Genomic DNA, 56,012 nt, shown 5'->3' with positions numbered 1-56,012 from the left:
GATCCCGCTGTCGAACGGCGTGCTCTGGGTGCTGGGCTTCCCGCTCGGGTTCTTCGCCTCGGGTTACTTCTCCGGGATGGGCGCCTTCCTGACCGAACTCTACCCGACCCGCCTGCGCGGCTCGGGGCAGGGGTTCTGCTACAATTTCGGCCGGGGCGTCGGCGCCCTGTTCCCGGCGCTGGTCGGCTACCTCGCCGAGCGCGCCGGTCTCGCCTCGGCCATCGCGATCTTCGCGGCGATCGCCTACGGGATCTTCTTCCTGGCGGCCTTCGCGTTGCCCGAGACCCGTGGCCGGGTCCTGCACGCGGATAGCTGATCATGGTCGAGATCCGAGACTGTCCCGCGCCTCATCCGCATCCGAGCGGGCCGACCCGCTACCGGGTGCCGGAGGGCGCGGTCGACACCCATGCCCACGTGATCGGCCTGCCGCCGGCCTATCCGCTGGTGGCCGACCGGAGCTACACGCCCCCGGCCGCCTCCGCCGACCGGTATCTTGCGATGCTCGATGCGACCGGCATGGCCAACGGCGTGCTGGTCCAGGTCAGCGTCCACGGCACCGACAACCGGCTGATGGTGGAGACGCTCCTTGCCAACCGGCAGCGCCTGCGCGGCATCGCGGTGATCCCGCTGGGCTTGGCGGATGCGGAGCTCGCCGCCCTGAAGGAGGCCGGGGTGGTGGGCCTGCGTCTCAACGTGCTGTTCGGCGGCGGGATCGGGCTCGATGCGGTGGAGCGCTACGGCGCGCTCGCCCGGGAGATGGGCTGGCACCTGCAGTTCCTGCTCGACGCCCGCGACCTGCCGCCCATCGCGGGCCGCCTGTCGCGGCTGCCGGTGCCGCTGGTGTTCGACCATATGGGCCACATGCCGGCCTCGGCCGGGATCGCGCATCCGGGTTTCCAGGCGCTGCTCGGCCTCGTGCGCGACGGCAACTGGGTCAAGCTTTCCGGCGCCTTCCGGGATTCGGACGCCGGGCCGCCCTATGCCGACACGATTCCCTTCGCCCGCGCCCTCAACGACGCCGCCCCCGAGCGCTGCCTCTGGGGCTCGGACTGGCCGCATGTCGCCGCCTGGGACGGGCCGCCGCGGCTGGCCGACCTCCTCGACCTGATGGCCGAGTGGGTGCCGGACCAGGACCGGCGCCGCCGGCTCTTCGTCGACAACCCGCGCCGGCTCTACGGCTTCGGGTAAGTTTCTTTAGGCGCGCCGGTCGACGCGCTGGCCCTGGCCGGCCGGCGCCGGCGGATTGGCGGCGGCGCTGCTCTGCGCCCCCTCCGCCACGAGCCCGGCGACGGCTTTCTCGGACGCGATCTGCTGGCGCGCCGCCGCGATGCCGATCGTCTGGTTCCGGGACGTGGCCAGCGTTTGGGTGGCGGTGGCGGCGAGAGAGTTCATGCGCCCCTCGTAGCGAACCGCTTCTGAAGCCGGCGTTAGCCCGATCTACGGCCTTTAAGCGAATGTACGCGAAGACCGGGTTCCCAACGGGCTCGGCCCTGTGGCGGGGGTTCGGGGCGCGCAGCCCCGAGAGCCCGGGGCTCTAAAAGCTCGGCGGGGTGCAGGCGCTCACCAGCTCGCACGGGTTGGGGCCGACGCAGCGGAAGCGGTGCGGGCGGCGGCTGTCGAAGCTGTAGGCGTCGCCGGGGCCGAGGATGCGCCGCTCCTCGCCGACCGTGACCTCCAGGCGCCCGGAGAGCACGATGCCGCCTTCCTCGCCCTCGTGGGAGAGCGGCACCCGGCCGGTATCGGCGCCGGGCTCGTAGCGCTCCTTCAGGATCTGCAGCTTGCGCCCGAACAGGCTGTCGCCGACCTGCAGGAACGAGATCGCCCCCTTGGTCGCCCTGCGGCCGATCTCGGTGAGTTCGTTCGCGGCGAAGAACGCCTTGCGCTCCGGCTCCGGTTCGAGCGCGAAGAACTCCGCCATGCCGATCGGCACCCCGTCGAGGATCCGCTTCAGGGCGCCCACCGAAGGGTTCACCCGATTCGCCTCGATCAGTGAGATCGCCGAGTTCGTCACCCCGGCGCGCTTGGCCAGGGCCCGCTGCGACAGGCCGTGGCGGGCGCGCACGAAGCGCAGGCGCTCGCCGACATCGATGCTCATCCGCCAAGAACCCCGTTTCAGGTGTTGAGGATCCCGCAACGGTGGCGCCCGCGGCCCCGATTCTGCAAGGGCTTGGCGGCCATCAGAAAAGGACTTGTTGCCCGATCCGCCAGGGTGTCCCCTGGACCGATCGCCGCCCCGGAGCGCCCTCCATGACCGATCATCCCTTGCGCAACACGCCGTCCCTCGACGCCTTCTGGATGCCGTTCACCGCCAACCGCCAGTTCAAGGCGGCGCCGCGCATGCTCGTGGCCGCGCAGGGCATGCACTACACGGCCGATGACGGCCGCACGGTGCTGGACGGCACCGCCGGTCTCTGGTGCGTCAATGCCGGGCACGGGCGCCGGGGGATCGCGGCGGCGGTGGAGCGCCAGCTCGCCACCCTCGATTTCGCCCCCACCTTCCAGATGGGCCACCCCATCGCCTTCGAGTTCGCCGAGCGCCTCGCCGAGATCGCCCCGGGCGGCCCGGACCAGCGCCTCGACCGGGTGTTCTTCACCAATTCCGGATCGGAATCGGTCGACACCGCCCTCAAGATCGCGCTCGCCTACCAGCGGGCGATCGGGCAGGGGACCCGGACCCGGCTGATCGGCCGGGAGCGCGGCTATCACGGCGTCGGCTTCGGCGGCCTGTCGGTGGGCGGCATCGTGTCGAACCGCCGGGTCTTCCCGCAGCTCAACGGCACCGACCACCTGCGCCACACCCACGACCCGGCGCGCAACGCCTTCGTGAAGGGCCAGCCCGAGCACGGGGTGGAGCTCGCCGACGACCTGGAGCGGCTGGTGGCGCTCCACGGGGCCGAGACCATCGCGGCCTGCATCGTCGAGCCGGTGGCCGGTTCCACCGGCGTGCTGATCCCGCCGAAGGGCTATCTCGAGCGGCTGCGCGAAATCTGCACGAAGCACGGCATCCTGCTGATCTTCGACGAGGTTATTTCGGGATTTGGCCGCCTCGGCAGCCCGTTCGCGACCGATTACTTTGGCGTGGTGCCGGACCTCGTCACCAGCGCCAAGGGCCTGACCAACGGCACGGTGCCGATGGGCGCGGTGTTCGCGAGCCGGGCGGTGCACGACGCGCTGATGAACGGCCCGGACGGGATCGAGCTGTTCCACGGCTACACCTATTCCGGCCATCCGGTGGCCTGTGCGGCCGGCCTCGCCACGCTGGACATCTACCGGGAGGAGGGGCTGCTCACCCGCGCCGCTTCGCTCGCCGACGACTGGGCGGCGGCGATGCACGACCTGCGCGGGCGCAAGAACGTCATCGACATCCGCACCATCGGGCTGATCGCCGGCATCGAGCTGGCGCCGCGGCCCGACGCGCCGGGCAAGCGCGCCTACGACCTGTTCGTGGATTGCTTCGCGCGCGGGCTGCTTACCCGGGTCACCGGCGACATCATCGCCCTGTCGCCGCCGCTGATCCTGGAGCGCGGCCAGATCGGCGAGATCGTCGAAATGCTGGGGGCGGCGATCGACCGGGTGGCGTGAGGAGCGGGGGCTGGCGGGCTCTAGATCGCCGTACAAGCACCTTGCGCTTCAGCGCCGGCCTGCGCGGGCAGGGATCCCCCCTCTCCCCGCGCGGGGAGAGGGCTCCAGCGACCTCGTCGTCGCCGGAGCGAGGCGGCAGCCGAGGGTGAGGGGGCGGCGCAGGATGAGCACATCCACTCTCGCCCCTCTCACCGCCACTCCGGCCGCGCCGCTCGCTTTCCGTCTGCGGCGGCCAGGGTTTACCCATCCTCGACCGCATAAAGCGCAGGCCCCCTCTCCCGTGCGGGAGAGGGGGCACGTCGCGGCCTGCACGAGCTGATGCGTGAACATCAGAGGCTTGCGACGAGAGGGGCCCACGTCTCATCAAGTACCCTCGGCGCGGGGGAGGGCGGCGCCGTGCGGCCTTGAAGCCTGTCGGTGCCGGCCGCATCTGCCGCTCAACCGGGATGTGAGCCGGGTCGAGAGGATGTGCATGTCGAACACCGCCCTGATCGTCGGCGCCAGCGGGATCGTCGGGAGCGCCACCGCGGCGCTGCTCGTCGAGGAAGGCTGGCGGGTCGCGGGGCTCGCCCGCAAGCCGATGGAGATGGCCGGGGTCGAGCCGGTGGTGGCCGACCTGCAGGATCCGGCCTCCCTCGAGAAGGCGCTCGCCGGCCTCGCCCCGAGCCACGTGTTCCTGGCGACCTGGCAGCGGCGCCCGACCGAGGCCGAGATGATCCGGGTCAACCGGGCCATGATCGAGAACCTGCTCGATGCCCTGCGGCCGCAGAAGAGCGTCCGCCACGTCGCCTTGGTGACCGGGCTGAAGCACTATCTCGGCCCGTTCGAGGCCTATGGGAAGGGCACCCTGCCGCAGACGCCGTTCCGCGAGGACCAGGGCCGGCTCGACATCGAGAATTTCTATTACGCCCAGGAGGATGCCGTCTTCGCGGCGAGCGCCCGCGACGGCTTCACTTGGAGCGTGCATCGCCCGCACACGATCATCGGCAAGGCGGTCGGCAACGCCATGAACATGGGCACGACCCTGGCCTGCTACGCCACCCTCTGCCGTGAGCTGAAGCGCCCCTTCACCTTCCCGGGCTCGGCGGTGCAGTGGAACGGCCTCACAGACATGACCGACGCCAGGCTGCTCGCCCGTCAGCTGCTCTGGGCCTCCACCGAACCGAAGGCCGCCAACGAGGCGTTCAACGTCGTCGACGGCGACGTCTTCCGCTGGAGCTGGATGTGGGGCCGGATCGCCGAGTGGTTCGGGATCGAGGCTGTGCCGTTCGACGGCACGGTCCGCCCCCTGGAGGAGCGGATGGCGCAGGACGGTCCGGCCTGGGCCGAGATCGCGCAGCGCCACGGCCTCGCCGAGCCGGATCTCCAGAAACTGGCCTCGCCCTGGCACACCGATGCCGATCTCGGCCGTCCGATCGAGGTCGTCACCGACATGAGCAAGAGCCGGCGGCTGGGTTTCACGGCCTATCAACCCACCGACGACGCGTTCTACGACCTGTTCACCCGGCTCCGGGCGGACCGGCTGATCCCTTGATCGGGGGAAGCACCCGTCACCGGCCGAGGCGTAGGTCTCTCTTTCGCACGGGCTGAGATGTTCTCACATCGGCTTGTGCGAACCGCGACGCGCGCCCTCTCCCGTGCGGGAGAGGGTTGGGGTGAGGGGCCGGGTCTATCCGGAGAGGTCGCATCCCTCACCCTGTCCCTCTCCCGCACGGGAGAGGGGACCTGCGTCCTTTACGAAAACCAAACCCTCACCCCACCCGCCGTTCCGTCCCGCACCATTCGGCCACGAACAGCGCCATCGCGGTGGTGCAGCGCTTCACCGAGGCGAGGCTCACGCGCTCGTCGAAGCCGTGGATGTTCTGGGCGCTCGGCCCGTAGCACAGGGCCGGCACCCGGTCGTAGAGAGCATGGACTCGCGTATCCAGGTAGCACGGCGACATGAAGCTCTGCAGCGGTGTCCCCGTCGCCCGGGCATGGGCACGGCCGAGGACGGCTTCCGCCTCGGAGCCCTCTTCCAGCACGTAGCCCTCGGCGAAGAACCCGTTGAAGGCGACATGCGGCGGGTTGTTGGCCAGGAAGGAATCGGTGCGGGCGAAGTCCGAGATCGCGGCCTCGATCTCGGCGGCGGCGCGGGCGGCCGGGACGCCCGGATAGAGCGCCACCCGGCACTCGATCCGGCACCAGGCCGGGACCGAGGAGGCCCAGTCGCCGCCCTCGATCTTGCCGATATTGAGGTTGATCGGGTGGTCCTCGGCCTCGAAGTGGCGGTGCTCGGACGTCTCGGCGTTCCAGCGCGCCTCGAGGGCACGCAGGGCGCCGATCACCCGGTAGGTGGCGTCGATGGCGTTGGCGCCGGCGCCCATCTCGCGCACGTGGACCGGCACGCCGCGCACCTCGACGGTGAACCACAGCACCCCGGTATTGGCGCGCACCAGCTTCTCGTCCTCGGGCTCGGGGATCAGCACGGCGTCGGCCCGGTAGCCGCGCAGATGGGTGGCGAGCGCGCCGTTGCCGGTGGATTCCTCCTCGACCACCGACTGGATCGTGACGGAGGCGGCGGGCTGGAGGCCGAGGCGGGCGAGCGCATCGAGGGCGAACAGGTTGGCGGCGTGGCCGGCCTTCATGTCGCCGCCGCCGCGGCCGTAGAGCCAGTCGCCCTCGATCACCGGGTCGAAGGGCGGATGCGTCCACAGGTCGAGGGGCCCCACCGGCACCACGTCGACATGGGCCTGCAGGATCAGCGAGCGCCCGGTCTCGGTCTGCGGGCGATGGTGGCAGACGACGATCGGGGCGTCCGAATGGCGTTGGTCGATCTTCGAGCCGCCCGGATGGGCCGCGATGGCGGCCCGGTCCATGGCGAAGCGCTCGGTGGCATAGCCCCGGTCCCGGAACGCCCCGAACACGTAATCCTGGCAGGCATGCTCAGCGCCGCGCAGGGAGGCGAACCGGACCAGGGCCTGCGTGTGCGCGACCTGCTCGGCAAACCCCTCCGCCACGGAGGCTTCGATCGCGGCGGCGAGGGCTGGGTCGAGGGCCATGGGATCTCCGGGTCAGGGATGGGCAGGAGGCGCCCGGCCTGGGGCACCTGTCAACGGCGCGCATCTTCCGTGCCGAAACCGACCCGCGCGGCGCCGGCCAGAACCGATCCGCCTGCGCAGTCGAACCCCATATCCGCGGGCTTCCGCCCAGGAACCTTGGCGTTGCCAATAGCTTAGCCTATCTGAACTCCGTCTTCGCCCATTCATCGAGGTCGTGCATGCGTATCGGTCTGGTCTCGGTCCTGTCCGGATTGCTCCTGTGGGGCGCTGCACCGCCGGCGGCGCGGGCGGATGTGCTCATCAGCGTCGACAAATCCAGCCAGCGGATGGAGGTCTCGGTCGACGGGCAGCCGCGCTATACCTGGCCGGTCTCCACCGGGGTCGAGGCCTACGACACCCCGTCCGGGTCCTATCGGCCGTTCCGGATGGAGCGCACCCACTTCTCGAAGGAGTGGGACGACGCACCCATGCCATTCGCGATGTTCTTCACCAACCAGGGCCACGCGATCCACGGCACCAACCACGTCCGCAACCTCGGCCGCGCGGCCTCCCATGGCTGCGTGCGCCTCTCGGTACGCAACGCTGCGACCCTGTTCAACCTGGTGAAGGCCCAGGGCATGAACCGGACCCGCGTCCAGATCGAGGACGCGGATGCTCGGGTGGCCGAGCGCGCGCCGCGCAGCCTTCGCGTCGCCCGGAGCCGAGATCCTTATGCGCCGGATGACGGCCTCGCCGACATCGACCAGATGGGCCGCCGCACGCGCCCGGCCTATGCCCGCACCGCCGTGCGCCCAGCCTACGCGCCGGTGCCGGGCTATGGCTATCCGGTCGAAGGGGATGTCGGGGAGGGGTGGTAAGGCAGCGGCCTGGTCGGTCCTGCTCCCCCACGCCCTTATCCTGAGGCGGCGGCGCGGAGCGGCGCCCTCGAAGGAGCCCTCCAGATGCCTCCGCGATCCCTGGAGCTCTCCTTCGAGGCCGAGCGATCCTCGATCGCCCGGCACCTCAGGATGAGAGAAGCGTATGGGATACGCGCTGAGAGCACTACGACCCGCCGCGCCGTCTGGGCGCGGCCACCCGCCTCGTCCGCCCAGCCCATTGCCCCGGCGGCCCTCGCGGCCTAGCTCCTGCGCGGCCCCAGAGCCTGCGCGGCGCCCGCCGCGATCGATATGGATGGAGACCCCCGATGCCCTTCGCTTTCAGCCGGCCCCTGCCCCTCGCTGCCCTGGCGCTGGCGGCTTCCACCGGGGCGGGCCATGCCCTGGAGGTGACACGCTCGGCCGACATCGCTGCGCCCCCGGCCAAGGTCTGGCAGACGATCGGCGAGTTCTGCGGCATCGGCGACTGGCACCCGGCCATCGAGAAATGCGTCCTGTCCGACAAGGACGGCTTGAAGGTCCGCACGCTCAGCCTGAAGGGCGGCGGCACCCTCAAGGAGGAGCAGGTCTCCCGGGACGACAAGGTGATGAGCTACACCTACACGATCCTGGACGGCCCGCTGCCGGTCTCCGACTACAAATCGACCCTAGCGGTCGCCCCCGAGGGCACGGGCTCCAAGGTCACCTGGAGCGGCACCTTCAACGCCAAGGGCGCCCCAGACACCGTCGCAGTCGACGCCATCCAGGGCATCTACGAATCCGGCCTAAAGGCGCTGTCGGACAAGGCCAAGTAGAGCGCCGAGGAGCGCGCGCAGGCCGATGCAGAGCTAGACGCGCCCCCTCTCCCGCACGGGCGAGGGGACGCGCGCCCGCTGCCGGGGGGAGGGCAAGCGTGTCTCAGGTCCGGATGGGACGCCTCATCGAGTTCCGGACGACCCGGAACGCAATCGTGGTCAGCGCAGCACGGGAGCGTGCCGCCCAAGCGATTGACCCACTGCCAAGCTCGGCCCAAAACCCCGGCGGCGCAGCCCCTGCGCCGCAACAGGATGATCGCCGTGCCCGCGTCCCGTCTCCCGATGCGCCTCAGTCTCGTCGTTCTCGCCGCCGCGACGCTGGGCGCCTGCCAGCAACGTTCCGCGCCCAAGGTCTCCGAGCCCTCGCCGATCGTTCCGGCGCCCCTGGCGCTACCCACAGGCAGCGGCTGCGGTCCCGAGATCGCCCGCACCAGGGCCATCGTGGACAGCGACGTGGCCACCGGCAACCTCAACAAGCCGGTGGGCGACCGCTTCAACGCCGATCTGAGCCAAGCCGCCGCGGAATGCGCCGCCGGCAAGTCCGGCGAGGCGCTCCACCTCCTGGCCTCCGCCAAGAGCCGCTACGGGTATCGCTGAGAAGAGGCGGGGCTTCGCAGGGCTCTGCCCTGCACCCGCACAAGGTCCCGGACCTTGTGGATCCGGGCCTTAAACGATGAACAGCAGGTTGAGCCCTGCACGGCGAAAGCCGTCCTCGGCGATCTTCAGGTCGAGGCCGTAGGAGGTGATGTCGTCCGCCACCGGGTCGAGCGCCGGGGCCCGGTGCTGGTGCAGGTGCTTGATGTAGCTGTGGCAGGTCGTGCAGGTCTCGACCTGGACATCCTTGGAGACCTCGTCGAGCCCGTAATAGCTGATGCCCTCGCCCGAGCCGCAGGCGGTGCAGCGGATCCGGACGTGGTTCCACAGGGTGCCGCAGACCGAGCAACTGAGGTACCGGGCCTTGTCGGCCGGGGTCCAGCTCACCACCACGCTCGCCACCGGCGCGCCGCCGCAGCACGGGCAGACGCCGTCGGCCACGGGCTTCAGGGCCGACGCGTCGAGGCGTGCCGCATCCTGGGCGAACCGGACCTGCAGCGCTGCCGCCACGAACACGCATTCGGCGATCCGCTCCATCGGCAGCGCGCCCTCGACCACCTGCACGGCGAGATCGAGCCGGTCCGCCGGGGAGGCGGCCAGCAGGCTCGCCCGCGCCGCCTGGGACGCCTCCGGGGACACCGACAGGTCGAGCTGCTCCAGAAGCGCGGTGAGGCAGCCGTCGAAGCCCGCATCCGCCTCCAGCCGATGCCGCGAGAGGGGCGGCATGCCGTGCTCGGCGCGGAGCGCCGTGTCGGCCGCGTCCGGCGCCTCGGCGGGCGGGACAGCCGTCTGCACCGAGGCCTGCGCCCGGGCGACCTCGGCCACGAACCGGAGATAGGCTTCCAGCGGATGCCCGGGGGCGGCGGCCGTCAGGCGCGCGGCCCGGTCGGCGAACAGTGTCTCGGGACTCGGCAGGCGCACGAACGGGACGGAGCCCGAGATCCCGATCTTATCGGGATCCGGCTTCAGCTCGCTGAAATCCCGCCGCCGGGGTTTCGGCTCGGCTGCGGCAGGTGTCGCCTCGGCCGGAGCCGCGGGCTTGCGCCGGAAGAAATTGGCCACGCCTCAGGATCCGTGCTTGTCCACCGAGCCCCGGCGCGCCTTGGCGCCGGCGATCTGCCGGAACCACTTGCGGTGATGCCGATAGGCCCAGCCGCCCGTCACCGTGCCACGGACCATCGCCCGGCCGGTGCCGCGCACCCAGATGCCGGCATAGATGTGGACCACGATGATCGCGATGGCGATCACGGCCGCGAGCGAGTGGGCGAGAAGTGCCCAACGCTGGGTCTCGATGGAGGTGAAACCGCCGAAATAAGTGTTCCAGATCACCAGGCCGGTGACGAACATCACCCCGATCAGCGCGGTCTGGCCCCAGAACACGCCCTTCTGGCCGGCATTGTACTTGCCGAGCTCGGGCAGGCGGTCCTCCCGGTTGGTGACCACGTCGCCGATCTTCATCGACCACGCGACGTCGTCCTTGTTGGGGATGTTGAGCTTCCAGAACCGCACGAACAGGAAGAAGAAGCTCACCGCCAGGGCGACGCCGAACCACGGATGGATCGCCCGCGTCGCCTGCCCGCCGCCGAACAGGCCGGTCAGCGAGAACAGGTAGGGCGTGAACATCGCCAGCCCCGAGAGGGTCAGCAGGGTGAACAGGATCGCGGTGATCCAGTGGTTCACGCGCTGGACCCCGGTGTAGCGCGGGACGTACATCACCTCCGGCGTCTCGGCCTTGGCGTGATGCAGGGGGCGGGAATCACCGTCCCGGATATCGCTCTGGATCGTCATCGGCCTTCTCGCGCCTGACGTTATGCCGGTCCTGCGCCGCAGCGGCGGCGAGGGCTGGCTCTGGAATTCTAGATCGGGCGGCCCGTCGGATCTACGCCATCGCAGGACCGGCCACGGGTCCCCTCTCCCGTGTGGGAGAGGGACAGGGTGAGGGGTGCGACCTCTCCGGAAAGACCGGGTCCCTCACCCCAACCCTCTCCCGCACGGGAGAGGAGGTCTGTCGCGTCTCTCGGGCCGCTGTGCCGGCCCGGAAGACGTGTCAGTGCGGACGCGCCTCGCCGCCGCCGGTCTCGCGGCCGGTCTCGCGGCGCTTGGCCTCGTCGTACTCGACCGCCTCTTCCTCTTCCTCGGGCACGACCTCGTTGGGGCCGGCCGTCACGTAGTGGAAGAAGCCCGCGACCGCGGCGAAGCCCATCGCGGCGAGCCCGAACACCTTGGCGCCCCCCTTCCAGAAGGCCACCAGCGGCGAGATCTTCGGGTCGTTCGGCAGGCCGGCATAGAGGCTCGGCTGGTCGGCGTGGTGCAGCACGTACATGACGTGCGTGCCGCCGACGCCGGCCGGGTCGTAGAGGCCGGCATGCTGGAAGCCGCGCGACTTCAGGTCCTCGACACGGGTCTCGGCCTGCTCGATCATCGCCTGCTTGGTGCCGAACATGATCGAGCCGGTCGGGCAGGCCTTGGCGCAGGCCGGAGCCTGACCCACCGCCACCCGGTCCGAGCACAGGGTGCACTTGTACGCCTTGTGGTCGGTCTGGCTGATGCGCGGGATGTTGAACGGGCAGCCCTTCACGCAGTAGCCGCAGCCGATGCAGTTCTCCTCGATGAAGTCGACGATGCCGTTGGAGTACTGCACGATCGCCCCCGGGGACGGGCACGCTTTCAGGCAGCCCGGCTCGGTGCAGTGCATGCAGCCGTCCTTGCGGATCAGCCATTCGAGGTTCTGGGTCTCCGGGTTCTCGTACTCGGTGAACCGCATGAGGGTCCACGACTTCGGGGTGAGGTCGTGGGGGTTGTCGTAGACACCGCGGTTGATGCCGATGTCGTCGCGCAGGTCGTTCCACTCCTCGCAGGCCGACTGGCAGGCCTTGCAGCCGATGCATTTCGACACGTCGATGAGCTTGGCGACCTCCACCTGGCGGCGGATCTCCGGCGGCGTCTCCGTGGAGGCGGAGCGCTGGCGGATATCGAGGGAGCTGTAATCGGCCATGATCTCGGCTCCCCTCAGGCGACCGCGTCGGACGGCGGCGTGGTCGGCTCGATATTCACGAGCCAGGCCTTGAACTCCGGCGTCTCGGTGTTCGCGTCACCCACCACGGGCGTCAGCGAGTTCGGGTGCCATCCTTTCTTCGTCAGGCCCATGAAGCCCCAGTGCTGCGGGATGCCGACGACGTGGACAGGCTTGCCGTCGCAGATCAGCGGCTTGATCCGCTTGGTCACCACCGCCTTGGCCTTCAGGGAGCCGCGCTTCGACCAGACGCGGACCCAGCCGCCCTTGGTGATGCCCTTCTCCTTGGCCAGCTCCTCCGAGATCTCGACGAAGGCCTCCGGCTGGAGGATCGCGTTGATCCGGGCGTGCTTTGTCCAGCCGTGGAAGTGCTCGGTGAGCCGGTAGCTGGTGGCCGCGTAGGGAAAATCCTTCGCGTCGCCGAGATCGGCCAGGTCGTCCTTGAAGATGCGGGCCGCCGGGGCGCCCTTGATCTTCGGGAACGGGATGTTGGCCATCGGCGACTCGAACGGCTCGTAATGCGTCGGGAACGGCCCGTCGCGCATGAGCCCCCGGGTCCACAGGCGGGCGACGCCCTCCTGGTTCAGGATGAACGGCCCGACGCCCTTATCGGGGGCGACGGTGACGCCGTAATCCGGCACGTCGAAGCCGATCCACTGCTTGCCGTTCCACTCGATGAGCTTCTTCTTCTCCGACCAGGGCCTGCCCTCCGGGTCGCAGGACGCCCGGTTGTAGAGCACGCGCCGGTTGGCCGGCCACGCGAAGGCCCAGTTCGGGGCGATGCCGCGGTCGCCGGGATCGGTGTTGTCCCGGCGGGCCATGGTGTTGCCCTTCTCGGTGTAGCAGCCCGAGTAGATCCAGCATGCGCACGCCGTGGTGCCGTCGTCCTTGAGCTGGGCGAAGCCGTCGACCTGCTTGCCCGCCGGGATGATCGTCCCGTTGAGGTCCGGCGTCGGCGCCACCGTGTAGCCGTTGAGCTCGCGGGCGAGCTCGGTGGGCGTCGGCGACTCCGCCATGGCGTAGTCCCATTTCAGGTTGACGATCGCGTCCGGGAACGCGCCGCCATCCTTCTTGTAGGCCTCCTTCATGCGGAGGAAGATCCCCGACATGATCTCGATGTCCGAGCGGCACTCGCCCGGAGCCTCCTGGGCCTGCCAGTGCCACTGCAGCCAGCGGCTGGAGTTCGACAGCGAGCCTTCCTCCTCCACGAACAGGGTGGTCGGCAGCTCGAACACCTCGGTCTGGATCTGGGTCGGATCGACGTCGTTGTACTCGCCGTGGTTCTCCCAGAACCGGGCGGTCTCGGTCTTGAGCGGATCCATCACCACGATGAACTTCATCTTGGAGAAGGCTTCCGTCATCTTGGCACGGTTCGGGAACGTCATCAGGGGGTTGAAGCCCTGGATGATGTAGCCCGTCATCTTGCCCTGCTTGGCGAGCTCGAACCCGCGCAGCACGTCGTAGGTCGGCACATCGAGCTTGGGCAGGTAATCGTAGGCCCAGTCGTTGTCCTTCGTCGCGTGCTCGCCCCACATCATCTTCTGGAACGAGACGAAGAACTTGTTGTAGTTCTGCCAGTAACTGGTCTGGCCCGGGCGCAGCGGCTTGAACTGCCGCTTGGCGATGTAGCTCGCGTAATCCGGCTCCTTCTCCACGGGCAGGTTGAGGTAGCCCGGGATGAGGTTCGACATCAGCCCGAGATCGGTCAGGCCCTGGATGTTTGAGTGGCCGCGCAGGGCCTGCATGCCGCCGCCGAGCATGCCGATGTTGCCCAGAAGCGTCTGGACGATGCACATCGAGCGGATGTTCTGCGAGCCCTTGGAATGGTGCGTCCAGCCGAGCGCGTAGAGCGAGGCCATCGTCCGCTCCGGGGAGGACGTGGTCGCCATCAGTTCGCAGACCTTCAGGAAGGTCTCCTTCGGCGAGCCGCAGATCCGCTCCACCATCTCCGGCGTGTAGATGGCGATGTGCTTCTTCAGCAGCTGCATGACGCAGCGCGGATGCTGCATCGTCTCGTCGACCACGGCGTAGCCGTCGGGACCGATCTCGTAGTCCCAGGTGGTCTTGTCGTAGTCGCGCTTGTCGGCGTCGTAGCCGGCGAACAGGCCCTCGCTGAAATCGTAGCCCTCGCGGACCACGTAGCCCGCGTTGGAATAGACCGCGACGTAGCGGTGCTGCAGCTTGTCGTTGTCGATCAGGTACTTCGCGACACCCGACAGGAACGCGATGTCGGTCCCCTGCCGGATCGGGCAGTACAGATCGGCCACCGACGCCGTGCGGGTGAAGCGCGGGTCGACGACGATGAGCTTGGCGTTGTTATGGGCCTTCGCCTCGACGACCCACTTGAAGCCGCACGGATGCGCCTCGGCGGCATTGCCGCCCATCACGGTAATCACGTCCGCGTGCTTGATGTCCATCCAGAGGTTGGTCATCGCACCGCGTCCGAAGGAGGGCGCCAAACTGGCGACCGACGGACCGTGTCAAACCCTGGCCTGGTTATCGAAGACCAGGGCCCCCATGCTTCGGACTGTCTTGTAGGTCAGCCAGGCCGTCTCGTTGGTGGTCGCCGAGGCCCCGAGGAAGCCCGTCGTGGTCCAGCGGTTGACCGTGAGCTCTTCGTTCTTGGCCAGGAAGTTCTTGTCCCGATCCTCCTTGAGGAGGGTCGCGATCCGGGCGAGGGCGAAGTCCCAAGAGACGCGCTTGAACTCGGAGGTACCGGGGGCGCGGTGGAGCGGGTATTTCGTGCGGGTCTCGGCATGCACGAAGTCGAGCAACGCCGAGCCCTTCGGGCAGAGCGTGCCGCGGTTGACCGGGTGATCGGGGTCGCCCTCGATATGCATCACCGAGGAGCGCGCGTTCTTCGAACGGTCGCCCAGGCTGTACAGGATGACGCCGCAGGCGACCGAGCAGTACGGGCAGGTGTTGCGCGTCTCGCGCATCTGCGCGAGCTTGAACGGCCGCACCGCGGCGGCCATCGCCGGCTGGAGGCCGCCGAAGCCGAGTGCGCCGAGCGAGCCGCCCGCGAGGCCGGCGCCGGCCCCTTTGAGCAGGCCACGCCGAGAGACCTGGACGTTCATCTCCGCTCCTTAAAGCGATCTGGTATAATTCCAGGGTGTCCCAAAAAAGCGTGCACGAGGCAAGTGCGATTGGGTGACACAGCGCCAGGCCCTGTTTTCCCACGTCCGGCACGTTCGAAGGCCGGTTATCATCCTGCAAACGAAGACGTTTTTACTTCGACGGCGCGGCCGGATTGCTGCCGGAGGGGCCGCCCGTGCGGTGGTCGAGCGGCGCCTGCGGCTCCGTCGCGGACGATCCACCCGTATCCGCCTTGGGGACCGGCCGGTCGGCGTTCTCGCCGATCGACTTGCCGCCCGGATTCGGTGCGTCCTTGGCGGCCGATTGCTCCCGGGGAACCGGTGCCTGGCTCCAGCCGTCCTGGGCGCTGCGGGACTTGTCGCCCATGGCATCGACCCCCTTGATCTCGCCGGGCTTGGTCTGCGCCAGGCAAGGGCTTGCCGCCGTCACCGCCAGAAATGCCGTCAAGGTCAGGGAAATCGAGCGGGACAAGGGGCGGGTCCGATCTGCGCGAGGGGTCATGCCCGGCAACGTGCCCCCGGGGCGGCCAGTTCCGGTTCCGGGACCGGCCGCCGTGACGGGTTCTTAACCAAGCTTTGCCAATCTCCTGGCGTGGCCGCGTAGGAGACTCGGGATCATGACGAAGTCGTATCCGGAGCGTCCGTCCGACGAGACCACGTCCTCACCCGCGGCCTCGCTGAGCCCGAGCATCCGGCGGCATCTCGGCCAGACCCTGCGCGCGGTCTACGCCGACGCGCTGGCGGCGCCGATCGACCAGCGCCTCGAGGCCTTGGTGAAGCAGCTCGGCAAACCGAAGCCTTAGGCGGGCCGCGCCCAGGTGCACAGCCCGGCGCCGTCGGCAGGTGCGTCAGCGCACACCAGTTTGTTCTTTCTATGAAACCCGTGAACACGGCGACATTCTTCTCCTTGCGTTTCACGCGGGAGAAAATCCATGCGTTCTGCTGAGCGCAACTCCTGAACGCGCTTGTGTTTCGGAGGATTCCATCGACCCTGCACCAGCCGCACGACGACGTGTAAACCGCCCCAAGACTTGACTTCGTTCGATAAAACGAACGATCCAGGGTCTTCTGGGTGCGCCTCTCCGCGGCGCACCCGTCAGTGGCTGGGAGAGCGGGCGTGATGAGGAACGGTGCGGTCAGGAACCGGGCTTTCGGGCTGTCGATGCTGGTCGGTGCCGGCCTGTCGGCGTGCCTCGTGCCGGCCGCCGCCGAGACCGCGCTGCTGAACGTTTCCTATGATCCGACCCGGGAACTCTATCGCGAGATCAACACGGTCTTCGCCGAGGACTGGAAGGCCAAAACCGGCGAGGCGATCACGGTGCGCGCCTCACACGGCGGCTCGGGCGCCCAGGCCCGCACGGTGATCGACGGCGTCGACGCCGACGTGGTCACGTTGGGCATCCCGTCGGACATCGACGCCATCGCCAAGCTCACGCACAAGATCCCCGACGACTGGCGGACCAAGCTCCCTAACGAGGCGACGCCCTACACCTCGACGGTGGTCTTCCTGGTCCGCAAGGGCAACCCGAAGGGCGTCAAGGACTGGGCCGACCTGACCAAGTCCGACGTGAAGGTGATCACCCCGAACCCCAAGACCTCGGCCGGCGGCCGCTGGAACTTCCTGGCCGCCTGGGGCTACGCCTACGGCCAGGACAAGGATGCCGCCAAGGCCGACGCCTTCGTCGGTCAGATCTACAAGAACGTGCCGGTGCTCGACACCGGCGCCCGCGGCTCCACGGTGACCTTCGCGCAGCGGGGCCTCGGCGACGTGCTCCCGACCTGGGAGAACGAGGCCTACCTGGTGCTGCAGGAATTCGGCGCGGACAAGTTCGACATCGTGTCGCCGCCGACCTCGATCTACGCCGAGCCGCCGGTGGCCCTCGTGGCCGCCAATGCCGAGCGCAAGGGCACTACCAAGGCCGCCCAGGCCTATCTCGACTTCCTCTACAGCGACCGCGCACAGGCGATCTTCGCCAAGCACCATTACCGCCCGATCCGCCGCGAGGCGGCGGCCCCGGCCGACCTCGCCCAGCTCCCCGCGATCAAGCTGTTCAAGATCGAGGACCTGCAGGGCACCTGGGACGAGATCCAGAAGCGGAACTTCGACGCCGGCGGCCTGTTCGACCGGTTGAGCCGGGCCGGCCGCTGAGGCGGGAACCATGGTCGAGACGCCGCGTCGCAAACGGACCTTCCGCCGCCCGAGCGTGATCCCGGGCTTCGGGCTCAGCTTCGGCTACACGCTGACCTGCCTCGGGCTGGTCGTGCTGCTGCCGCTCGCCGGGCTCGTGGCCAAAGCGTCCGGCCTCGGGATCTCGGGAATCTGGTACGTCGCCACCGATCCACGGGTTTCCAGCGCCCTGCGGCTGAGCTTCGGCGTCTCCGCGGTCGCGGCGCTCGTGGCCTCGGTCTTCGGCTTCCTGGTCGCCTGGGTGCTGACCCGCTACCGCTTCCCGGGGCGCAAGCTGGTGGATGCCGCGGTCGATCTTCCCTTCGCGCTGCCGACCGCGGTGGCCGGCATCGCGCTGGCCTCGCTCTACGCGCCGGACGGGCTGCTCGGCGCGCCGCTCGCCCGGCTCGGCATCCAGGCGGCCTACACGCCGGTGGGGATCTTCATCGCCATGGTGTTCATCGGGCTGCCCTTCGCGGTGCGGACCGTGCAGCCGCTGATCGCCGAGATCGACAAGGAGATCGAGGAGGCGTCCGCCACCCTCGGGGCCAGCCGGTTCGCCACCCTGACCCGGGTGGTGCTGCCGCCGCTGATCCCGGCGGTGCTGACCGGCTTCGCCATGGCGTTTGCCCGGGGGGTCGGCGAGTACGGCTCGATCATCTTCATCGCCGGCAACCTGCCCTACGTCTCGGAGATCGCGCCGCTGCTGATCGTGATCAAGCTGTCCGAGTTCGACTACGGCGGGGCAGCCGCCATCGCCACGATCATGCTGGGCATCTCGTTCCTGACCCTGCTCGCCATCAACCTGATCCAGGCCTGGAGCCGGAGGCGCTTCGGCTATGTCTGAGATCTTCTCGCCGACCGTCATGCCCGCTGCGCGGGCGGAGCCGGTCGCCTCGGAGGGGGCAGCCACCCGCACCGTGCTGATCGGGATCGCGATCGCGTTCCTGGCGCTGTTCCTGGTGCTGCCGCTGATCGCGGTGTTCACCCAGGCCTTCTCGAAGGGGATCGAGGCCTTCCTGGCGGCGTTCCGGGAGCCGGACGCCTGGAGCGCGATCCGCCTGACGCTGACGGTGGCGGCGATCGCGGTGCCGTTCAACGTGGTGTTCGGCCTGGCGGCCTCCTGGGCGATCGCCAAGTTCGAGTTCCCCGGCAAGGCGCTGCTGATCACCCTGATCGACCTGCCGTTCTCGGTCTCGCCGGTGGTCTCGGGGCTGATCTACGTGCTGCTGTTCGGCTCCCAGGGCCTGTTCGGCACCTGGCTGATGGATCACGGCATCCAGGTGCTGTTCGCCCTGCCGGGGATCGTGCTGGCGACCGTGTTCGTGACCTTCCCGTTCGTCGCCCGCGAGCTGATCCCGCTGATGCAGGAGCAGGGCTCCGCGGAGGAGGAGGCGGCCCTGACGCTCGGCGCCTCCGGACTGCACGCGTTCCGCACGGTGACGCTGCCCAACATCCGCTGGGGCCTGCTCTACAGCGTGCTCCTCTGCAATGCCCGGGCGATGGGCGAATTCGGCGCGGTGTCGGTGGTGTCCGGCCACATCCGCGGCCTGACCAACACCATCCCACTCCACGTGGAGATCCTCTACAATGAGTACAACTTCGTCGCCGCATTCGCCGTCGCTTCGCTCCTTGCCGTCCTTGCCCTCATCACCCTCGTCCTCAAATCCGTCCTCGAATGGCGCTTCGCGGGCGAGCTCGCACACGGCCGGACTCACTGAGCGGCCCTCGACGGCGATCCGGGTCGAGGGCATCTCCAAGACCTTCGACACGGCCGCGGTGCTGCACGACCTGTCGATCGACGTCCGGGCGGGGGAGCTGCTCGGCCTGCTCGGCCCGTCGGGCTCGGGCAAGACGACGCTGCTGCGGATCATCGCCGGGCTCGACGCGCCGGACCGGGGCCGGATCCTGTTCGGCGACGACGACGCCACGGGCCTGGCCGTGCAGGAGCGGGCGGTGGGCTTCGTGTTCCAGCACTACGCCCTGTTCAAGCACATGAGCGTGGCCGACAACATCGCCTACGGGCTGAACGCACGGCGCCGGGCCGAGCGCCCGGCCAGGCCCGAGATCAAGCGCCGGGTCGGCGATCTCCTCGACCTGATCCGGCTCTCGGGCTTCGGCGACCGCTACCCGTCGCAGCTCTCCGGCGGCCAGCGCCAGCGGGTGGCGCTCGCCCGGGCGCTCGCCGTCGAGCCCCGGGTCCTGCTCCTCGACGAGCCCTTCGGCGCCCTCGACGCCCAAGTCCGAAAGGACCTGCGCCGCTGGCTGCGCGAGATCCACGACCGCACCGGCCAGACCACGATCTTCGTGACCCACGACCAGGACGAGGCCCTGGAACTGTCGGATCGCGTGGCCGTGCTGGACCGCGGCCGCCTGGAGCAGGTCGGCACCCCGGACGAGGTCCAAGAGCACCCGGCCTCCGCGACCGTCATGAAGTTCTTAGGCGATCACGTCGAGGTGGAGGCGTTGGCCGAGGGCGGCCGTGTCCTGGTGCGCGGCCGGGAGACGCCGGTGGCGGCGCCGGCCGGGATCATCGGCCCGGTCAAGCTCTACGTCCGGCCGTGGCAATTGCAGCTCGCCGAGCCGGAGGCCGCGCATCTCTCCGGCACCGTGCGCAGCTCCTACCGCAGCCAGGGCCGCCAGCGGATCGAGGTGGCGGACGACCAGGGCCGCGTTCTCGCGGTGGAAGATTTCGACGGCGTCCGCTACCCGGCCGGCCACCCGGTCGGTTTGCGGATCAACGGGGGGCACGTGTTCGGGTGAAGCTCGTCAGACACCGCACATCCGCCTAGGCTCCCAAGCATGACGATGCCGAATCGCACCGCCCATCCCGACGTCCTCTCGGCAATCGGCCGGACGCCGCTGATCCGCCTGCGCCGGGCCTCCGAGGCGACCGGCTGCGAGATTTTTGGGAAGGCCGAGTTCCTCAATCCCGGCCTGTCGGTGAAGGACCGGGCGGCGCTGGCCATCGTGCAGGAGGCCGAGGTGAAGGGCCTGATCCGGCCGGGCGGGACCATCGTGGAGGGCACGGCCGGCAATACCGGCATCGGCCTCGCCCTGGTGGCCTCGGTGCGCGGCTACCGGACGCTGATCGTCATCCCGGTCACCCAGTCGGACGAGAAGAAGCAGACCCTGCGGCTCGCGGGCGCGCGGCTCGTCGAGGTTCCGGCGGTGCCGTTCGCCAACCCGAACAACTACGTCCATGTCGCCCGGCGGCTGGCCGAGAAGCTCGCCGCCACGGAGGCCAACGGGGCGTTCTTCGCCGACCAGTTCGACAATGTCGCCAACCGGCAAGCGCATGTGGACGGGACCGGCCCCGAAATCTGGGACCAGACCGGCGGCCGGGTCGACGGCTTCGTCTGCGCGGCCGGGACCGGCGGCACGCTGGCCGGCACCGCGGCGGCCCTGCGGGCCCGGAACCCGGGCGTGCGCATCGCGCTCGCGGATCCGGAGGGTTCCGCCCTCTACGCGCACTACACCTCCGGCACCCTGAAGGCGGAGGGCTCCTCGATCACCGAGGGGATCGGCCAGGGCCGCATTACAAAAAACCTCGACGGCTTCACCCCGGATCACGCCTTCCGCATCCCCGACCGGGAGGCGCTGGACATCGTCTTCGGCCTGATGCGTGAGGAGGGCCTGTCGCTGGGCGGCTCGTCCGGCATCAACGTCGCCGGGGCGATCCGGCTGGCCCGGGAACTCGGCCCCGGCCACACGGTGGTGACGATCCTGTGCGACGGGGCGGCGCGCTACGCCTCGAAGCTGTTCAACCCGGCCTTCCTGACAGAGCGCAACCTGCCGGTGCCGGGCTGGCTGGACGCACCGCAGGATGTGTTGCCGGATTGGCACGCTTGAGCGCTACGGCCTCATCCGGCGATTATCCTCACAAAAGCGTGGATTCGCGTTGAACGGAACGGATTGTCGCAGCGTTTGAACGGTCACGCTCGCAATCAGCGCGACCGTCCGGAGAGCCTGTTCCATGTCACTCGTCACCATTCTCCTCATCATCCTGATCATCCTGGCCTTCGGCGGCGGCGGCTTCCTCGGCGGCGGCGCCTATCGCGGCCCGGGCTTCGGCCTCGGCGGCATCCTGCTGATCGTGCTGATCGTCCTGCTGGTGACCGGCCGCCTGTAAGACCTGCTCGGACGTCGTCCCCCCGCCGAGCCGTCTGCGGTTCGGCGGGATCGTCCGAAGCAGCATGGTCGCATCGCGGATCGGAACCGCGCGCTACGGTCCACGATGCGGGCCTTATCGGCAGGTGAGCGCGACGATGGCCGTCGCCGCCGCGCCGGGCCCGGCCTCTGGGCGCGGTTTCACCTCGTCGATGCCCTGGCCGGCCAGGAAGGCCGCGACCGCTTGGGCCGGCACCACGGGGAGGCGCGCGGGCGGCACGATGCCGGCGACCTGCCGCGCCGCCACCGGATAGCGGGCGACGAGCCCGACCAAGTGCCCCGACCGGTCGAGAACCGGCGCCCCGGCTGAGCCCGGCTGAAGCGGCGCGATCACGCCGCCCGTCACGGCGGTGGCCGGCGCGGCCAGAACCCCATCGGAGCCCGGAGCCAGGGCGATCAGGGCCTCGTCGGCAGCGAGCGGATCGGCCCGCACCGGTACCCGGACCGGGGCCGGGATGCCGGCCGCCCCGAGCAGTGCGAGCCCGGCCGGATCGGTCGCCAGCACCCGGGCGGTGCTCTGGCCGATATGCGGCGCCGGGCAGCCCTCCAGCACCGCGGCGGCGGTGAGGATGCGCCCCGACGCGATCACCAGACCCGTTCCCGCAGCCGCGCTCGCGGCCATCGTCGGTGGCGGCGCGGCGGCGGAAGCGGCCAGTGCGCGCGCGGCGACCTTCGGGGGCGCCGCATCGGCGACCGCCGGGAACGCCTCGAAGGCGTTGGCCACCGCGATCACCAGGCGGCCGACCTCCGACGCCAGGGTGCGGTCGTAGCCAATCAGGAAGCCGCGCACCCCCTGCGGCCCGGCATCGTACCGGATGTAGGACAGGCCGGGTCCGGCCTCGGCGGTGACCACAAGGGAATCCGGCCGCCGCAGCTTGTAGGTGACCTTGCGGTTGGGGAGCGGCGCGGTGGCCTGCTCGAACAGGTGGTCCAGGGTCTCGCCCCCCGGCGGGAAGGCCCGGGTCTCCAGGGTGACGCGCCCGTCCGCGCTCTGCCAGCGGGTGCCAGCCGGCAGGGCCGTGCGCTTCGACAGCAGGCGCTCGGGCACGCCGATCACCGCGCCGCTGCCGGGATCGGCGGCGATCCGGAAGCGTGCCGCCGCCTTGGCCGCCTCGCCGGCCGCGAGCAACGCCGCCCGGCCGCGCGACTCCAGGGGATCGGCCCCGCCCGTCCGGGCCCGGTAGGCCGTCAGCGCGTCGAAGGTCCGGCGCCCGAACGCCCCCGAGACCACCGCGTTGAAATCGCCGGTCCAGACCAGCGCGTCCTGGACCGCCTTGCGCTCCGCCTCGGGCAGCGCCTCGAAGACGGCCCTGGTCGCTTCGAAGGCGGGGTCGGACGCGGCGGGCTTGGCAGGGGAGGCGGTTTTCGGGGCCGGACGGGTCGTGACGGGACGGTCCTGGGCGAGTCCCGACGCCGTCAGGCTGCCCAGCAGGAGGACCGCCAGGAGCGGGGCCATCCGCCGGACCCGCGACGCTTGCCCCGGTCCGTGCCCTGCCTTGCGCGAATCCATCGCCGCCCCCGACGCTCGATGCGGCAACCTTGGCAGAGCCCTCCGCGGCGCGCCAGATCGAAGACCTCAGCGCCCATGCGCCCGCGAAAATCTGCCTGAACACGGAACGCGATCCCGTGCACGCGGCCGCGCGATGCGCTAGAGGGCGGAGGTCCGGCCTCGCGGGCCGGCCCGGACTCCGAATCGGGACTCGACTCGGACATCCTGCCGGCCGCGCGCCGCCGCCATGGTCCGACGCGGAGCCCGGCATGAGCGAGACCAACAACACCTTCAAGAAGGCGCCCAAGCGCAAGCCCGCCAAGGGCAAGAGCGTCAGCGTCTCCCCCGAGATGCGGCAGGCCTATGCCGACCTGATCCGGGAACGCGCCGAGAAGCAGGAGACCTACGGCCGGCACCTGCCGCAGGAGGAGACCAAGCGCCGGTAAGAGGCCGGGTTTCCAAAGGGCTCAGCCCTTTGGCGGGGTATCGGGGCGGAGCCCCGATGGCACCGAGCTTCGCTCGACCCAGGGTTCTGCCCTGGACCCGCAAAAGGTCCCGGACTTTTTGAAACCCTGACGCCCCTATCGCTTGCGCACGAATTCGGTGCGCAGGACGAGGCCCTTGATGGTGTCGTGGCGGCAATCGATCTCTTCGGGATCGTCCGTGAGCCGGATCGACCGGATGACCGTGCCCTGCTTGAGGGTCTGGTTCGCACCCTTGACCTTCAGGTCCTTGATCAGCGTGACCGAGTCGCCGTCGGCCAGCACGTTGCCGGCCGAGTCGCGCACCTCCACTTGCCCGGGCGCCGCCGCTATTGCCGCCTGACCGGGCGGGAGCCACTCGCCCGTCGCCTCGTCGTACACGTAAGAGTCTTCGTCGCCCGCCAAGTCCATAACCCCCGGTGCCGGGGCCGGGCTGCGCCCGACACCCCGCTCGCCCGCACCCCTCAGGCCGAATCGGTCATCGCCCCGGCTCGGGTGCTGGAACAAGCGCGGCCGTTCTCGCTCCCGGCCGGGCCGGGGGCAAGGGGTGCGGCGATCGAGGTGAGAGCCGGACGCCCAGCCCCCGCACGCGGGCGGAGGCCGGGGGATGGCGTCAGCGCTTGAGCGGGCCGGCCTCGATCACGTCCTCGACCGTGCGCAGGCCCGCGCGCGGGGAGTTCACCAGGCAGGCCATGTTGCCGGGCGGGTGCTGGTTCTTCCACATCTTGGTGTGGGCCTGGGGGATCTTGTCCCAGGGAAACACCTCGCTCATGCATGGGTCGACCCGGCGGTCCATCACGAACTGGTTGGCCGCCGAGGCCTGCTTCAGGTGGGCGAAGTGCGAGCCCTGGATCCGCTTCTGGCGCATCCAGACGTAGCGGGCGTCGAAGGTGATGTTGAAGCCGGTGGTGCCGGCGCAGAACACCACCATGCCGCCGCGTTTCACCACCAGGGCCGAGACCGGGAAGGTCGCCTCGCCTGGGTGCTCGAAGACGATGTCGACATCCTGTTTGCCGGTGATGTCCCAGATCGCCTTGCCGAACTTCCGGGCTTCCTTCGTCCAGGCATGGAACTCGGGCGAGTTCACCGTGGGAAGCTGCCCCCAGCAGTTGAAGTCCTTGCGGTTGATGACGCCCTTGGCGCCGAGGCTCATCACGTAGTCGCGCTTCGAATCGTCCGAGATCACCGCGATGGCGTTCGCGCCCGAGGCCGCGCAGAGCTGCACGCCGAACACGCCGAGGCCGCCGGAGGCGCCCCAGATCAGCACGTTCTGGCCGGGCCGGACCGTGTGCGGCGCGTGGCCGAACAGCATGCGGTAGGCGGTGGCGAGGGTCAGTGTGTAGCAGGCCGCCTCCTCCCAGGTGAGGTGCTTGGGCCGGTGCATCAGCTGGCGCGACTGCACCCGGCAGAACTGCGCGAAGGAACCGTCCCCGGTCTCGTAGCCCCAGATCCGCTGCGAGGGCGAGAACATCGGGTCGCCGCCGTTGCACTCCTCGTCGTCGCCGTCGTCCTGGTTGCAGTGGACGATGACCTCGTCGCCGACCTTCCAGCGCTTCACCTTGGCGCCGACCTTCCAGACGATGCCCGACGCGTCCGAGCCGGCGATGTGGTATTCGCCCTTGTGGACGTCGAAGGGCGAGATCGGCTCGCCCAGCCCCGCCCAGACGCCGTTGTAGTTCACGCCCGCGGCCATGACGTAGACCAGCACCTCGTCGTCGCCGATCTCCCAGACCGGCAGCACTTCGAGCTGGTGGGACTGCTCCGGGGGCCCGTGGCGCTCGCGCCGGATCGCCCAGGCGTACATCTTGGCCGGCACGTGACCCAGCGGCGGGATCTCGCCCATCTCGTAGAGGTCCTTGACCTCGCCGGCCGCCGGACTGACCGCAGCGCTCGCCGCCATCTCGCTCTCCTCTCGTCCCGCGTGGTTCTCAAAGGCCGCGGTTCTCCTCCGCGCTATAGCGGCGATGTCGGGGGCGTCCAAGTGGGCCGAAAGTCGAAATCAACGGGATACGGGCGTGAAAAAGGCGCCGGCACAAGGCCGGCGCCTTCGTATTCAAATTCGGCTTGCAGACCGACCAAGTATTATTCGGCGGCAGCCTGGTGGGTGCCGATCCCGAGACCTTCCGCGACGCCCCGGCCGAAATCCGGGTGGACCTTATACCAATGGCCGATCATCCGCTCCTGGATGTGGCGCGGGGAATCGCCCATCGAGGTGACGATGTTCTTCACGAGTCGCTGGCGCTCACCCTCGTCGAGCACCTTCGACCAGAGCTGGCGCGGCTGGCCGTAGAGGTCCTCGTCGTCGTTCGGCCAGCCGTAGCGTGCCGCGTCGCCCTGGATCCGCAGGGGCGGCTCGGCGACGGACGGATCCTCCACCGGCCCGCCGAACGAATTCGGCTGGTAATCCACCTGCGCGCCGTGGTTGCCGTCGGTCCGCATCGACCCGTCCCGGTGGTAGGTCTGCACCTTGGCGTTCTTGGCCTGGTTCACCGGGATCTGGTGGTAGTTCACCCCGAGCCGGTAGCGATGCGCGTCCGAATACGACAGGATGCGGTTCTGCAGCATCTTGTCCGGCGAGAAGCCGATGCCCGGCACCACGTTGGACGGCTCGAAGGCCGATTGCTCGATCTCGGCGAAGTAGTTTTCCGGATTGCGGTTCAGCTCCATCTCGCCGATCTCGATCAGCGGGTAGTCGCCATGCGGCCAAACCTTGGTGAGGTCGAACGGGTTGATCCGGTAGGTGTCGGCGTCGAGTTCCGGCATGATCTGGACGGAGACCTTCCACTTCGGGAAGTCGCCCTTCTCGATCGCCGAGGACAGGTCGGCCGCGGAGTAGTCCGGGTCCTTTCCAGCGATCTCGTCGGCCTCGTCGGCGGACAGGTTCTGGATGCCCTGCTTGGTGTGGAAATGGAACTTCACCCAGTGCCGCTCGCCCTGATCGTTCCAGAGCGAGAAGGTGTGCGAGCCGTAGCCGTTCATGAACCGGGCCGATTTCGGCGTGCCGCGGTCGCTGTACAGGATCATCACCTGGTGGATCGCCTCAGGCGAGAGGCCCCAGAAGTCCCAGCGGCGCCAATGCGGCTTCAGGTGCGTGCGCGGGTCGCGCTTCTGGGTGCGGATGAAGTCCGAGAACTTGATCGCGTCGCGCACGAAGAAGATCGGCGTGTTGTTGCCGACGAGGTCCCAGTTGCCCTCCTCGGTGTAGAACTTCAGCGCGAAGCCGCGGGGATCGCGCGCGGTGTCGGCCGAGCCGGACTCGCCGCCCACGGTGGAGAACCGGGCGACCATCGGCACCTCCTTGCCGACCTCGGTCAGGACCTTGGCGCGGGTGTATTGGCCGAGCGACTTGGTCAGCCGGAACGTGCCGTAGGCGCCGTAGCCCTTGGCGTGCACCACCCGCTCCGGGATCCGCTCCCGGTTGAAATGGGCCATCTTCTCGATGAGGTGGTAATCCTGCATCAGCACCGGCCCGCGTGAGCCGACGGTGAGCGAATTCTGGTTGTCGGAAATAGGGTTGCCGAACGCAGTGGTCAGGCGCGGGCTCTGGTCGGCCATCGCTGTCGCTCCTTGAGGCGCTCGCCGTCGGCCGGTCGGTCCGGCCATCGCGTGCGCGTTGAGATACGGATCTGGAATGCGGCGGCCGCACGCGCGCAACGGTGCTGGGTGCAACCACCGGCGGTCCAACGCGCCGGTTCCAGTTTGGAGCCATTAAATTCCAGGTCACACGCGCGCTTGTGAGGCCGTGGCGGGACAGGCGCCTCAAATCCGGCTGTCAGCACGGACAAGTTTTTTAAACGCCGCCTAAGCACGACCTGTGCGCGTTGCACCTCTGTCGCGGATGACGCGCCCGGCCGCCTTCGCTACGGTGCGGTCAAGGCTGCGCCCCGAGCGCGGATCGTCAAGAACACGACATGGAGGCCAGGATGGGCGTGCGCGTCGCGGAAACCACGGGCGACAAGACGCCCCGCGATAAACCCTGGATCATCCGCACCTATGCGGGCCATTCCAACGCGGCCGAATCCAACGCGCTCTACCGGGGCAACCTCGCCAAGGGCCAGACCGGCCTGTCGGTGGCCTTCGACCTGCCGACCCAGACCGGCTACGACCCCGACCACGAATTGGCGCGCGGCGAAGTCGGCAAGGTCGGCGTCTCGATCGCGCATCTCGGTGACATGCGGACCCTGTTCCAGGACATCCCGCTCGCCCAGATGAACACCTCGATGACCATCAACGCCACGGCCCCGTGGCTGCTGGCGCTCTACCTGGCGGTGGCCGAGGAGCAGGGCGCGCCGTTCGACGCGCTCCAGGGCACCACCCAGAACGACATCATCAAGGAGTACCTGTCGCGCGGGACCTACGTGTTCCCGCCCGCGCCCTCGCTCCGGCTGACCAAGGACGTGATCCTGTTCACGACCCGGAACGTGCCGAAGTGGAACCCGATGAACGTCTGCTCCTACCACCTGCAGGAGGCGGGGGCGACGCCGGTCCAGGAGCTGTCCTACGCGCTGGCCATCGCCATCGCGGTGCTCGACACCGTGCGCGACGACCCCGAATTCGACGAGAAGAGCTTCTCCGACGTGTTCGGGCGGATCTCGTTCTTCGTGAATGCCGGGCTGCGCTTCGTCACCGAGATCTGCAAGATGCGGGCCTTCGCCGAGCTCTGGGACGAGATCGCCCAGGAGCGCTACGGCATCGACGACCCGAAGAAGCGGATCTTTCGGTATGGCGTCCAGGTGAACAGTCTCGGACTGACTGAACAACAACCTGAAAATAACGTCCACCGCATCCTGATCGAGATGCTGGCCGTGACCCTGTCCAAGCGCGCCCGCGCCCGGGCGGTGCAGCTGCCGGCCTGGAACGAGGCGCTCGGCCTGCCGCGTCCCTGGGACCAGCAATGGTCGATGCGCATGCAGCAGATCCTGGCCTTCGAGACCGATCTTCTGGAATATGACGATATCTTCGACGGCTCGAAAGTCATCGAGGCCAAGGTCGAGGCTCTGAAGGCCGAGACCCGGGCGGAGCTGGAGCGGATCGGCGGCATCGGCGGCGCGGTCGCCGCGGTGGAGACCGGCGCCCTCAAGCGCGCCCTGGTCGAGTCGAACGCCCGGCGGATCTCGGCGATCGAGGCCGGCGAGCAGATCGTGGTCGGCGTCAACAAGTGGCAGCAGGGCGAACCCTCGCCGCTCACCGCCGGGGAGGGCGCGATCTTCTCCGTCTCCGAGACGGTGGAGATGGAGGCGCAGGGGCGCATCCGCGACTGGCGCAGCAAGCGCGACGACCGGGCGGTCGGTCAGGCGCTCGAAGCCCTGGATCAGGCGGCGCGCTCGGGCGCCAACATCATGCCGGTCTCGATCGCGGCCGCGAAGGCCGGCGTCACCACCGGCGAGTGGGGCGAGCGCCTGCGGCAGGTGTTCGGCGAGTACCGGGCGCCCACCGGGGTCAGCCTCGAGACTGTCTCCTCCGGGGCGGCCGAGGAGGCCAAGCTGCTGATCGCCGATCTCGGCGAGCGGCTCGGCGAGACCCCGCGGCTGGTGGTCGGCAAGCCCGGCCTCGACGGCCACTCCAACGGCGCCGAGCAGATCGCGCTCCGCGCCCGGGACGTCGGCTTCGACGTCACCTACGACGGCATCCGCCAGACGCCGGCCGAGATCGTCGCCAAGGCGAAGGAGACCGGCGCCCACGTGGTCGGGCTGTCGATCCTGTCCGGCAGCCATGTGCCGCTGGTCCGCGAGGTCCGCGCCCAGATGCGCGAGGCCGGGCTCGACCACATCCCCGTGGTGGTCGGCGGCATCATCTCCCCCGAGGACGAGCTGGTCCTGAAGAACATGGGCGTGCGCGCAGTCTACACGCCGAAGGACTACGCCATCGACGCGATCATGATCGGTCTCGCCAAGGTGGTGGAGAAGAGCCTGGACCGGCAGGGCAGCGCGCCGGAGCCGACGCGGGAGGGTGCGCAGGTCTATTGAGGCGGCCGGGATGCCGGTTGCATCGATCGATAAGGCCCCCAGTCCTCCGCCGGACAGGCCACGACAGCGTTCGACGGGCTCGCGACTGAGATCGCATCAGCCGCGGCCCTCGCCCCGGGGATCGAGCTTCTGTAGAATCGATTGCGTCGCTTGGCTTCGCCTCGGCGGCGCGTAGACCGGAGGCGGCTGTATGGCCCTGAGAGAGACGATCGAGCGCCTGAGGGATGCGCGCGGCGAACGGGAAGATCCAACCGATATCGTCGACCGGTGGAAGGGAGCCGTGTCTCGACTCTACGACGATATCGCCGCGTGGTTGAAGCCTTACGTCGATGACGGCGGCCTTGTCCTCGAACGGGTTACGAAAGCGGTCCACGAGGAGGCTACGGGGGCCTACGAGATCGATGTGTTGGACATCGAGGTGGGAACCGAGACCGTGCGCCTCGAACCCATGGGCGCCGTCGTTATTGGTGCCCTCGGCCGGATCGACATGTCCCTCCTGGGCAGCGGCGATCCATTGTTCTTGGTGCTAGCCGGCCCCGCACAGCAACCGACCTGGAACCTCGTCAAACCTTCGAAGCGTACGCGGTCGACGGCTCTTACGAAGGAGACCTTCGAGGCGACGCTGGAAGAGCTTCTTGCGGCCTACGGCCTGCGGTCGGGGCCGACGATGTGAGCGGGCGCAAGCTCGACGCCTCGTATATCGCCCTCCAATCACAGTTGGGCGCGCATGCCTATGCCAGGCAAGCCGCGCTGCGCCCGGGCGCGGCGGCAGAGTTTCTCGGCGGGCTCGGTGTCCCGATCGGCGACATCGTGAAAGACCACAGAAAGGCCATCCAAGAGCATTTCGAGCGTGTCGGGCGGCAGATCCGTCGGCAAGGCTTCACGGACCTCGTGTCCTCATTCGAGGCGGATCTGTTCCGGCTGCTCCAGATGGCTTCGAGCAAGGTGCGCCATGTCCTGAACGCGCATTACGAACCGGACTTCCCCTTCGCCGCTCACCGGGAGGATCTGGCTCGGACGACGGCGGACTTCTCCAATCTCGGCGGCTACCGCCGCTTGGTGGCCGTGACATCCGGGGGCCGTGTCGATCCACGCAAGGATTTGTGGGAGATCATCGCGTACCGAGACTTCCTGGCACATGGGGAGCGTTGGGCATTCGCGGCGAATCCGCCGACGATCGATTTCGCGTACGCGACGCTCTCGAAGGAGATCAATCGCGTTGAGGCGTCGGGCCGGTGAGTCGCTGCGGGCTGCGGACGTCGCGAGTGCGGACGTAGCCACCGGCCCTGTGCGCATGACGCCATCCGGACAAGCTTCCGCGCAGCCACTTCGCCCGAGGCTTGATGCAAGGAGAGGGCTATTGTTCCTCAGGACCATCCATCCGGTCCCGCAGGGGCCGAGCAGTGTTCCGTTTCCGTGACAGCGCATGCCGTTCCAAGACGCCGTGACCCCGATCCTCCTCCTCGCCGTCCCGCTCGCCGCCGCCCTGTCGGCCGGACTGATCCTGCGGCTGCGGCCGGCCCTGCAGCGCTACGCCCTGGCGCGGCCGAACGCCCGGTCGAGTCACACGGTGCCGACCCCGCAGGGGGGCGGGATCGCCGTGGTGACGGCTTTGGTGACGATCTCGGGGCTCCTGATCGCGGCGCCGGAGATCGGCGGCCGGCCGGACTGGGTCCGGCTCGCGAGCGGTACCCTGGTCCTGGCGTTGCTGGGCGCCGTGGACGACCTGCGACCGCTGCCGGCCGCCCTGCGGCTCGTCGTGCAGACCGGGGTGGTCGGCGTGCTGGTCTGGCAGCTCGACGGGCGGCTGCTGCCCGGGGCGCCCATCTGGCTCGAACGCGGCCTGGCGCTGCTCGCGGGGGTCTGGTTCGTCAACCTGACGAACTTCATGGACGGGCTCGACTGGATGAGCGTGGCCGAGATCGTACCGGTATCCGGCGCGCTGCTGCTGCTTGGGCTCGCCGGATACCTGCCGGCTCTGCCGGTCCTGGTCGCGGCCTGCCTGTTCGGGGCGATGCTCGGCTTCGCGCCGTTCAACCGGCCCGTCGCAAAACTTTTCCTCGGGGATGTCGGCGCGCTGCCGATCGGGCTCGTCACCGCCTGGCTGCTCTGCCAGCTCGCCCTGGCGGGGGGGCTCGCCGCCGCCCTGCTGCTGCCGCTGGTCTACCTCGCCGATGCCAGCCTGACGCTCGCCGCCCGGGCCGCCCGGGGCGAGCGGGTCTGGGAGGCGCATCGCGGGCATTACTACCAGCGCGCCACCGATCACGGCCTGACGGTCCCGGGCGTCGTGGCGCGGGTGTTCGCGGTCAACCTCGTGCTGGCCGCGCTCGCCGCCGCGACCTTGCTTTGGCCGTCCTGGCCGGTCACGCTCGGGGCGCTCGCGGCCGGGCTCGCCCTGGTCGCCGCCCTGCTCCGCCGCTTCGCCCGCGCCCCCGCCCAAGGTGTTGCCCACTCGTGACCGGATTGATCGCGCTCACCGGGGCGACCGGGTTCATCGGCCGCCACCTGCTCGCCGACCTCACCGCCCGCGGCTACCGGGTCCGGGTGCTGCTGCGCCGGCCGGCGTCCCTGCCGGAAGGCGCCGCGAGCGCGGTGGTCGGCGATCTGACCCGCCCGATCAACATGGCGGCGGCGCTCAGCGGCGTCGACGCCGTGGTCCACTCGGCGGGCTTGGCCCACGCCATGTCGGGCGCCCCCGAGGACGATTACCGCACCCTCAACACCGAGGCGACGCGCAAGCTCGCGGAGGCCGCGGCCCGGGCCAAGGTGCGCCGGTTCGTGTTCCTGTCCTCGATCCGCGCGCAGGTCGGCGCCAGCGCGCCCGGCGTGGTCGGGGAGGCCGACGAGCCCCGGCCCACCGACGCCTACGGCCGCTCCAAGCTGGAGGCCGAGCGGGCGCTGGCCGAGACGGGACTCGACTGGGTCGCGCTCCGCCCGGTCCTGGTCTACGGCGCGGGCGTGAAGGGCAACATGGCCGCGCTGCTGCGGCTCGCCCGCAGCCCCTACCCCCTGCCGCTGGGCGGGCTGGCGGCGCGGCGCTCGCTGATCTCCCTGGAGAGCCTGTCGGGGGCCGTGGATGCGGTCCTGCGGGCGCCGGATCCGATCCGGTCCGCCCTGATCGCCGCCGATCCGGACCCGCTGAGCCTCGCCGAGATGCTCGCGGCGCTCCGCGCCGGCCTCGGCCGCAAGCCCGGGCTGGTCCCGATTCCGCCCGGCCTTCTCGGGCTGGCCTGCCGGCTGACCGGCCGGGAGGCCTTGTTCGCCCGCGTTGCGGAAGGCCTGGAGGCCCGCGCGGATGGCCTCGCGGCGCTCGGATGGCGCCCGGCCGCGCCGACGCGCGACGGGCTGGCTCGGCTGGCGCGAGCAGGGGGCTGAGCGCTGGAAACCGGTCCGATCAACCGATCGCGGCGCTCGCGGCGCCGGCCATCGGCTCGGCCTCGATCGTCGGGCCGGCGACAGCCTGGCCTCGCCCGGCCGGCCGCTGCGCGTGGCGCTCGCGGAAATGCGGCACTGCCGCCTCGAACACGGCCTCCGCGGCCGCCCGGTCGCCCGCTGCGACGGCCGCCCGCAGCTGCGCCACCCAGGCGTCGAGGCGGGCGCGGTCGGCGAAGACCGGGCGGGCCGCCATCACGCCGTCGATGCCCGGCAGGGTGACCCGGGGCTCCTCCCGGGCGAACAGGATCTCGTTGAGCCGCTCGCCGGGCCGGGCGCCGGTATAGGCGATCTCGATCTCCGCCCCCGGCTCGAACCCGGCCAGCCGGATCATCCGCTCGGCGAGCTCGGCGATCCGCACCGGCTGGCCCATCTTGAGCACGTAGACCGCCGCGCGCTCCGTCTCCGGGGCGGCCCGGCCCTCGCCGTCGGCGTGGGAGGCCGCGGTCAGAACGAGGTCGCAGGCCTCGCGCACGGTCATGAAATAGCGGACCATGTCGGGATCGGTGACCGTGACCGGGCCGCCCCGCGCGATCTGCGCCTTGAACACCGGCACCACCGAGCCGACCGAGCCGAGGACGTTGCCGAAGCGCACGGCGATCAGCCGGGTGGGGTGGTCGGGCCTGGCGGATTGCTCGGCGTCCAGCGCCTGGGCGACCATCTCGGCGAAGCGCTTGGTGACGCCGAGCTGCGAGACCGGCTCGATCGCCTTGTCGGTGGAGACCATCACCAGGGCCCGGGCGCCCGCCGCCACCGCGGCCTCGGCGACGTTGATCGAGCCGAACACGTTGGTCTTGATGCCCTCCTGCCAGTCGCGCTCGAGGTAGGGCACCTGCTTGAGCGCGGCGGCGTGGACCACGCAATCGGGCCGGAACGCCACGATGACCTGACGGACCCGCTCCCGGTCGCGGATATCGGCGAGCACGCCGGTGACCGCGGCCTGCGCGGACAGGATCGCCGGGTGGCTGAGGATGCCGTGGAGCGCCGGCTCAGAGGATTCGAGCACCAGCACCGCGGCGGCCCCGAAAGCGACGGCCCGCAGGCAGATCTCCGAGCCGATCGAGCCGCCGCCGCCGGTCACCACCACCCGGCGGCCGGCCAGGAATGCCTCGAGACGCGGCCGGTCGATCGCCACGGTGGGGCGCAGGAGCAGATCCTCGATCTCGAGGGGCGCCAGTTCGGGGCCCTGCGCGCCCTCGCCGAGCCCGACCACCCGGGCGAGCGGCAGGCCGAGGCGCCGGGCGCGGGCGATGAGGTCGTCGGGGGCGGCCTCCGGCACCAGGGCGCTCGGGGCGGCCACCAGCCGCCGCACCGGCTCGCCGCCGGCGGCCAGGTCCGCCACCACCCGTTCGAGGTCCCGGAAGCCGCCGAGGACGGGCACGCCGCGCATGAACTGCCCGGTCTCGTCCGCCCGGGGCGACAGGATCCCGCGAGGCGCAAGCTTTCGGACCGAACCGGTCTCGATGGCGCGGATCAGCACGTCGAGATCGGCGCCGCGCCCGAGCAGCAGGGTCGGTACGGTGGCGGCCCGGGCGCTCGACTGCCGGGAGCGGGTATCCTTGAGGTACCGGAACGCGAGGCGAGCGCCCCCGAGCAGGAAGATCTGCAGCACCCAGTACAGAAGGATCGCGATCTTGCCGAAGAAGTAGAAGCCGTAGAGGTCGGACGAGACCAGGACCCAGTCGGTCACCAGCAGGGCCAGCGCCAGGACGCTCGATGCCCGGACGATCCCGGCGAGGTCCTGCAGCGAGGCGAAGCGCCACTTGGTCCGGTACAGCCGGAACCGACCGTAGACTAGGCCGGCGAAGAGCAGGAACGGCGGCAGCAGCAGCGGCAGGGCGTGCAGCCGCTCGTCCAGCATGCCGCCCTGGAAGCGGAACAGGAAGGTGAGCACCACGGCAGCGGCGGTCGCCGCGAGGTCGTGGGCCACCATCACCGCGATCTTGTAGAAGCGCTGCTGCATCGGGGGCCGGATGGGGTGCCGCGCGGTATCCGCCGCGGCATCCGCCCTGTCAACGCGAGGCCGGACGCCGCGGGGGCATCCGGCCGGCGGTTCGTCCTACTTGACGATCGCGCCGGAGAAACCCGTCTTGAAGTTCTTCTGGTAGGTCCGGCCCTTGAGCGGGTAGACCTTGTCGACGAGCAGGGTTTTGACGCGTTCGTTAAAGTCTTCGGTCGTCACGGTCTGCGCCTTACCCGTAATCAGCGTCCTGGCCATGATCGTCTCCGCGTCGTCGCCCAGGGCACGGTATTGCGCGGAGGGTGAACTCTACATGGGGCATCAACCAAAAATTACAAAGGTTTATCTTTCAGGTCAGCGCCCGCACCGCCGCTCCAGCCGCGTCGTCGACCCGGTCGATATCGGGGGCATCGATGCGCCGGTAGCGGGCCTTGATCAGCCCGAACACCCCGAAAGCGGCGTGCCCAGACCCGACCACAGCGAGCAAAATCCAGCCATAGGGCTGGGCGCGCAGCAGCGCGAAGGCTTCGGCCAGCCCCTTCGCCTCCGACGAGCGCTGGTGCCAGGCCGCCGCCACCAGGAACCCGCCGATGATCAGGAAGGCGATGCCACGGGCCGCGTAGCCGAAGCGGCCGACCGGGCCGGCCCAGCGGTCGCGGGCCCGGGCGTCGAGGGCGAGCCGGTCGGTGACGTCGCCCTTCCAGGCCTTGCTCAGGATTCCCTTGCCGAGGAAGCCGAAGCCGCCGCCGATCACCCCGAGGCCGCCGAGGGCCACGAGCCAGCGGCCGAAGGGCTTGGACAGCAGCCAGGCGGTGCCGTCGTGCACGCCGTCGCCGCCGCTCATCCCGAGGCCGAGGCTGAGCGAGGCCGCGCTGACGGCCAGGCCGAGATAGATCGCGGCGCTGATCAGATGGGCGCCGCGCACCGCCAGCCCCTTGGCCGACGTGCCCCGGCGGTCGGCATCGGTCACGCCCTCGACCAGGCGCCAGAGCGCGAAGCCGGCGAGCCCGAGGGCGATCAGCCCGACCAGGACCGCGCCGAACGGCCCGCCCAGGACGGCACGCAGGGCATCCTTGCTATTGCCGGCCCGGCCACCCTGGCCGATCGCGGCGAGCAGCGCCAGGGCGCCGACCACGATGTAGACGATGCCGCGGGCACCGTAGCCGAGGCGGGCGATGCGCTCGATCGTGTTGCGCCCACCGGGGAGGGGCGTCATGCGCGGCCCTGGGCGGAGCGTTGTTCAGGGTTCGGCACGGGCGGGTCCGGGGGCTTGGGACCGGTCAACGTCGGGACGCCCGCACCTGATCCGTTGCCAATTCTACACCAGCGGCCGGATCACACCGGATCACATGGGCGTCCGCTCCGCGCGGCCGGCCAGGGCGACGTAGAAGCCGAGCCCGTCCTGGGCCGGCAGGGTGTGCAGACGCTCGATCAGGCCGCGGCGCTTCGCGTCGAGGAGCAGGCGACCGGCCGGCTGGAACAGGGTCTCGCCGCCGCCCTCCGGGGGCGGGTCCAGGCGGATCGCCACGGTCTTGCCCTTGGCGAAGCGGCTGCGCTCCAGCATGTCCTTCAGCGACGCCTCCGCGGTCGCCCGGTTGGCGCCGCGCAGGTCGAGCACAGATTCCGCGTCCGTCACGCCGAGGGCGCCGCGCAGCTTGGCCGCATAGAAATCTTCGAAGTGGGGCAAGTCGGTGCCTTGACGCTCTGCTGGGCCGGGGAGACCGGCGCGTGAAGATCGGGTGCGGGGGCTCAGACGACGAGTCCGCAGTAGATGTCGCTGACCGGCACGGTGCCGTCGACTTCCGGCAGCGCAAGGCTGCCGTCGAGACCGAGCGCCTGCACGGTCCAGTCGTCGGCCTCCCGACGCCACACCTCGACGCGGGCCTCGTCGGAATAGACGATCAGCAGGACCTTGAGGCTCGGGACGGTGCGGTAGAAATCGATCTTGCGGCCCCGGTCCAGGCTCTTGGTCGGGGGTGACAGCACCTCGGCGACCAGAACCGGGTCGGCCGCATAGCCGTCCGGCAGCGGCGGTCCGCACCGCACCACCACATCGGGAATCGGCACGAAATCGTCCTGCGCGGCGCTGACGATCCCGAGGTCCGGCAGGGCGCGGCAGCCCTTACCATCGGCGAGATCACCGATCCGGCGGATCAGGTTGGCCACGATCGCCTGATGGCGTTCCCACGGCGGCGCCATGAGCACGGGTTCGCCGTCGAGAAGCTCCCAGCGCTCCCCGTCCGGGCGATTCTCCGCCCAATGCATGAACTCGGCACATCCCATGCGCGTGTCGCGCCGCGCGGCCACAGCCATCGCCGCCCTCCGATCCCGGCGCGATGGTAGCACCCGCGATGGCGCCCGCAACAGCGCCGGTTCAGAAGGCCACCCGGGCGTAGATTTCGCCCACCGGCAGGCCGCCGCCGAGTTCCGGCAGGGCGACGGACTCGTCCGGCCCGGCGACCCGCATCGTCCAGCCGGCATCCCGGCGCCAGACCTCGATCCGGGCCTCGTCAGAATAGACGATCATCAGGGTCTGGAGGCTCGGGACGGTGGCGTAGAAGGCGAGCTTGCGGCCCCGGTCGTTGGTCATGGTGCCGGGCGAGAGCACCTCGGCGATCACCAGCGGGTCGTCGATGTAGCCGCTGGGCGGCATCGACCCGCAATGGACCACGACATCCGGGTAGGGCGCGTAATCGTCCATCGCGTCGCTCAGGATCGCGAGGCCCGGATAGGCGCCGCAGCCGCGCGGCTCGGCCAGCGCGTCGAGGCGCGTGAGCAGGTTGGTCACGATGCGCTGGTGCCGGGCGCTCGGGGGCGCCATCAGCACCGGCTCGCCGTCGAGCAGTTCCCAGCGCTCCTCGTCCGGACGCGGCTCGACCCAGCGCCGGTACTCGGCGACGTTCATGCGGGCGTCGCGCCTCACAGCCAATGCCATGGCGGCCTCCGTTCGGTGGCGCGACGATAGCATGAGTCTCTGATTCCGGCACCGGCTCAATCGGTTGCGAGCGCTGCCGCGAGGTCCCCACCGGCCTCGAGGAAGCGCTGGGGGTCGACCGGCTCGCCGTCGATCCGGGTCTCGTAGTGCAGATGCGCCCCGGTGGAGCGCCCGGTCGACCCGACCAAGCCGACCACGTCCCCCGCGGCGACGCGCTGGCCCGGTCGGACGGCGATGCGGGCGAGGTGGCCGAATCGGGTGACCACGCCGTGGCCGTGGTCGATCTCGACCATGTTGCCATAGCCGCCGGCATAGTCCGCGGCGCTCACCCGGCCGGGGGCGGTGGCGCGGGCGGGCTCGCCGTACTCGGCCCTGAGGTCGAGCCCGGTATGGAGCGCAAGCCCCCGGGTGAACGGGTCGAGCCGGGCGCCGAACGGGCTCGACACCACCGGCTCGCCGCCTGTCGGCCGGCCGAGCGGCAGCCCGGCGGCGAGCCGGTGCAGGCGCGCGCCGTCGCCGAGCGTCCGGCGGGCCAGGGCCAAACTGCTGTCGAAACCGTTCGCGAGGCCGGTCCCGTCCAGGGCGCGGGCATCGAGGGGGACCAGCGGGCCGCCGGTTCCGGTCGCCGCCGTGCGGTCGAGGCGGTCGGGGTCGAGGCCGGTGCGGCCGATCAGCCCGCGCAGGCGCCGGACCGTGTCGCCGGCCCGCTCGACCACCCGGGCGAGGCGCTCGCCTTGCGCGGCCCCTACACCGTCCAGCCGCGCCTCAAGGCGGATCAGCCCGGTCTCGGCGTCGATGGCGCTGCGGCGGGGAAGGTCAGGGGACTGAGACGGGAACGGGGGCGACGCGCCCGCCTCAGCCGGACGCAGGCCGAACCCGTCCTGGGTCTCATCCGGGCGCGGCAGCGCGCCGGTGGTGAGCGGATCGGCGGTCTGGGCTCCGAGCCCGGCCAGGGCCGCCTGGCGCCGCTCCAGCTCGGCCTGCCGCTCCAAGGCCGCCGCGACCCGATCGGCCAGGCTCGATTCAGAGCCGGCCCGGTCGCGGCCGACCCGGTCGAGCCGGTCCTGCAGCTCGGCGAGCCGGGCCTCGTAGGCGTCCCGCATCGCGCCCTGGCGGGCGACGAAGCCGGCGAGCACGTCGTCGTGGAACACGATCAGGTAGGAGGCGCCGAGCGCCCACAGGAGGGCGAGGGCGAGCCCGGCGGCGAGGAACTTGGTGCGGATCTTGGGAAGCGGCGCGCGATGCATCGGGACGGCCCCGTGGGAGCCGCCATTCAGACCCGATTAGGGTTAAGGATCTGTCGCGCAGCGCTCCATCGCCCGGTCAGGGCAGCGCCCGGACGGCGTCCAGCACCGCCGCGGCATGGCCGGGCACCTTCACCTTCGGCCAGACCTTGGCGATCCGCCCGTCGCGGTCGACCAGCACGGTGGTACGCTCCACGCCCATGTACGTGCGCCCGTACATGCTCTTCTGAACCCAGACCCCGTAGGCTTCCAGCACGCCCTTGTCCTCGTCGGAGGCGAGCGGGAAGGCGAGGCCGTACTTGCCGCAGAACTTGTCGTGGCTCTTCACCGGGTCCGGCGACAGGCCGATCACCTGCGCGTCGGCCTCGGCGAAGGCCGGCAGCAGGCCGTTGAAGTCCTGAGCCTCCAGGGTGCAGCCGCTCGTGTCGTCCTTCGGATAAAAATAGAGCACGATCTTGTGACCGCGGAGTGCCGACAGCGCGATCCGGCCTCCGCCGGAGGCGGGCAGGTCGAAATCGGGGGCCGGATCGCCCTCTGACAATGGCATCGTGCCTTCCTTTCGGCCGATTGATGGTGTGCAGTCCCGCCATGCGCGGCAGCTCCATAAGGTTGCGCCGCGCCGCCCGACCAGAACTCGGAGTCACGCCCGCTGTAAAGCGCGGACGCGCTTCGATCCACCGGCCGCGGAGTTCCGCGCGCGAAGCCCCCGGAACAAGGGTCCCGATGGCGGACGAGACGACCTTGGCAGGCAAGCCTCGGGGGAGGGCGCGACGCTGGGGCGGGTTCTGCCTCGTCGGCGCCTTGACCCTGGTGCTGCTCGTCGGCGGCGGCATCGGGCTGGCGGTCCTGCGCCTGTCGAACGGCCCGCTGCAGATCGACGCCCTGTCGCGCCGGGTCGCGGCCGCGGTGGCCGAGCGGATCGGGCCGGGCTGGAGCATCGGGATCCGCGGCAGCAGCCTCGAGCTGGACCGTGAGAACGCCTTGAGCCTGCGCTTCTCCGGCCTCGACATCCGCAACCCGGAGGGCGAGCTGGTGGTGCGGGCGCCGCTGGCCGTGGTCAGCCTCGACCCCTGGGGCCTCCTGCACCTCAACCTGCAGCCGCGCTCGATCGAGTTCCGCGAGACGCAGACCACCGCCCTCGTGCACCGGGACGGATCGATCGCGTTCGCGGCCTCCGAGGCCAACCACCCGGTCGATATCGAGCCGCACACACCGCCGAGCGTGGACGAGGCCCGGGGCAAGGTTTCGCCGCTCTCGGCGACCCTGGCCTCGATCTTCGGCGTGGTGCTCGATTCCAGCGGCATCGTCGGCGCCCTCGACCGCGCCCGCATCACCGATGCGCGCCTGCGGCTGATCGACGACGACGGCCGCGAGCGCGCGGTGTTCGCCCGGGTCAACGGGCTGTTCGGGCGCGATCCCGTCAACGGCACCCGCAACTTCGAGTTGCGTCTGGACGGCCCCCACGGCGAGTGGCGCTTCGGCGGCTCGCTGCGCGAGGGCGGGGACACGCAGGAGCGCTCGGGGGTCATCACCCTGGACGACCTGCCGGTGCCCGACCTGCTGCTGCTCTCGGGGCAATCGAGCCTGCCGCTGACCACCGATCTCAAGCTCTCGGCCCGCGCCGACGTGAGCCTGGCGGCCGGACGCATCAAGACCATGAGCGCCAAGGTCCATACCGGGGACGGCACCTTCCTGATCGAGGAGAAGGACTTCAACCCCGTCACGGTCGAGAGCCTGGACGCGACCCTGAACTGGGACGAGGCCGGCCGGGTCATGTCGCTGACCGGCCTGGATTACCGGGGGGCCGGCAACGCGGTCCACCTGACCGGGACCTGGAAAGAGAGCCCGCCGGACGCCGCCACGGCCTGGACCGCGACGCTCGCGGGTCGCGACGCCGTCTTGCGCGGGGCGACCGCAAAGGACGCGCCGGTGAAGATCGACGCGCTCGACGCGCAGCTCACCGGCCGCGACGGCGGCATCGCCATCGACGCCCTCAATGTTTCGGCCCCGGGCGTGCAGGGGGTGATCACCGGCACGATCGGCACCAGCGCGGACGAGGGCGGCCTGACGCTGCGCATCCTCGGCCATGACGGCGAGGTCCGGACCGGCCTGCGGCTGTGGCCGGAGCATATCGCGCCGCCGGCCCGCACCTATCTGGTGGACCAGTTGCGCCGCGGCCGGATCGATGCCGTCGACATCCGCGTGAAGATGTCCGGCACCGTGCTGGCCGCCGCGACCAAGGGCGAGCCGGCCCCGGACGACGCCGTGCATATCGATTTCCGCGTCTCCGACGCGGCGCTGGACGTCACCGCCGACGCGCCGCCGGTGGTCAAGGGCAACGTCTCCGGGACCATCACCGGCCGTTCCACCACCGTGCGCAACGTGACCGCCGAGATCCGCGGCCCGGACGGCCGCGGGCTTTCGGTCTCGGACGGCAGCTTCGTGATCCCGCAGATCACCCCGGATCGGGTCGTGGCCCAGATCGGCATGCGGCTCTCCGGGGGCGCCGACGGCATGGCCTCCGTGCTCCAGGCGAAGCTGTTCAAGAGCCTGATGAGCGTCGATGTCGACCCGGCCACGATCAAGGGCAACGCCGACCTGCGGGTCGACTTCCCCCTCGACCTCAAGCACGTGCCCGACCTGCCGAGCCTGCCCGTGACCCTGTCGGGGACGCTCTCCGACCTCTCGGTCGACAAGGTGATGGGCAAGGACCGCCTGGAAGCGGGCAAGTTCGCCCTGCTGTACGATCGCGGCGCCTTCACCCTGAAGGGCGACGGCCGGGTCGGGGGCGCTCCGGTCTCGGTGGACATGCGCCAGCCCAAGGTCGGCCAGCCCGGCGAGGCGGTGGTCACCCTCGCCCTCGACGAGGCCCTGCGGGTCAAGAAGGGCCTGCCGACCGCGCCGCAGCTCTCGGGCACGATCCCGGTCCGCGCCGTGGTGCCGATCGGCCGGCCCGGATCGGGCAAGCCGCCGATCAAGGTCGAGGCGGATCTCGCCAAGGCCGGCATCGACGGGCTGGTGCCCGGGCTGACCAAGCCGGCGGGCAAGCCGGGACGCGTCAGCTTCACGCTGTTGGATGGCGGCCAGACCTACGAGCTGCGCGACTTCGCCCTCGACGCCGCCCCGGCCGCCGCCCGCGGCAGCCTCACGATCAGCCCGGAAGGCGGCCTGGAGCGCGCCGACCTGACGGGCGTCAAGCTGTCGCCGGGCGACGACCTGCGGGTGAGCCTCGACCGCACCGGCAACGGCTACAAGGTCGTGGTCCGGGGCGCGGTGGTGGATGCGCGGCCGTTCCTCAAGTCGCTCGGCGGCCCGGACGCCAAAAGCGGCAAGGAGGCGAAGGAAACCAATCCGAAGGATATCGACGCCGACATTCAGGTGCCGATCGTGGCGGGCTTCAACGACGAGGCGCTGACCAACGCCAATTTGCGGCTGTCGCTGCACGGCCGGACCCTGAAAGCCGCCAACATCACCGGGCGGTTCCGCGCGGCCCCGTTCGCCGCCACCGTCACAAGGGGCGAGCGCGGCGTGCCGACGCTGGCGGTCGAATCGGCCGATGCCGGCGCGACCTTGCGCTTCGTCGACGTGTACCGGCGGATGTATGGCGGGCGCCTCACCGCCGGGATCGGCCTCAACGACGGCCCGCAGGCCGGCGTGGTCCAGATCCGCGACTTCTCGCTCCGCAACGAGCCGGCCCTGTCGAGCATCATGGCGCAGGGACCGGAACCGGCCGAGACCGACGCGACCCGCGGCCGCCGGATCGCCCCGGGCCGGGCGGCGGGCGACGTGACCTTCGACCGGATGCGGGCCAATTTCGTGCGCAGCGGCAGCCGGGTCGATTTCAGCGACGCCGCGATCTCCAACGCCGCGATGGGCTTCACCCTGTCGGGCTGGCTCGATACCGGCCGGGAGCGCACCGACATGAACGGCACCTTCGTGCCGCTCTACGGCCTCAACAACGTTGCCTCGCAGCTGCCGCTGCTCGGGCCGCTCCTTGGGGGCGGGCACAACGAGGGCCTGTTCGCGGTCAATTTCCGCGTCGCCGGCAAGCTCGCCTCGCCGGATGTGAGCGTGAACCCCCTCTCGGCCATCGCCCCGGGCTTCCTGCGCAAGCTGTTCAGCGCCGGCGGCGGCCCCTTCGCGGACGGCGTGCCGACGGTCCCGCAGGGCGAGCGATAGCCTTCCGCCCCGGCCGCTATGCGGTGCGGCCCGGCCCTACTCCCAGGCCCGGGGCAGGACATCGACGCGATAGGCGACACGGCTGACATTGCCTGCGCCGTCAGCGAGCGCGACGCGCCACCCCTCGGCGAACTGATCGATCCCCGGCGTCATAGGGATCGTACCACTGAGAAGCAGGGTGCCGGCCCGCAGCAAGCCGGCGGCGCGAAGGCGATCGATCCAGTAGCGCGGCGACAGCAATTGCGCCGGCGTTCCATCCTGGATCAACAGCTCCGTACCGCCATGGCTGACCCAGCCCTGGAGCGTGAAGCCGTCCAGGGACGCCTCGATGTCGGCATAGCGCCAGGCAACATCGCCGATCATATCGGGGAAGGATTGCTTCGACCACGCGACGCCGTGGACCTCGAGAGCCCGGTCGGTGTGGTCGCAGGCCGCCGCGATCAGGATGTCGTCCGGATTGTCGCCGACAATCATGGCCCATTCCGCCTCGCCGGAACTGCGTGCGTGCGGCGCCTGCAACAGGGTGCCCTGGCTGACGAGGTGCTGGGAGAGCGGATAGAGAGTCGGCGTGGTCTTTGGGGCCGGCACGCCGAGCGCAGCCAGCTCATCGATGTGGTGTTGCACCTCGCTCTGGTCGCGCCCCGCATATCCGCCGTTGAGGATCCAGTCGATCTTCACGCGCCGCGCGCCGACCCCGACGACATCGAGTTCTACAGACTGCATGCGAGCGGATTCCAGTTTTTCGGCGGGATGACTGAAAACGAGGCGGCTCTGCCTGCTCGATCGTCTCGACCCTCAAGAGCTCAGGTATACAATGCGTCGGCATAACGGCAAGGAAGTGCGCGCGTGGACGTGAGTGTTCATCCTGAGGATGGGACGACTCGGAAACAGGGCCTGAAGCGCGCCTTCATCGCCAGCCTCGCCGGCACCTCGTTGGAATGGTATGATTTCGCCGTTTACGGTGTGGCGGCCGCCCTGGTCTTTGGCCAGCTGTTCTTCCCCGGCGACGATACCTTGACCGGCACGCTGAAGGCGTTCGGAACCTACGCGGTGGGTTACGTTTCCCGCCCCCTCGGCGGCGTGGTCTTCGGGCGGCTCGGCGACTTGATCGGCCGCAAGAAGGTCCTGATCTGGACGTTGTTGCTGATCGGTGTGGCCACGTTCCTCATCGGCTTTCTGCCGTCCTACGCACAGGCGGGTTATTTCGGCCCGCTCATGCTGGTGCTGCTGCGTTTCGCACAGGGCGTCGGTGTCGGCGGCGAATGGGGCGGGGCGGTTCTCCTGACCAGCGAGTTCAGCAAGCCCGAAGAGCGGGGCTTCTGGGCGTCGGCGGCCCAGGTCGGGCCCCCGCTCGGAACGCTCTTGGCCAACGGCGTCCTAGCCCTCCTGGCCGGCTGCCTCACCAACGCGCAATTCCTGGATTGGGGCTGGCGCCTTGCCTTCTTCCTGTCGGCGATCCTGGTCGGCTTCGGACTCTGGATCCGGCACCGTCTCGAGGAGACTCCGGTCTTCAAGGCGATCGAGGAGCGGGGCGAGAGGCCGGCGGCTCCCGTCACCGACGTGCTCACGACCCAGCGCCGTCCGCTCGTTGCGGCGATCCTGTGCCGCGTCGGACCGGACGTCCTGTACGGCATGTTTGCGGTCTTCGTACTGACCTACGCGACGGCGCAGCTCAAGATGCCCCGCGGAGAGGCGATCACCGCCGTCATGATCGCGTCGGCGATCCAGCTCGTGACCATCCCGTTCGCGGGTCACCTCTCGGATCGCTGGGGCCGGAAGCTCGTCTACAGTGTCGGCGCGGTCGGCGGCGCAGTCTGGATTTTCGTATTTTTCGCCATGACCGCGGCCGCCAGCCTCCCGTTGCTGATCATCGGCGTGACCGCAGGGCTCTTCTTCCACTCGCTGATGTACGGGCCCCAGGCGGCGTTCATCGCCGAGCAATTCCACGCCCGGCTGCGCTATACCGGCAGTTCGTTGGCCTACACGATCGCGGGGATCATCGGTGGTGCGGTCGCGCCCCTGGTGTTCACGTGGCTGCTGTCGCGCGATCCGAGCGGCTTCAGCATCGCCTGCTACGTAGCCGTGGCGGCGTTGGTCACGCTGGTCGGCCTGGCGATGGGTCAGGCCGTGCTGGACGAGGCCGACGTGGCAGCGCTGCACGCCTGACCGCATCGAGCCGGAATCCGAAACGCTGGCGTCGCACCACCGACCTCGGAAGACGCGAAAGCCGCGACGATCGCCATGAAGACGACCGGGTCACGGCTTTCCAGACGGGGACCGCTCGCTTCTGAAGACGTCGTCCCCGGGGCAGGGACGCTTACTTCTCGACGAAGGCCTTCTCGATCACGTAGTGACCGCCTTCGCCGTGGTTGCCTTCCTCGTAGCCGCCAGTGCTGAGCAGCTCGCGGGTGTCGCGGATCATGTCGGGGCTGCCGCAGAGCATGAAGCGATCGGCCTCGACCGACATCGCCGGCAGGCCGATATCGGAGAACAGCTTGCCCGAGACCATCAGGTCGGTGATCCGGCCGCGGTTGCGGAACGGCTCGCGGGTCACGGTCGGGTAGTAGATCAGCTGGTTCGAGATCATCTCGCCCAGGAACTCGTGCTTGGGCAGGGACTCGGTGATGGTCTCGCCATAGGCCAGCTCCTGCACCTGGCGGCAGCCATGGACCAGCACGACCTTCTCGAACCGGTCGTAGGTCTCCGGGTCCTTGATGATCGACAGGAACGGGGCGAGCCCCGTGCCGGTGCCGAGCAGGTAGAGGTTGCGGCCCGGCAGCAGGTTGTCGAGCACCAGGGTGCCGGTGGGCTTCTTGCCGACGATGATCGGGTCGCCGACCTTGAGATGCTGGAGCTTGGAGGTCAGCGGCCCGTCCTGGACCTTGATCGAGAAGAACTCCAGTTCCTCCTCGTAATTGGCCGAGACCACCGAATAGGCACGCAGCAGCGGCCGCCCCTCGACCTCGAGGCCGATCATGGTGAACTCGCCGTTGCGGAACCGGAACGCCGGATCCCGCGTGGTGCGGAACGAGAACAGGTTGTCGGTCCAGTGATGCACCGACAGAACGCGCTCCTCGTAGAACTTGCTCATCGACGGATCAGTCCTCGAATTCCTCTGACGCTCGGCCCATGCCCCCGATGAGTCGGGGTCCATGAGGTTCGGCGGATCGCCGCCGCCCCGCGGGCGCGGGGTTGGACCCCGCGCGGAAGCGCATCGGGATCCGGATGTCGAACCCCTATGGGTTCTTCTTGTCGGGTGCTTCTTTCGCAGTTGCAGCACGCCCGTCAAGGCGCGCCAGGATCACACCTGCCGAAGAAGTGAATCGCCTGGAATCGTTCGAATATTCTAACCGGCGGTGACCGGCCGGAGCGGCTTCAGCCCGGCCTCGATCGCGGCCCGGCGCGGCTCCAGGAACGGCGGCAGGGCGAGGCGCGCGCCCAGGCTCTCCAGGGGCTCGTCGGCGGTGAAGCCGGGCCCGTCGGTGGCGATCTCGAACAGGATGCCGTTGGGCTCGCGGAAATACAGGCTGCGGAAGTAGTAGCGATCCACCGGCCCGCTGCTGGGTACCCGGGCGGCCTTCAGCCGATCGGCCCAGGATTCGTAATCCGCGTCGGGGATGCGGAAGGCGACGTGGTGGACCGCGCCGGCGCCTTGCTGCGCCGGCGGCGCGGCGTCGGCCAGGAGCTGGATCTCGGCGGCCGGGCCGCCGGGTCCCATGGCGTAGACCGCGACCGGGCCGTCGCCGGTCTCGAAGGTCCGTGCCCGGCGCATGCCGAGCAGATCGGTCAGCACGGCGGCCGTCCGGGACGGATCCGGCACGGACAGCCGGATCGGGCCTAAGCCCCGGACCTGGTAGGCCGCCGGAACCGGGGAGGCGTCCCAGGGATGCTCCGGGCCGGTGCCGCCGTCATCGACCAGGGCGAGGCGCTGGCCCTCGGGATCCTCGAAATCCAAGGTGAGGCGGCCGTCGCGCAGGGCGGGCTCGGCCACCACGGTTCCGGCCTCGCGCAGGCGCGCGTGCCACCAGATCACCGCGCCTTCGCCCGGCACGCGCAGGTGGGTGCGGGTGATGCTGTTCGATCCGCGCCGCTCCGGGGGCGCCGGCCAGTCGAAGAAGGTGATGTCGCTGCCGGGGCTCGCCAGCCCGTCCGCGTAGAACAGGTGATAGGCCGAGACGTCGTCCTGATTCACGGTCTTCTTCACGAGCCGCAGGCCGAGCGTGCCGGTGTAGAACGCCACGTTCTCCGCGGCGCGGGCGGTCACCGCGGTGAGGTGATGGATGCCGGTGAGCTGCATTTTTTGGACCCTGCTCCGATGCGCCTCAGTTAAGAATCGCTGTCGGCATTGCGAGTGCAGGGCTGACCCGCAGCACACAGCGGCGTTCGCCCCCCTCCGATGGGAGATACCCGATGGCCGTCGCGTACGAGACCGACACCGTCCTGCCGCCGCTGCATCCCGGCGAGGTGCTGCGCGAGGATTTCCTGATTCCCCTCGGCCTGTCGGCCGGTACGGTGGCGCGGGCCTGCCGCGTCCCGCGGACCCGGATCGAGCGGATCGCCGCCGAGCAGATCGGGGTCTCGACCGACACGGCCCTGCGTCTCGGCCGCTATTTCGGCACGAGCGCGGAGTTCTGGCTCAACCTCCAGCGCCAATACGAGGTGGAGACGCTGAGCCTCAGCATCGGGCCGGAGATCGAGCGGATCGCGCCGCTCTCCCCCGCGGCGGCCTGACCCCTCAGAGCCCGACCGGCCGCCCCGCGGCGACCACCAGCATCTTCCCGTCCGCAAAGGTCCGGGCGGCGGCGCGGCGGATGTCGGCCTGGGTCACGGCCGAGACCAGGGCGTTGCGGCGGGCGATGTAGTCCATGCCCAGCTCCTCGAAGGCGATCTGCACCAGCTGGTGGGCGATCTTGGTCGAGGTGTCGAAGCCGAGCGCGTAGGAGCCGGTGAGGTAGTCCTTGGCCTTCTGCAGCTCGTCGTCGTCGGGCCCGTCCGTGATCAGCCGGCCGATCTCGTCGCCGATCACCGACAGAGCCTCGCCGACGCGCTCGTTCTTGGTGGCGGTGTAGCCCCAGGTCATCGCGGCCGAGCGGTGGCTCACCAGCGAGGTGCCGACCGAATAGGCCAGCCCGCGCTTCTCGCGCACCTCCTGGAACAGGCGCGACGTGAAGGCGCCGCCGCCCAGGATGTGGTTGAGCACGTAGGCCGGGATGAAGTCCGGGTCGCGCCAGGCCACGCCGGCCATGCCGAAGCGGATCACCGATTGCGGCACGTCGAGGTCCACGACGATGCGCTTGCCGAGTTCCTGCACCTCGGTGCGCGGCACCGCCTTCAGTTCACCCGCATCCGGCAGCGCCCCGAAGGCGCGGTTGAGGCCCTCGGCGAGCTGCTCGGCCCCGATGGCGCCCACCGCCGCCACCTTCACCCGGCCGCGCCCGATGATGCGGGCATGCATCGCCAGCAGGTCGTCCCGGGTGATCGTGGTCACGCTCTCGACCGTGCCCGAGGAGGGCCGGGCATAGGCGTGGCCGGCGAACGCCTCCTTGAAGAACCGGCGCGAGGCCAGCACGCCCGGATCGTTCTGCTGGTAGCGCAGGCCGGCGATGACCTGGCCGCGGACGCGCTCGATCGCGTCCGGATCGAGGCGGGGCTTGGCGAGCGCCAGGGCGAGGAGCGCGATGCCCTCGTCGGCATGCTTGACCAGCATCTTGAGCGAGCCGCCGATCGCGTCGGGGCCGGCATGGAAGGACAGTTCGATCGCCCGGGCGGCCAGCCGCTCCTGGAAGGCGTCGGAGGTCAGGTCGCCCGCCCCCTCGTCGAGCAGCCGGGCCAGCATCTGGGCGCAGCCGGCCTTGCCGGCCGGGTCCTGGGCGGCGCCGCCCTCGAAGGTGAAGGCCAGGGCGATCATCGGCACCACGGGGGATTCGACGTGCCACGCCTCGATGCCGGCGGCGGTGGTGACCGGCAGGGCCGTGGTGGGCGAGCTGGCGGCGGCTGCGGTGTCGACCAGGGTCTCGGCGACGCTCATGGGAACCTCTTTTTCATCGTGTCACGGGCGGCGGAGCCGGTCGAGGCTCACGGCCTGATGCAGGTCCCGGCGGGGCCAGAAACCGCCCGCCGGGATGCGCCCGAAAGAACTATTCCGCGGCCATCGCGACCGGGGCGTCGGGGTCCTGAGCCTTGGTCAGGTAGCCGGTGACCGAGCGGGCCGGGGTCAGCCAGCGCTCGGTGGCGGCCTTGAGGCGCTCCTGCGAGACCGCCTCGATATCGGTCGGCCAGCGGCGGACCTCCTCGATGGTCTCGCCGATCGCGAGCGCCGAGCCGTAGATCCGGGCCAGCGAGGACTGGCTGTCGGAGGAGTAGACGGTCTCGGCAACCAGCCGGGTCTTGGCCCGCTCGATCGCCTCGGCGCCCAAGGCCTCCGCGGGGGCGCGGCGCAGGATCTTGTCCACGGCCTCCTCCAGCGCCTCCAGGGAAACGCCCTCGGCCGGCACCGCGTAGACGGAGAACCGGGTCTCGTCGATCGCCGAGCCCATGTACCAGGCGCCGGCATTCACCGCGAGGCCGGTCTCCATGACCAGCTTGCGGTAGAGATAGGAGGTCGAGCCGCCGCCCAGCACCTCGGCGAGCAGTTCGAGATCGTGGCAGCCGCCGTCCCGGGCGGTGATGCAGGAGGGGGTCAGGTAGAGCCGCTGCAGGGTCGGCTGCTCGACCTTCGGGTCGGCGACCGCGACCCGGCGCAGGGCCTTCGGCTCGGGCTCCCGCGCCCGCAGGCGCTCGGGCCGGGCGCCCTGGGGGGCGACGCGGCCGTAGGTGGTCTCGGCGAGACGGCGCACCTCGTCCGGGGTCACGTCGCCGGCCACCACCAGGATCGCGTTCTCGGGGGTGTAGAAGCGCTTGTAATAGGCCAGCGCGTGCTCGCGGTTCAGGCCCTCGATCTCGTGCATCCAGCCGATGATCGGGATGCCGTAGGGGTGGTGCACGAACAGCGAGGCGGCCATCGCCTCGGAGAGCTGGGCGGAGGGGTCGGTCTCGACCCGCATGCGCCGCTCCTCCAGCACCACGTCGCGCTCGGGGGCGACCACGGCGTCGTCGAGGACGAGGCCGCTCATGCGGTCGGCCTCGAACGCCATCATGGTGCCGAGATGATCGCGGGCGACCCGCTGGAAATAGGCGGTGTAGTCGTAGCTGGTGAAGGCGTTCTCCTGGCCGCCGAGGCCCGAGACCGCCTTCGAGAACGCGCCCACCGGGTGCGTCTCGGTGCCCTTGAACATCAGGTGCTCGAGGAAATGGGCGATGCCCGACTGGCCCAACGGATCATCGGCCGAGCCGTTGCGATACCAGATCATGTGGGTCGCCACGGGGGCCCGGTGGTCGGGCACGACCACCACGTCGAGGCCGTTGTCGAGGGTGAAGGCCGTGACTTCCGGGCCGCCCGCCTCGGACCGCCCGAACGGTGCAGCCTCGCCCCGTCCGGCGCTGGCGCCGAAGGACGAGCCCGGACGCAGCGGGAAGAGGGTGGGCGTCGCCTTCCTGAACAGGTGCATTCCGCTTTCCTTTTGCCGGCCCCGTGCCGGAAGCGCCCCTTGCCGGGACGCTCGCATGGACCGGGCCGTCTTCGTCTCCGGGCGGCAGGAGCCGGACCGGGACAGACATGTCATGTTGCCATACCGGGCCGCCGTTGCAACGGCGCCACAGACTGGAGGTTACTGCTGGGCCCGCTCGCGCTGATAGGCCCGGGGATCGGACTCGTCGCGCTCGCGGCTGGCGTTGTTGATCGGATCCCGCGTCGGCGGCTGGACCAGCTTCTTCGGCGCTTGCCGGTAGCCGGTCGGCGGATCGGTCAGCGTGTCCCGGACCGGCTCGACATCGGAGGGCTCGGCATTGGCGCTCTTGCCCCTCAGCAGGTCGAACGGGCTGAGCAGGCTGTCGTCGCGGTTGGTGTCGCCGGGCTTGCGCTCGGCCGTAGTGGTCACGCTGGCGCCGGCGCGGCGGCCGCCGCGGATCTCGTCCACCGAGAGGGTAGCGTTGTTGTCGTCGTAGCGCCCCTGGGCCTGGTTGCCCTTGGGGACGCGCCGTTCCGCGGCCGCGCGCTCGCGCTCGGCGATCTCGGGATCCTTCGGCCAGGCGGTGCTGGTGGAGCGGGCCCGGGGCTGGGGCAGGGCCTTGCCGTCGAGCTTGGGCGGCATCACCAGCGGCGGGCGCTCGTGATAGTCGATCGGGTCCTGCTGCTTCTCCAGCAGACCCATGCCGGAGAGCGCGTCGCGCATGAACTCGCCGCGTTCCTGCGCCTGTGCGCCGCCGGCCAGCAGCGGCGCCAGCGCGACCGCGGTGGAGAAGATGAGACGAAGCCTGCGATGCCCGGTCATGCTGCCTCACGGGTTCCGGCCGGGAATCCGGCGCGGGGATGGCCGCCACGCGGCCTGATCCGACAGGTCCCGGCGTGAGACCGGTTTCCGGCGATCGTATGGCGCCTTGACCGCATCGCACCAGAGGCTTGGAGCGGGCAGGGCCTGTGTGTTGCGCGGATCACAGCCGCGGGCTCGAATCGCCCGGCACCGGGCCGGTCCCGGCCGTGTCCTTCTTCGCCCCGCGCGCGGTCGGGCTCAAGCTGTCGAGAATCAGGCCGATCACCCCGGCGACGATGGCCGCGTCGGCCACGTTGAACACGTACCAGGACCAGCTGCCGGCATGGAGGTGGACGAAGTCGAACACCGCTCCGTAGGCGGCTCGGTCGATGGCGTTGCCGAGCGCGCCGCCGACGATCAGCCCCAGGGCCACCGCCAGCAGCCGCGAGCCCGCCCGGGTCATCCAGATCCCGAGGCCCAGCGCCGCGGCGAGCGACAGGGCCACCAGAAACCAGCGCCCGAACCCGCTCTCCTGCTGGAACAGCCCGTAGGAGACGCCGCGATTCCAGACCACCACGAAATCGGCGACCGGCGCCAGCCGCCACGGCTGGGTCAGCACGAGATCGGTGCCGAAATACAGCCCGAGCTTGGAGGCCTGGTCGAGGACCAGGGTGACGAGCAGGGCCAGCAGGCCGGCGCGGGTGGGAGTCATGGGCGGGGACCAGACACACACACGTTTCCCTCCCCCCTATGCGGGGGAGGGTACCCTGCGCAGCAGAGGGGGAGAGGGGCAGCGCGACGATGCGGGATATGACTGCTGGCGCGACCTCTCCGGATACGTCGCTCCCCTCTCCCGACCCTCGCTGACGCGAGGCCCACCCTCCCCCGCAGAGGGGGGAGGGAGGCGTCGGCGGAGTAGGCTCCCAGAAACCTCACGCCGCGCTGGCCTCCGGGTGCGCCGCGTCCCATTCGCGCAGGGCCTGGGCGTCGCGGGGAGTCACGTCCGGAAATTCCGGGTCGCTGCCGACCGCGGGGCTCACCCGCCAGGAGCGGGCGCATTTGCGGCCTTCCGCGGGCGTCGGCACCACGGCGACGCCGCGCACCTCGTCGATCCGGAACGCCTCCGCCGGCCCCTCGCCGGCCACCACCGTGATCGCCGAGGTGATGCAGGTATCGGCGAAGTCGCAGCCCTCGAGCGCCGCGAGCAGCTCCGGATCCGAGACGTAGACGGTCGGGGCCGCCTCCAGGCTCGCGCCGATGCGCTTGGCCGCGCGCTCGATCTCCAGGGCGCCGGTCACGGCCCGGCGCACCTTCCTGATCTTGTGCCAGCGCTCCGCGAGGGCCGGGTCCAGCCATTCGGCCGGGGTCTCCGGCAGGGTCTGGAGATGCACCGAGCCGTCCGCGGACGGGTAGCGGTCGAGCCAGGCCTCCTCCGCCGTGAAGGCGAGCACCGGCGCCAGCCAGACCACCACCCGCCGGAAGGTCTCGTCGATCACCTGCAGGGCCGCCCGGCGGGTCACCGACGAGATCGGGTCGCAGTAGAGCGCGTCCTTGCGCACGTCGAAGTAGAACGACGACAGGTCGCCGGTCATGAAGCCGTTGAGCAGGGCCACGACCCGCTTGGTGTCGTAGGTCGCGTAGGCCTCGCGGATCTCGCCGTCGAGCTCGGCCAGCCGGTGCAGGATCAGCCGCTCCAGCTCCGGCATTTTTTGGACCTCGACGTCGTCGCCCTCGACCCGGTGGGCCAGGGATCCCAGCATCCAGCGGAGGGAGTTGCGCAGCTTCCGGTAGGTCTCGGCAAAGGTCTTGATGATCTCCGGGCCGATGCGCAGGTCGTCGGTATAGTCCGAGGCCGCCACCCACAGGCGCAGGATGTCGGCGCCCGAATCCTTGATGATGCTCTGCGGCGCGACGACGTTGCCCTTCGACTTCGACATCTTCAGGCCCTTGCCGTCGAGCACGAAGCCGTGGGTCAGGACGATGTCGTAGGGCGCCCGGCCGCGGGTGCCGGAGGATTCGAGCAGCGACGACTGGAACCAGCCCCGGTGCTGGTCCGAGCCCTCCAGGTACATCACCCGGTCCTGGCCGCCGTCGCGGACGCGCCGCGCGCCGGCCAGCGCCGGGAACGCCTCCGGATCGTCCAGCACGAAGGCGTGTGTGGAGCCGGAATCGAACCAGACGTCGAGGACATCCGTGACCTTCTCGTAGGCGGCCGGGTCGTGGTCCGGCGCCAGGAAGCGTTGGGCGGCATCGTCCCGGAACCAGGCATCGGCACCTTCGGCCTTGAAAGCGTCGCGGATCCGGGCGTTGACGGACGGATCCTTGAGGATCTCGCCGCTCTCCCGGTGGACGAACACGGTGATCGGCACGCCCCAGGCGCGCTGGCGCGAGACCACCCAGTCCGGCCGGTTGCCGACCATGCCGGTGATGCGGTTCTTGCCTTGCGGCGGGACCCACTGGGTCTCGTCGATGCTCTGGAGGGCGACCTCGCGCAGGGACCGGTTGCCCAGGCTGTCCACCGGCCGGTCCATGGCGATGAACCATTGCGGGGTATTCCGAAAAATCACCGGCTTCTTGGAGCGCCAGGAATGCGGGTACTGGTGGCGCAGCACGCCGCGGGCCACCAGCGCCCCGGCCTCGGTGAGCGCGGCGATGACCGCCTTGTTGGCGTCGCCCTTCTCGCCCTTGTCGGTGAGCACCCGGGTGCCCTCGAAGCCCGGCGCGGCCTTGGTCAGGGCGCCGTCGGCATCCACCGTGTAGGGGATCGTGGGGTCGATGCCGCGCTCCTGCAGCAGCCGGCCGCTGGACATCCAGAGATCGAAATCCTCGCGGCCGTGGCTCGGCGCCGTGTGGACGAAGCCGGTGCCGGATTCATCGGTGACGTGGTCGCCGTCGAGGAGTGGCACCGCGAAATCGTAGCCGCGGTCGGCGAGCGGGTGCGCCAGGGTGAGGCCGGCCAGCGTCTCAGGCAGCACGTCGCTGACGCGCTCGAACGCCTCGACCCGGGCGGCCTTGAACACGGTGGCGGCCAGGCTGTCAGCCAGCAGGTAGGTCTGCCCGGGGGTCGCCCAGTTCTCGGCCGGGGCCTGCGTGACCCGGTAGAGCCCGTAGGCGATTTTTTTGGAGTACGCGACGGCGCGGTTGCCCGGCATGGTCCAGGGGGTGGTGGTCCAGATCACCACCCGGGCGTCTTTCAGCGCTGCGTCGGCCCCGTCCCGGATCGGGAAAGCGACGAACACGGTGTCGCTGACATGCTCTTCGTACTCGACCTCGGCCTCGGCCAGCGCAGTCTTCTCGACCACCGACCACATCACCGGCTTGGAGCCGCGATAGAGCTGGCCGCTCATCGAGAACTTCATCAGCTCGTCGGCGATCACCGCCTCGGCCGGGTAGGCCATGGTCGCGTAGGGATGGTCCCAGTCGCCGGTGACGCCGAGGCGCTTGAACTCCGACCGCTGCACGTCGAGCCAGTGGGCCGCGAAGGTCCGGCATTCCTGCCGGAACTCGATCACCGGCACGTCGTCCTTGTTGCGGCCCTTGGCGCGGTACTGCTCCTCGATCTTCCACTCGATCGGCAGGCCGTGGCAGTCCCAGCCGGGGACGTAGTTGGCGTCGAGGCCGAGCGCGCCCTGGCTGCGCACCACCACGTCCTTCAGGATCTTGTTGAGCGCCGTGCCGATATGGATGTTGCCGTTGGCGTAGGGCGGCCCGTCGTGCAGCACGAAGCGCGGCCGTCCCGAAGCGGCGGCGCGGATCTTCCCGTAGAGGTCGATCGCGGCCCAGCGCTCCAGCAGCAGCGGCTCCCGGGTCGGCAGGCCGGCGCGCATCGGAAACTCGGTGCGCGGCAGGAACAGGGTCTTGGAATAGTCGCGGGCAGAAGCGGTCTCGGGGGTGGTCATCGGATCTCGCATCGGCGGTCGGGCCGGCGGCATCGGGCCGGCCGGACACAGGAATTCTGGGCAGGGCGAGCGGCATCAGGATCCCGGACTTCCGCGCGGCCTCGCCGGAGCGGGCGCTCATTTACGCGGAGGCCGGGCCAATAATTCGAAGCCTGCGGCCCAGGCCGCGAAGAGCATGCGAAGCGAACATGACCCGTTCTCTAGCAGCGGCCCCGATCCGATGCCAGCGGCCGGGGCCGGGATGCCTGATGAGACCTTTCGGCGCCTGAACCGTTGACCGGTACGCCCTCCGCGACCCGCAAGGTGCGGAGCCTATCCCGATCGACGACCAGGAGTTGACCATGAAAAAACTGATGATCGCCGCCCTCGCCCTCGCCCCGCTGGCCTTCGCCACCGGCGCCGAGGCCCAGGGCACGGCCCGGGGCGCCCAGCGCGGCGCCGAGGACGGTGCCGCTGCGGCCGGCCCGGTGGGCGGCGTCGTGGGCGGCGCGGTGGGCGCTGCCACCGGTACGGTCGGCGGCGTGCTCGGCACCGATCCGGATCCGGCCCGCCGCGCCCAGGAGAACCGTCGCGAGGATCGGATGGACCGCCAGGAGCGGATGGGCCGCTAATCCCGCCTCGAACCGGCCGGTCGCCTCAGGCGGCCGGCCTGTCCCGGCGGATCGTCTCCTGCGCCAGGAGATAGAGGCCGGAGCCGACCACGATCATGGCGCCGGCCACCGTCCAGCGGCTCGGCACGTCGCCGAA

Annotated in this window: 53 protein-coding genes (2 of these 53 cut by a window edge); 24 read left to right on the top strand and 29 right to left on the bottom strand. The window is 70.0% G+C overall.

Features of this window, described 5'->3' with window-relative positions; all coding sequences use genetic code 11:
- Both MKL11_RS21280 and MKL11_RS21275 read left to right on the top strand, forming a co-directional pair.
- A protein-coding gene (locus tag MKL11_RS21280; RefSeq protein WP_243947076.1) for an MFS transporter crosses the window boundary here: on the top strand, positions 1-316 show its final stretch. 989 nt of this gene lie to the left of the window's left edge; the window shows 316 of its 1,305 coding nt (coding positions 990-1,305); its start codon lies beyond the left edge, outside the window; its stop codon occupies positions 314-316.
- Between the two features lie 2 nt (positions 317-318).
- Complete coding sequence (locus MKL11_RS21275; protein WP_243947073.1) at positions 319-1,188, top strand: amidohydrolase family protein; 870 nt, start codon at positions 319-321, stop codon at positions 1,186-1,188.
- A gap of 6 nt (positions 1,189-1,194) precedes the next feature.
- Here the strand turns inward: MKL11_RS21275 and MKL11_RS21270 are convergent, their stop codons facing one another.
- Positions 1,195-1,392 carry a hypothetical protein gene (locus MKL11_RS21270; protein WP_243947071.1) on the bottom strand — a complete coding sequence of 66 codons (198 nt, stop codon included), beginning with the start codon at positions 1,390-1,392 and terminating at the stop codon, positions 1,195-1,197.
- A 142-nt stretch (positions 1,393-1,534) separates the two neighbouring features.
- A complete protein-coding gene (locus MKL11_RS21265) occupies positions 1,535-2,095 on the bottom strand; it encodes a cupin domain-containing protein (RefSeq protein ID WP_243947069.1) in 561 nt (186 codons plus the stop codon).
- Between the two features lie 152 nt (positions 2,096-2,247).
- Between MKL11_RS21265 and MKL11_RS21260 the strand changes: the two genes are divergently transcribed.
- Together MKL11_RS21260 and MKL11_RS21255 are read left to right on the top strand one after the other, a co-directional pair.
- Entirely contained in the window at positions 2,248-3,582 is a 1,335-nt protein-coding gene (locus MKL11_RS21260) for an aspartate aminotransferase family protein (protein ID WP_243947067.1), read from the top strand.
- A gap of 472 nt (positions 3,583-4,054) precedes the next feature.
- Positions 4,055-5,116 carry an SDR family oxidoreductase gene (locus MKL11_RS21255; protein WP_243947065.1) on the top strand — a complete coding sequence of 354 codons (1,062 nt, stop codon included), beginning with the start codon at positions 4,055-4,057 and terminating at the stop codon, positions 5,114-5,116.
- A gap of 217 nt (positions 5,117-5,333) precedes the next feature.
- Here the strand turns inward: MKL11_RS21255 and MKL11_RS21250 are convergent, their stop codons facing one another.
- Positions 5,334-6,623, bottom strand: a complete 1,290-nt coding sequence (locus tag MKL11_RS21250) for an ArgE/DapE family deacylase (protein ID WP_243947063.1) — start codon at positions 6,621-6,623, stop codon at positions 5,334-5,336.
- Between the two features lie 218 nt (positions 6,624-6,841).
- Here MKL11_RS21250 and MKL11_RS21245 point away from each other — a divergent pair, with 218 nt between their 5' ends.
- The 3 genes from MKL11_RS21245 to MKL11_RS21235 all read left to right on the top strand — a co-directional run bounded on the left by MKL11_RS21245 (position 6,842) and on the right by MKL11_RS21235 (position 8,889).
- A complete protein-coding gene (locus MKL11_RS21245) occupies positions 6,842-7,480 on the top strand; it encodes a L,D-transpeptidase (protein WP_243947061.1) in 639 nt (212 codons plus the stop codon).
- 326 nt (positions 7,481-7,806) lie between these two features.
- The gene (locus MKL11_RS21240) at positions 7,807-8,292 is read left to right on the top strand and encodes an SRPBCC family protein (protein ID WP_243947059.1); all 486 of its coding nucleotides are present in this window, start codon (positions 7,807-7,809) and stop codon (positions 8,290-8,292) included.
- A gap of 252 nt (positions 8,293-8,544) precedes the next feature.
- Complete coding sequence (locus MKL11_RS21235; protein WP_243947058.1) at positions 8,545-8,889, top strand: hypothetical protein; 345 nt, start codon at positions 8,545-8,547, stop codon at positions 8,887-8,889.
- Between the two features lie 69 nt (positions 8,890-8,958).
- Here MKL11_RS21235 and fdhE read toward each other — a convergent pair whose 3' ends face one another.
- The 5 genes from fdhE to MKL11_RS21210 all read right to left on the bottom strand — a co-directional run bounded on the left by fdhE (position 8,959) and on the right by MKL11_RS21210 (position 15,466).
- Complete coding sequence (gene fdhE / locus MKL11_RS21230) at positions 8,959-9,948, bottom strand: formate dehydrogenase accessory protein FdhE (protein ID WP_243947057.1); 990 nt, start codon at positions 9,946-9,948, stop codon at positions 8,959-8,961.
- 3 nt (positions 9,949-9,951) lie between these two features.
- Positions 9,952-10,674, bottom strand: a complete 723-nt coding sequence (locus tag MKL11_RS21225; protein ID WP_243947056.1) for a formate dehydrogenase subunit gamma — start codon at positions 10,672-10,674, stop codon at positions 9,952-9,954.
- A 259-nt stretch (positions 10,675-10,933) separates the two neighbouring features.
- Positions 10,934-11,881 (bottom strand): formate dehydrogenase subunit beta, encoded by a 948-nt coding sequence (fdxH, locus tag MKL11_RS21220; protein ID WP_243947055.1) that lies wholly within the window; start codon positions 11,879-11,881, stop codon positions 10,934-10,936.
- Positions 11,882-11,895: 14 nt separating this feature from the next.
- Entirely contained in the window at positions 11,896-14,976 is a 3,081-nt protein-coding gene (gene fdnG, locus MKL11_RS21215) for a formate dehydrogenase-N subunit alpha (RefSeq protein WP_243947054.1), read from the bottom strand.
- A gap of 151 nt (positions 14,977-15,127) precedes the next feature.
- Positions 15,128-15,466 carry a hypothetical protein gene (locus tag MKL11_RS21210; RefSeq protein ID WP_243947053.1) on the bottom strand — a complete coding sequence of 113 codons (339 nt, stop codon included), beginning with the start codon at positions 15,464-15,466 and terminating at the stop codon, positions 15,128-15,130.
- Positions 15,467-15,611: 145 nt separating this feature from the next.
- Here MKL11_RS21210 and MKL11_RS21205 point away from each other — a divergent pair, with 145 nt between their 5' ends.
- The 7 genes from MKL11_RS21205 to MKL11_RS21175 all read left to right on the top strand — a co-directional run bounded on the left by MKL11_RS21205 (position 15,612) and on the right by MKL11_RS21175 (position 21,293).
- The gene (locus tag MKL11_RS21205; protein WP_243947051.1) at positions 15,612-15,797 is read left to right on the top strand and encodes a hypothetical protein; all 186 of its coding nucleotides are present in this window, start codon (positions 15,612-15,614) and stop codon (positions 15,795-15,797) included.
- Positions 15,798-16,114: 317 nt separating this feature from the next.
- On the top strand, positions 16,115-17,143 hold the full coding sequence (locus MKL11_RS21200; protein ID WP_243947049.1) for a sulfate ABC transporter substrate-binding protein: 1,029 nt from the start codon (positions 16,115-16,117) through the stop codon (positions 17,141-17,143).
- A gap of 10 nt (positions 17,144-17,153) precedes the next feature.
- Positions 17,154-18,008 (top strand): sulfate ABC transporter permease subunit CysT, encoded by an 855-nt coding sequence (gene cysT / locus MKL11_RS21195; RefSeq protein ID WP_243947047.1) that lies wholly within the window; start codon positions 17,154-17,156, stop codon positions 18,006-18,008.
- Positions 18,009-18,027: 19 nt separating this feature from the next.
- Complete coding sequence (cysW, locus tag MKL11_RS21190; protein WP_243947104.1) at positions 18,028-18,882, top strand: sulfate ABC transporter permease subunit CysW; 855 nt, start codon at positions 18,028-18,030, stop codon at positions 18,880-18,882.
- Between the two features lie 58 nt (positions 18,883-18,940).
- Entirely contained in the window at positions 18,941-19,924 is a 984-nt protein-coding gene (locus MKL11_RS21185; RefSeq protein ID WP_243947045.1) for a sulfate/molybdate ABC transporter ATP-binding protein, read from the top strand.
- 39 nt (positions 19,925-19,963) lie between these two features.
- Positions 19,964-21,013: a cysteine synthase A gene (locus tag MKL11_RS21180; protein ID WP_243947043.1), complete on the top strand. Its 1,050-nt coding sequence runs from the start codon at positions 19,964-19,966 to the stop codon at positions 21,011-21,013.
- 124 nt (positions 21,014-21,137) lie between these two features.
- Positions 21,138-21,293 (top strand): hypothetical protein, encoded by a 156-nt coding sequence (locus tag MKL11_RS21175; protein ID WP_007563230.1) that lies wholly within the window; start codon positions 21,138-21,140, stop codon positions 21,291-21,293.
- Positions 21,294-21,407: 114 nt separating this feature from the next.
- On the opposite strand, the gene MKL11_RS21170 is transcribed toward MKL11_RS21175, so the two are convergent.
- Complete coding sequence (locus MKL11_RS21170; protein ID WP_243947041.1) at positions 21,408-22,787, bottom strand: serine protease; 1,380 nt, start codon at positions 22,785-22,787, stop codon at positions 21,408-21,410.
- 302 nt (positions 22,788-23,089) lie between these two features.
- Here MKL11_RS21170 and MKL11_RS21165 point away from each other — a divergent pair, with 302 nt between their 5' ends.
- A complete protein-coding gene (locus MKL11_RS21165; protein WP_243947039.1) occupies positions 23,090-23,266 on the top strand; it encodes a hypothetical protein in 177 nt (58 codons plus the stop codon).
- 135 nt (positions 23,267-23,401) lie between these two features.
- Here MKL11_RS21165 and MKL11_RS21160 read toward each other — a convergent pair whose 3' ends face one another.
- The 3 genes from MKL11_RS21160 to MKL11_RS21150 form a co-directional block, all read right to left on the bottom strand.
- On the bottom strand, positions 23,402-23,713 hold the full coding sequence (locus MKL11_RS21160; RefSeq protein ID WP_409565887.1) for an alkylphosphonate utilization protein: 312 nt from the start codon (positions 23,711-23,713) through the stop codon (positions 23,402-23,404).
- Positions 23,714-23,915: 202 nt separating this feature from the next.
- On the bottom strand, positions 23,916-25,202 hold the full coding sequence (gene ccrA, locus MKL11_RS21155) for a crotonyl-CoA carboxylase/reductase (protein WP_243947035.1): 1,287 nt from the start codon (positions 25,200-25,202) through the stop codon (positions 23,916-23,918).
- A gap of 182 nt (positions 25,203-25,384) precedes the next feature.
- Positions 25,385-26,857, bottom strand: a complete 1,473-nt coding sequence (locus tag MKL11_RS21150; RefSeq protein ID WP_243947034.1) for a catalase — start codon at positions 26,855-26,857, stop codon at positions 25,385-25,387.
- Between the two features lie 368 nt (positions 26,858-27,225).
- Here MKL11_RS21150 and MKL11_RS21145 point away from each other — a divergent pair, with 368 nt between their 5' ends.
- The 5 genes from MKL11_RS21145 to MKL11_RS21125 all read left to right on the top strand — a co-directional run bounded on the left by MKL11_RS21145 (position 27,226) and on the right by MKL11_RS21125 (position 32,643).
- Positions 27,226-29,268 (top strand): protein meaA, encoded by a 2,043-nt coding sequence (locus MKL11_RS21145; protein ID WP_243947032.1) that lies wholly within the window; start codon positions 27,226-27,228, stop codon positions 29,266-29,268.
- A 190-nt stretch (positions 29,269-29,458) separates the two neighbouring features.
- On the top strand, positions 29,459-29,941 hold the full coding sequence (locus MKL11_RS21140) for a hypothetical protein (protein WP_243947030.1): 483 nt from the start codon (positions 29,459-29,461) through the stop codon (positions 29,939-29,941).
- Entirely contained in the window at positions 29,938-30,507 is a 570-nt protein-coding gene (locus MKL11_RS21135; protein WP_243947028.1) for a hypothetical protein, read from the top strand. The genes MKL11_RS21140 and MKL11_RS21135 overlap by 4 nt, the downstream gene beginning before the upstream one ends.
- Positions 30,508-30,694: 187 nt before the next feature.
- On the top strand, positions 30,695-31,726 hold the full coding sequence (locus MKL11_RS21130; protein WP_243947026.1) for an MraY family glycosyltransferase: 1,032 nt from the start codon (positions 30,695-30,697) through the stop codon (positions 31,724-31,726).
- A complete protein-coding gene (locus tag MKL11_RS21125) occupies positions 31,723-32,643 on the top strand; it encodes an NAD-dependent epimerase/dehydratase family protein (protein WP_243947024.1) in 921 nt (306 codons plus the stop codon). The genes MKL11_RS21130 and MKL11_RS21125 overlap by 4 nt, the downstream gene beginning before the upstream one ends.
- 19 nt (positions 32,644-32,662) lie before the next feature.
- Here the strand turns inward: MKL11_RS21125 and MKL11_RS21120 are convergent, their stop codons facing one another.
- The 8 genes from MKL11_RS21120 to MKL11_RS21085 all read right to left on the bottom strand — a co-directional run bounded on the left by MKL11_RS21120 (position 32,663) and on the right by MKL11_RS21085 (position 39,386).
- Complete coding sequence (locus tag MKL11_RS21120) at positions 32,663-34,663, bottom strand: SDR family NAD(P)-dependent oxidoreductase (protein WP_243947022.1); 2,001 nt, start codon at positions 34,661-34,663, stop codon at positions 32,663-32,665.
- 96 nt (positions 34,664-34,759) lie between these two features.
- Entirely contained in the window at positions 34,760-34,918 is a 159-nt protein-coding gene (locus tag MKL11_RS21115) for a hypothetical protein (RefSeq protein WP_167367636.1), read from the bottom strand.
- A 91-nt stretch (positions 34,919-35,009) separates the two neighbouring features.
- Positions 35,010-35,876, bottom strand: coding sequence for a DUF1206 domain-containing protein (locus MKL11_RS21110; protein ID WP_243947021.1), 867 nt, complete (start codon positions 35,874-35,876; stop codon positions 35,010-35,012).
- 129 nt (positions 35,877-36,005) lie between these two features.
- Positions 36,006-36,347, bottom strand: coding sequence for a hypothetical protein (locus tag MKL11_RS21105; protein ID WP_092036933.1), 342 nt, complete (start codon positions 36,345-36,347; stop codon positions 36,006-36,008).
- 62 nt (positions 36,348-36,409) lie between these two features.
- Entirely contained in the window at positions 36,410-36,973 is a 564-nt protein-coding gene (locus MKL11_RS21100; RefSeq protein WP_243947020.1) for a Uma2 family endonuclease, read from the bottom strand.
- Between the two features lie 61 nt (positions 36,974-37,034).
- Positions 37,035-37,595: a Uma2 family endonuclease gene (locus MKL11_RS21095; RefSeq protein WP_243947019.1), complete on the bottom strand. Its 561-nt coding sequence runs from the start codon at positions 37,593-37,595 to the stop codon at positions 37,035-37,037.
- A 56-nt stretch (positions 37,596-37,651) separates the two neighbouring features.
- Positions 37,652-38,842 carry a M23 family metallopeptidase gene (locus tag MKL11_RS21090; protein ID WP_243947018.1) on the bottom strand — a complete coding sequence of 397 codons (1,191 nt, stop codon included), beginning with the start codon at positions 38,840-38,842 and terminating at the stop codon, positions 37,652-37,654.
- Positions 38,843-38,918: 76 nt separating this feature from the next.
- A complete protein-coding gene (locus MKL11_RS21085; RefSeq protein WP_243947017.1) occupies positions 38,919-39,386 on the bottom strand; it encodes a peroxiredoxin in 468 nt (155 codons plus the stop codon).
- 176 nt (positions 39,387-39,562) lie between these two features.
- Here MKL11_RS21085 and MKL11_RS21080 point away from each other — a divergent pair, with 176 nt between their 5' ends.
- Positions 39,563-43,018, top strand: coding sequence for a DUF3971 domain-containing protein (locus tag MKL11_RS21080; RefSeq protein WP_243947016.1), 3,456 nt, complete (start codon positions 39,563-39,565; stop codon positions 43,016-43,018).
- A 36-nt stretch (positions 43,019-43,054) separates the two neighbouring features.
- Here MKL11_RS21080 and MKL11_RS21075 read toward each other — a convergent pair whose 3' ends face one another.
- The gene (locus MKL11_RS21075; protein ID WP_243947015.1) at positions 43,055-43,696 is read right to left on the bottom strand and encodes a DUF2848 family protein; all 642 of its coding nucleotides are present in this window, start codon (positions 43,694-43,696) and stop codon (positions 43,055-43,057) included.
- A gap of 168 nt (positions 43,697-43,864) precedes the next feature.
- Between MKL11_RS21075 and MKL11_RS21070 the strand changes: the two genes are divergently transcribed.
- Positions 43,865-45,184: an MFS transporter gene (locus MKL11_RS21070; RefSeq protein ID WP_243947013.1), complete on the top strand. Its 1,320-nt coding sequence runs from the start codon at positions 43,865-43,867 to the stop codon at positions 45,182-45,184.
- Positions 45,185-45,335: 151 nt separating this feature from the next.
- Here MKL11_RS21070 and MKL11_RS21065 read toward each other — a convergent pair whose 3' ends face one another.
- Both MKL11_RS21065 and MKL11_RS21060 read right to left on the bottom strand, forming a co-directional pair.
- Entirely contained in the window at positions 45,336-46,109 is a 774-nt protein-coding gene (locus MKL11_RS21065) for a ferredoxin--NADP reductase (protein ID WP_243947011.1), read from the bottom strand.
- A 255-nt stretch (positions 46,110-46,364) separates the two neighbouring features.
- The gene (locus MKL11_RS21060) at positions 46,365-47,315 is read right to left on the bottom strand and encodes a ring-cleaving dioxygenase (RefSeq protein WP_243947009.1); all 951 of its coding nucleotides are present in this window, start codon (positions 47,313-47,315) and stop codon (positions 46,365-46,367) included.
- Positions 47,316-47,428: 113 nt separating this feature from the next.
- Between MKL11_RS21060 and MKL11_RS21055 the strand changes: the two genes are divergently transcribed.
- Complete coding sequence (locus tag MKL11_RS21055; protein ID WP_243947008.1) at positions 47,429-47,749, top strand: HigA family addiction module antitoxin; 321 nt, start codon at positions 47,429-47,431, stop codon at positions 47,747-47,749.
- A 4-nt stretch (positions 47,750-47,753) separates the two neighbouring features.
- Here MKL11_RS21055 and MKL11_RS21050 read toward each other — a convergent pair whose 3' ends face one another.
- The 5 genes from MKL11_RS21050 to ileS form a co-directional block, all read right to left on the bottom strand.
- Entirely contained in the window at positions 47,754-49,046 is a 1,293-nt protein-coding gene (locus tag MKL11_RS21050) for a M16 family metallopeptidase (RefSeq protein WP_243947006.1), read from the bottom strand.
- A 109-nt stretch (positions 49,047-49,155) separates the two neighbouring features.
- Positions 49,156-50,565 carry a M16 family metallopeptidase gene (locus MKL11_RS21045; RefSeq protein ID WP_243947004.1) on the bottom strand — a complete coding sequence of 470 codons (1,410 nt, stop codon included), beginning with the start codon at positions 50,563-50,565 and terminating at the stop codon, positions 49,156-49,158.
- Positions 50,566-50,724: 159 nt separating this feature from the next.
- A complete protein-coding gene (locus tag MKL11_RS21040; protein WP_243947002.1) occupies positions 50,725-51,387 on the bottom strand; it encodes a hypothetical protein in 663 nt (220 codons plus the stop codon).
- Between the two features lie 160 nt (positions 51,388-51,547).
- The gene (gene lspA / locus MKL11_RS21035; protein WP_243947000.1) at positions 51,548-52,078 is read right to left on the bottom strand and encodes a signal peptidase II; all 531 of its coding nucleotides are present in this window, start codon (positions 52,076-52,078) and stop codon (positions 51,548-51,550) included.
- A 220-nt stretch (positions 52,079-52,298) separates the two neighbouring features.
- Positions 52,299-55,265: an isoleucine--tRNA ligase gene (ileS, locus tag MKL11_RS21030; RefSeq protein WP_243946998.1), complete on the bottom strand. Its 2,967-nt coding sequence runs from the start codon at positions 55,263-55,265 to the stop codon at positions 52,299-52,301.
- Positions 55,266-55,606: 341 nt separating this feature from the next.
- Between ileS and MKL11_RS21025 the strand changes: the two genes are divergently transcribed.
- Positions 55,607-55,876, top strand: a complete 270-nt coding sequence (locus MKL11_RS21025) for a hypothetical protein (RefSeq protein ID WP_243946996.1) — start codon at positions 55,607-55,609, stop codon at positions 55,874-55,876.
- A 25-nt stretch (positions 55,877-55,901) separates the two neighbouring features.
- Here the strand turns inward: MKL11_RS21025 and MKL11_RS21020 are convergent, their stop codons facing one another.
- Positions 55,902-56,012, bottom strand: the end of a protein-coding gene (locus MKL11_RS21020; protein WP_243946995.1) for a DMT family transporter. The gene runs 840 nt beyond the window's last position; only the last 111 of its 951 coding nucleotides appear in the window; the start codon falls outside the window, past its right edge; the stop codon is at positions 55,902-55,904.

It is taken from the genome of Methylobacterium sp. J-077, from assembly GCF_022829365.1.
In the GTDB taxonomy this organism is placed as follows: domain Bacteria; phylum Pseudomonadota; class Alphaproteobacteria; order Rhizobiales; family Beijerinckiaceae; genus Methylobacterium.
This window is presented reverse-complemented; position numbering and strand designations above follow the sequence as displayed.

Bases quoted from the DNA above. Each gene is read 5' to 3' on its own strand.
- MKL11_RS21275 (WP_243947073.1), top strand. From the start codon at position 319: ATGGTCGAGATCCGAGACTGTCCCGCGCCTCATCCGCATCCGAGCGGG.
- MKL11_RS21270 (WP_243947071.1), bottom strand. From the start codon at position 1,392: ATGAACTCTCTCGCCGCCACCGCCACCCAAACGCTGGCCACGTCCCGG.
- MKL11_RS21265 (WP_243947069.1), bottom strand. From the start codon at position 2,095: ATGAGCATCGATGTCGGCGAGCGCCTGCGCTTCGTGCGCGCCCGCCAC.
- MKL11_RS21260 (WP_243947067.1), top strand. From the start codon at position 2,248: ATGACCGATCATCCCTTGCGCAACACGCCGTCCCTCGACGCCTTCTGG.
- MKL11_RS21255 (WP_243947065.1), top strand. From the start codon at position 4,055: ATGTCGAACACCGCCCTGATCGTCGGCGCCAGCGGGATCGTCGGGAGC.
- MKL11_RS21250 (WP_243947063.1), bottom strand. From the start codon at position 6,623: ATGGCCCTCGACCCAGCCCTCGCCGCCGCGATCGAAGCCTCCGTGGCG.
- MKL11_RS21245 (WP_243947061.1), top strand. From the start codon at position 6,842: ATGCGTATCGGTCTGGTCTCGGTCCTGTCCGGATTGCTCCTGTGGGGC.
- MKL11_RS21240 (WP_243947059.1), top strand. From the start codon at position 7,807: ATGCCCTTCGCTTTCAGCCGGCCCCTGCCCCTCGCTGCCCTGGCGCTG.
- MKL11_RS21235 (WP_243947058.1), top strand. From the start codon at position 8,545: ATGATCGCCGTGCCCGCGTCCCGTCTCCCGATGCGCCTCAGTCTCGTC.
- MKL11_RS21225 (WP_243947056.1), bottom strand. From the start codon at position 10,674: ATGACGATCCAGAGCGATATCCGGGACGGTGATTCCCGCCCCCTGCAT.
- fdxH (WP_243947055.1), bottom strand. From the start codon at position 11,881: ATGGCCGATTACAGCTCCCTCGATATCCGCCAGCGCTCCGCCTCCACG.
- MKL11_RS21205 (WP_243947051.1), top strand. From the start codon at position 15,612: ATGACGAAGTCGTATCCGGAGCGTCCGTCCGACGAGACCACGTCCTCA.
- MKL11_RS21200 (WP_243947049.1), top strand. From the start codon at position 16,115: ATGAGGAACGGTGCGGTCAGGAACCGGGCTTTCGGGCTGTCGATGCTG.
- cysT (WP_243947047.1), top strand. From the start codon at position 17,154: ATGGTCGAGACGCCGCGTCGCAAACGGACCTTCCGCCGCCCGAGCGTG.
- cysW (WP_243947104.1), top strand. From the start codon at position 18,028: ATGCCCGCTGCGCGGGCGGAGCCGGTCGCCTCGGAGGGGGCAGCCACC.
- MKL11_RS21180 (WP_243947043.1), top strand. From the start codon at position 19,964: ATGACGATGCCGAATCGCACCGCCCATCCCGACGTCCTCTCGGCAATC.
- MKL11_RS21175 (WP_007563230.1), top strand. From the start codon at position 21,138: ATGTCACTCGTCACCATTCTCCTCATCATCCTGATCATCCTGGCCTTC.
- MKL11_RS21170 (WP_243947041.1), bottom strand. From the start codon at position 22,787: ATGGCCCCGCTCCTGGCGGTCCTCCTGCTGGGCAGCCTGACGGCGTCG.
- MKL11_RS21165 (WP_243947039.1), top strand. From the start codon at position 23,090: ATGAGCGAGACCAACAACACCTTCAAGAAGGCGCCCAAGCGCAAGCCC.
- MKL11_RS21160 (WP_409565887.1), bottom strand. From the start codon at position 23,713: ATGGACTTGGCGGGCGACGAAGACTCTTACGTGTACGACGAGGCGACG.
- ccrA (WP_243947035.1), bottom strand. From the start codon at position 25,202: ATGGCGGCGAGCGCTGCGGTCAGTCCGGCGGCCGGCGAGGTCAAGGAC.
- MKL11_RS21150 (WP_243947034.1), bottom strand. From the start codon at position 26,857: ATGGCCGACCAGAGCCCGCGCCTGACCACTGCGTTCGGCAACCCTATT.
- MKL11_RS21145 (WP_243947032.1), top strand. From the start codon at position 27,226: ATGGGCGTGCGCGTCGCGGAAACCACGGGCGACAAGACGCCCCGCGAT.
- MKL11_RS21140 (WP_243947030.1), top strand. From the start codon at position 29,459: ATGGCCCTGAGAGAGACGATCGAGCGCCTGAGGGATGCGCGCGGCGAA.
- MKL11_RS21130 (WP_243947026.1), top strand. From the start codon at position 30,695: ATGCCGTTCCAAGACGCCGTGACCCCGATCCTCCTCCTCGCCGTCCCG.
- MKL11_RS21120 (WP_243947022.1), bottom strand. From the start codon at position 34,663: ATGCAGCAGCGCTTCTACAAGATCGCGGTGATGGTGGCCCACGACCTC.
- MKL11_RS21115 (WP_167367636.1), bottom strand. From the start codon at position 34,918: ATGGCCAGGACGCTGATTACGGGTAAGGCGCAGACCGTGACGACCGAA.
- MKL11_RS21110 (WP_243947021.1), bottom strand. From the start codon at position 35,876: ATGACGCCCCTCCCCGGTGGGCGCAACACGATCGAGCGCATCGCCCGC.
- MKL11_RS21100 (WP_243947020.1), bottom strand. From the start codon at position 36,973: ATGGCTGTGGCCGCGCGGCGCGACACGCGCATGGGATGTGCCGAGTTC.
- MKL11_RS21095 (WP_243947019.1), bottom strand. From the start codon at position 37,595: ATGGCATTGGCTGTGAGGCGCGACGCCCGCATGAACGTCGCCGAGTAC.
- MKL11_RS21090 (WP_243947018.1), bottom strand. From the start codon at position 38,842: ATGCATCGCGCGCCGCTTCCCAAGATCCGCACCAAGTTCCTCGCCGCC.
- MKL11_RS21085 (WP_243947017.1), bottom strand. From the start codon at position 39,386: ATGCCATTGTCAGAGGGCGATCCGGCCCCCGATTTCGACCTGCCCGCC.
- MKL11_RS21080 (WP_243947016.1), top strand. From the start codon at position 39,563: ATGGCGGACGAGACGACCTTGGCAGGCAAGCCTCGGGGGAGGGCGCGA.
- MKL11_RS21065 (WP_243947011.1), bottom strand. From the start codon at position 46,109: ATGAGCAAGTTCTACGAGGAGCGCGTTCTGTCGGTGCATCACTGGACC.
- MKL11_RS21060 (WP_243947009.1), bottom strand. From the start codon at position 47,315: ATGCAGCTCACCGGCATCCATCACCTCACCGCGGTGACCGCCCGCGCC.
- MKL11_RS21055 (WP_243947008.1), top strand. From the start codon at position 47,429: ATGGCCGTCGCGTACGAGACCGACACCGTCCTGCCGCCGCTGCATCCC.
- MKL11_RS21050 (WP_243947006.1), bottom strand. From the start codon at position 49,046: ATGAGCGTCGCCGAGACCCTGGTCGACACCGCAGCCGCCGCCAGCTCG.
- MKL11_RS21045 (WP_243947004.1), bottom strand. From the start codon at position 50,565: ATGCACCTGTTCAGGAAGGCGACGCCCACCCTCTTCCCGCTGCGTCCG.
- MKL11_RS21040 (WP_243947002.1), bottom strand. From the start codon at position 51,387: ATGACCGGGCATCGCAGGCTTCGTCTCATCTTCTCCACCGCGGTCGCG.
- lspA (WP_243947000.1), bottom strand. From the start codon at position 52,078: ATGACTCCCACCCGCGCCGGCCTGCTGGCCCTGCTCGTCACCCTGGTC.
- ileS (WP_243946998.1), bottom strand. From the start codon at position 55,265: ATGACCACCCCCGAGACCGCTTCTGCCCGCGACTATTCCAAGACCCTG.
- MKL11_RS21025 (WP_243946996.1), top strand. From the start codon at position 55,607: ATGAAAAAACTGATGATCGCCGCCCTCGCCCTCGCCCCGCTGGCCTTC.